Source organism: Epilithonimonas pallida (genome assembly GCF_900182975.1).
Lineage (GTDB): Bacteria > Bacteroidota > Bacteroidia > Flavobacteriales > Weeksellaceae > Epilithonimonas > Epilithonimonas pallida.
In genome coordinates this window covers 519,043-576,713 of sequence record NZ_FXUO01000001.1, presented here as the reverse complement: position 1 = coordinate 576,713, position 57,671 = coordinate 519,043, and the positions used below count along the sequence as shown (strand labels likewise).

The 57,671-nt window shown below is 37.3% G+C and carries 47 protein-coding genes, 1 tRNA gene and 1 pseudogene (2 of these 49 only partly in view); 17 read left to right on the top strand and 32 right to left on the bottom strand.

The window, feature by feature from the left end; all coding sequences use genetic code 11:
• Positions 1 to 161, top strand: partial view of a hypothetical protein gene (locus tag QOL71_RS02495; RefSeq protein WP_283415391.1) — the 3' portion only. 562 nt of this gene lie to the left of the window's left edge; 161 of the gene's 723 nt are visible here — the last part of the coding sequence; its start codon lies off the left edge, out of view; the stop codon is at positions 159 to 161.
• A gap of 38 nt (positions 162 to 199) precedes the next feature.
• Here the strand turns inward: QOL71_RS02495 and QOL71_RS02490 are convergent, their stop codons facing one another.
• Positions 200 to 1,390, bottom strand: a complete 1,191-nt coding sequence (locus QOL71_RS02490) for a pyridoxal phosphate-dependent aminotransferase (protein ID WP_283415390.1) — start codon at positions 1,388 to 1,390, stop codon at positions 200 to 202.
• Positions 1,391 to 1,672: 282 nt separating this feature from the next.
• Between QOL71_RS02490 and QOL71_RS02485 the strand changes: the two genes are divergently transcribed.
• The gene (locus QOL71_RS02485) at positions 1,673 to 2,923 is read left to right on the top strand and encodes a LuxR C-terminal-related transcriptional regulator (RefSeq protein WP_283415389.1); all 1,251 of its coding nucleotides are present in this window, start codon (positions 1,673 to 1,675) and stop codon (positions 2,921 to 2,923) included.
• 28 nt (positions 2,924 to 2,951) lie between these two features.
• On the opposite strand, the gene QOL71_RS02480 is transcribed toward QOL71_RS02485, so the two are convergent.
• On the bottom strand, positions 2,952 to 3,131 hold the full coding sequence (locus QOL71_RS02480) for a hypothetical protein (protein ID WP_283415388.1): 180 nt from the start codon (positions 3,129 to 3,131) through the stop codon (positions 2,952 to 2,954).
• A gap of 128 nt (positions 3,132 to 3,259) precedes the next feature.
• On the opposite strand from QOL71_RS02480, the gene QOL71_RS02475 reads away from it, so the two are divergent.
• The 4 genes from QOL71_RS02475 (at position 3,260) to QOL71_RS02460 (ending at position 11,804) form a co-directional block, all read left to right on the top strand.
• The gene (locus QOL71_RS02475; protein WP_283415387.1) at positions 3,260 to 7,648 is read left to right on the top strand and encodes an Ig-like domain-containing protein; all 4,389 of its coding nucleotides are present in this window, start codon (positions 3,260 to 3,262) and stop codon (positions 7,646 to 7,648) included.
• Positions 7,649 to 7,751: 103 nt separating this feature from the next.
• Positions 7,752 to 8,387, top strand: a complete 636-nt coding sequence (rsmG, locus tag QOL71_RS02470) for a 16S rRNA (guanine(527)-N(7))-methyltransferase RsmG (RefSeq protein ID WP_283415386.1) — start codon at positions 7,752 to 7,754, stop codon at positions 8,385 to 8,387.
• A 14-nt stretch (positions 8,388 to 8,401) separates the two neighbouring features.
• Positions 8,402 to 8,821 carry a hypothetical protein gene (locus tag QOL71_RS02465; RefSeq protein WP_283415385.1) on the top strand — a complete coding sequence of 140 codons (420 nt, stop codon included), beginning with the start codon at positions 8,402 to 8,404 and terminating at the stop codon, positions 8,819 to 8,821.
• 289 nt (positions 8,822 to 9,110) lie between these two features.
• Complete coding sequence (locus QOL71_RS02460) at positions 9,111 to 11,804, top strand: PD-(D/E)XK nuclease family protein (RefSeq protein ID WP_283415384.1); 2,694 nt, start codon at positions 9,111 to 9,113, stop codon at positions 11,802 to 11,804.
• A gap of 98 nt (positions 11,805 to 11,902) precedes the next feature.
• Here the strand turns inward: QOL71_RS02460 and QOL71_RS02455 are convergent, their stop codons facing one another.
• From QOL71_RS02455 to purB, 9 genes are all read right to left on the bottom strand, one after another.
• Positions 11,903 to 12,553: a peptidoglycan recognition protein family protein gene (locus QOL71_RS02455; RefSeq protein WP_283415383.1), complete on the bottom strand. Its 651-nt coding sequence runs from the start codon at positions 12,551 to 12,553 to the stop codon at positions 11,903 to 11,905.
• Positions 12,554 to 12,697: 144 nt separating this feature from the next.
• Entirely contained in the window at positions 12,698 to 13,270 is a 573-nt protein-coding gene (locus QOL71_RS02450; RefSeq protein ID WP_283415382.1) for a DUF1287 domain-containing protein, read from the bottom strand.
• Between the two features lie 137 nt (positions 13,271 to 13,407).
• The gene (locus QOL71_RS02445; RefSeq protein WP_283415529.1) at positions 13,408 to 14,589 is read right to left on the bottom strand and encodes an acyl-CoA dehydrogenase family protein; all 1,182 of its coding nucleotides are present in this window, start codon (positions 14,587 to 14,589) and stop codon (positions 13,408 to 13,410) included.
• Between the two features lie 478 nt (positions 14,590 to 15,067).
• A complete protein-coding gene (locus tag QOL71_RS02440; RefSeq protein ID WP_283415381.1) occupies positions 15,068 to 17,965 on the bottom strand; it encodes an AsmA-like C-terminal region-containing protein in 2,898 nt (965 codons plus the stop codon).
• A 105-nt stretch (positions 17,966 to 18,070) separates the two neighbouring features.
• Positions 18,071 to 18,343, bottom strand: a complete 273-nt coding sequence (locus tag QOL71_RS02435; RefSeq protein WP_283415380.1) for a hypothetical protein — start codon at positions 18,341 to 18,343, stop codon at positions 18,071 to 18,073.
• Positions 18,315 to 18,455, bottom strand: coding sequence for a hypothetical protein (locus QOL71_RS02430; RefSeq protein ID WP_283415379.1), 141 nt, complete (start codon positions 18,453 to 18,455; stop codon positions 18,315 to 18,317). The genes QOL71_RS02435 and QOL71_RS02430 overlap by 29 nt, the downstream gene beginning before the upstream one ends.
• On the bottom strand, positions 18,433 to 22,128 hold the full coding sequence (locus QOL71_RS02425; protein WP_283415378.1) for a phosphoribosylformylglycinamidine synthase: 3,696 nt from the start codon (positions 22,126 to 22,128) through the stop codon (positions 18,433 to 18,435). The genes QOL71_RS02430 and QOL71_RS02425 overlap by 23 nt, the downstream gene beginning before the upstream one ends.
• Positions 22,129 to 22,177: 49 nt before the next feature.
• Positions 22,178 to 22,621 (bottom strand): hypothetical protein, encoded by a 444-nt coding sequence (locus tag QOL71_RS02420; RefSeq protein ID WP_283415377.1) that lies wholly within the window; start codon positions 22,619 to 22,621, stop codon positions 22,178 to 22,180.
• Between the two features lie 62 nt (positions 22,622 to 22,683).
• Positions 22,684 to 24,111 (bottom strand): adenylosuccinate lyase, encoded by a 1,428-nt coding sequence (gene purB / locus QOL71_RS02415; protein WP_283415376.1) that lies wholly within the window; start codon positions 24,109 to 24,111, stop codon positions 22,684 to 22,686.
• 158 nt (positions 24,112 to 24,269) lie between these two features.
• On the opposite strand from purB, the gene apaG reads away from it, so the two are divergent.
• The gene (gene apaG / locus QOL71_RS02410; protein WP_283415375.1) at positions 24,270 to 24,653 is read left to right on the top strand and encodes a Co2+/Mg2+ efflux protein ApaG; all 384 of its coding nucleotides are present in this window, start codon (positions 24,270 to 24,272) and stop codon (positions 24,651 to 24,653) included.
• A 134-nt stretch (positions 24,654 to 24,787) separates the two neighbouring features.
• On the opposite strand, the gene QOL71_RS02405 is transcribed toward apaG, so the two are convergent.
• From QOL71_RS02405 to QOL71_RS02395, 3 genes are read right to left on the bottom strand one after another with little or no spacing between them, the layout of a single operon-like run.
• Positions 24,788 to 25,342, bottom strand: a complete 555-nt coding sequence (locus QOL71_RS02405) for a 3'-5' exonuclease (RefSeq protein ID WP_283415374.1) — start codon at positions 25,340 to 25,342, stop codon at positions 24,788 to 24,790.
• 4 nt (positions 25,343 to 25,346) lie between these two features.
• Positions 25,347 to 26,321: a glycosyltransferase family 2 protein gene (locus QOL71_RS02400; RefSeq protein WP_283415373.1), complete on the bottom strand. Its 975-nt coding sequence runs from the start codon at positions 26,319 to 26,321 to the stop codon at positions 25,347 to 25,349.
• Positions 26,322 to 27,200, bottom strand: coding sequence for a lysophospholipid acyltransferase family protein (locus QOL71_RS02395; RefSeq protein WP_283415372.1), 879 nt, complete (start codon positions 27,198 to 27,200; stop codon positions 26,322 to 26,324).
• Between the two features lie 88 nt (positions 27,201 to 27,288).
• Here QOL71_RS02395 and QOL71_RS02390 point away from each other — a divergent pair, with 88 nt between their 5' ends.
• Complete coding sequence (locus QOL71_RS02390; RefSeq protein ID WP_283415371.1) at positions 27,289 to 27,837, top strand: thioredoxin family protein; 549 nt, start codon at positions 27,289 to 27,291, stop codon at positions 27,835 to 27,837.
• A gap of 66 nt (positions 27,838 to 27,903) precedes the next feature.
• On the opposite strand, the gene rplI is transcribed toward QOL71_RS02390, so the two are convergent.
• From rplI to folP, 6 genes are all read right to left on the bottom strand, one after another.
• On the bottom strand, positions 27,904 to 28,407 hold the full coding sequence (rplI, locus tag QOL71_RS02385; protein WP_283415370.1) for a 50S ribosomal protein L9: 504 nt from the start codon (positions 28,405 to 28,407) through the stop codon (positions 27,904 to 27,906).
• Positions 28,408 to 28,573: 166 nt separating this feature from the next.
• Positions 28,574 to 28,876: a 30S ribosomal protein S18 gene (rpsR, locus tag QOL71_RS02380; RefSeq protein WP_027382072.1), complete on the bottom strand. Its 303-nt coding sequence runs from the start codon at positions 28,874 to 28,876 to the stop codon at positions 28,574 to 28,576.
• A gap of 29 nt (positions 28,877 to 28,905) precedes the next feature.
• Entirely contained in the window at positions 28,906 to 29,247 is a 342-nt protein-coding gene (gene rpsF, locus QOL71_RS02375) for a 30S ribosomal protein S6 (RefSeq protein ID WP_027382073.1), read from the bottom strand.
• Between the two features lie 125 nt (positions 29,248 to 29,372).
• Positions 29,373 to 31,034 (bottom strand): T9SS type A sorting domain-containing protein, encoded by a 1,662-nt coding sequence (locus QOL71_RS02370; RefSeq protein WP_283415369.1) that lies wholly within the window; start codon positions 31,032 to 31,034, stop codon positions 29,373 to 29,375.
• A gap of 145 nt (positions 31,035 to 31,179) precedes the next feature.
• Complete coding sequence (locus QOL71_RS02365) at positions 31,180 to 32,523, bottom strand: chloride channel protein (protein WP_283415368.1); 1,344 nt, start codon at positions 32,521 to 32,523, stop codon at positions 31,180 to 31,182.
• Positions 32,524 to 32,525: 2 nt separating this feature from the next.
• On the bottom strand, positions 32,526 to 33,353 hold the full coding sequence (folP, locus tag QOL71_RS02360) for a dihydropteroate synthase (RefSeq protein WP_283415367.1): 828 nt from the start codon (positions 33,351 to 33,353) through the stop codon (positions 32,526 to 32,528).
• Positions 33,354 to 33,469: 116 nt separating this feature from the next.
• Here folP and QOL71_RS02355 point away from each other — a divergent pair, with 116 nt between their 5' ends.
• The 9 genes and pseudogenes from QOL71_RS02355 to QOL71_RS02315 all read left to right on the top strand — a co-directional run bounded on the left by QOL71_RS02355 (position 33,470) and on the right by QOL71_RS02315 (position 44,045).
• Positions 33,470 to 34,006, top strand: a complete 537-nt coding sequence (locus QOL71_RS02355; RefSeq protein WP_283415366.1) for a DUF1599 domain-containing protein — start codon at positions 33,470 to 33,472, stop codon at positions 34,004 to 34,006.
• Between the two features lie 5 nt (positions 34,007 to 34,011).
• Complete coding sequence (locus QOL71_RS02350; protein WP_283415365.1) at positions 34,012 to 35,088, top strand: BT_3928 family protein; 1,077 nt, start codon at positions 34,012 to 34,014, stop codon at positions 35,086 to 35,088.
• 8 nt (positions 35,089 to 35,096) lie between these two features.
• Positions 35,097 to 35,447: a tellurite resistance TerB family protein gene (locus tag QOL71_RS02345; protein WP_283415364.1), complete on the top strand. Its 351-nt coding sequence runs from the start codon at positions 35,097 to 35,099 to the stop codon at positions 35,445 to 35,447.
• Between the two features lie 7 nt (positions 35,448 to 35,454).
• Positions 35,455 to 36,216 carry a triose-phosphate isomerase gene (gene tpiA / locus QOL71_RS02340; protein WP_283415363.1) on the top strand — a complete coding sequence of 254 codons (762 nt, stop codon included), beginning with the start codon at positions 35,455 to 35,457 and terminating at the stop codon, positions 36,214 to 36,216.
• 67 nt (positions 36,217 to 36,283) lie between these two features.
• Positions 36,284 to 36,682, top strand: a complete 399-nt coding sequence (gene mce / locus QOL71_RS02335; RefSeq protein WP_283415362.1) for a methylmalonyl-CoA epimerase — start codon at positions 36,284 to 36,286, stop codon at positions 36,680 to 36,682.
• A 62-nt stretch (positions 36,683 to 36,744) separates the two neighbouring features.
• A tRNA-Ile gene (locus QOL71_RS02330) sits at positions 36,745 to 36,818 on the top strand.
• 688 nt (positions 36,819 to 37,506) lie between these two features.
• Entirely contained in the window at positions 37,507 to 37,641 is a 135-nt protein-coding gene (locus QOL71_RS17695) for a hypothetical protein (protein WP_283415361.1), read from the top strand.
• A 541-nt stretch (positions 37,642 to 38,182) separates the two neighbouring features.
• Positions 38,183 to 38,620: a DUF1896 domain-containing protein gene (locus QOL71_RS02320; protein ID WP_283415360.1), complete on the top strand. Its 438-nt coding sequence runs from the start codon at positions 38,183 to 38,185 to the stop codon at positions 38,618 to 38,620.
• A pseudogene (locus QOL71_RS02315) lies at positions 38,607 to 44,045 on the top strand (N-6 DNA methylase). Before QOL71_RS02320 ends, QOL71_RS02315 begins: the two are co-directional and overlap by 14 nt.
• A 45-nt stretch (positions 44,046 to 44,090) precedes the next feature.
• Here QOL71_RS02315 and QOL71_RS02310 read toward each other — a convergent pair.
• The 12 genes from QOL71_RS02310 to QOL71_RS02255 form a co-directional block, all read right to left on the bottom strand.
• Positions 44,091 to 44,873, bottom strand: a complete 783-nt coding sequence (locus QOL71_RS02310) for an RteC domain-containing protein (protein ID WP_283415359.1) — start codon at positions 44,871 to 44,873, stop codon at positions 44,091 to 44,093.
• A 261-nt stretch (positions 44,874 to 45,134) separates the two neighbouring features.
• The gene (locus QOL71_RS02305) at positions 45,135 to 47,408 is read right to left on the bottom strand and encodes a multicopper oxidase family protein (protein WP_088264049.1); all 2,274 of its coding nucleotides are present in this window, start codon (positions 47,406 to 47,408) and stop codon (positions 45,135 to 45,137) included.
• Positions 47,409 to 47,421: 13 nt separating this feature from the next.
• The gene (locus tag QOL71_RS02300; protein ID WP_283415358.1) at positions 47,422 to 47,877 is read right to left on the bottom strand and encodes a heme-binding domain-containing protein; all 456 of its coding nucleotides are present in this window, start codon (positions 47,875 to 47,877) and stop codon (positions 47,422 to 47,424) included.
• Positions 47,878 to 47,909: 32 nt separating this feature from the next.
• Positions 47,910 to 48,326, bottom strand: a complete 417-nt coding sequence (locus tag QOL71_RS02295; protein ID WP_283415357.1) for a hypothetical protein — start codon at positions 48,324 to 48,326, stop codon at positions 47,910 to 47,912.
• A 24-nt stretch (positions 48,327 to 48,350) separates the two neighbouring features.
• Positions 48,351 to 48,872, bottom strand: coding sequence for a DUF305 domain-containing protein (locus QOL71_RS02290; RefSeq protein WP_283415356.1), 522 nt, complete (start codon positions 48,870 to 48,872; stop codon positions 48,351 to 48,353).
• 102 nt (positions 48,873 to 48,974) lie between these two features.
• A complete protein-coding gene (locus QOL71_RS02285; protein WP_283415355.1) occupies positions 48,975 to 50,189 on the bottom strand; it encodes an efflux RND transporter periplasmic adaptor subunit in 1,215 nt (404 codons plus the stop codon).
• A 4-nt stretch (positions 50,190 to 50,193) separates the two neighbouring features.
• Positions 50,194 to 51,447, bottom strand: coding sequence for a heavy metal-binding domain-containing protein (locus tag QOL71_RS02280; protein ID WP_283415354.1), 1,254 nt, complete (start codon positions 51,445 to 51,447; stop codon positions 50,194 to 50,196).
• A gap of 6 nt (positions 51,448 to 51,453) precedes the next feature.
• Positions 51,454 to 52,710, bottom strand: coding sequence for a TolC family protein (locus QOL71_RS02275; protein WP_283415353.1), 1,257 nt, complete (start codon positions 52,708 to 52,710; stop codon positions 51,454 to 51,456).
• Between the two features lie 4 nt (positions 52,711 to 52,714).
• On the bottom strand, positions 52,715 to 54,667 hold the full coding sequence (locus QOL71_RS02270; protein ID WP_283415352.1) for an efflux RND transporter permease subunit: 1,953 nt from the start codon (positions 54,665 to 54,667) through the stop codon (positions 52,715 to 52,717).
• Positions 54,660 to 55,955 (bottom strand): efflux RND transporter permease subunit, encoded by a 1,296-nt coding sequence (locus QOL71_RS02265; protein ID WP_283415351.1) that lies wholly within the window; start codon positions 55,953 to 55,955, stop codon positions 54,660 to 54,662. The genes QOL71_RS02270 and QOL71_RS02265 overlap by 8 nt, the downstream gene beginning before the upstream one ends.
• A 16-nt stretch (positions 55,956 to 55,971) precedes the next feature.
• A complete protein-coding gene (locus QOL71_RS02260; RefSeq protein ID WP_283415350.1) occupies positions 55,972 to 56,598 on the bottom strand; it encodes a DUF3347 domain-containing protein in 627 nt (208 codons plus the stop codon).
• A 6-nt stretch (positions 56,599 to 56,604) separates the two neighbouring features.
• Positions 56,605 to 57,671, bottom strand: partial view of a heavy metal translocating P-type ATPase gene (locus QOL71_RS02255; protein WP_088583396.1) — the 3' portion only. The gene runs 1,054 nt beyond the window's last position; the window shows 1,067 of its 2,121 coding nt (coding positions 1,055-2,121); its start codon lies off the right edge, out of view — the gene reads right to left on this strand; it ends in the stop codon at positions 56,605 to 56,607.

The following is a 57,671-nucleotide window of genomic DNA, read 5'->3' as shown; positions in this document are numbered from 1 at the left end:
GCAATAAAAATTATGGTGCTGACAAATTATTTGTTTCCAAAGGCTTAGAAATAATTGATTGTCAATCTTTTTTCAAAGAAAAAAATGAATATTTTGGAGATCAGGATCACTTGAATTTTCAGGGTGGAGAAAAATTCACGAAAATACTGTTGCAAAAATAAACCACTATAAAAACATCTATAGTGGTTTATCAAATTAATTAGAATTGTTCAACACAATCTTTGATTCGTCTCATTGCTTCTCGCAGTTCTTTTTCCGAAGCTGCATAAGAAAAACGAATACATTCGGGGCTTCCGAAACTAACACCGCCAACACAAGCAACATTGGCATTTTCTAATAGAAACATTGCGAAATCATCAGAATCTTTGATTTCAGTTCCATTCAAATTCTTACCGATGAAGTAAGAAATATCCGGGAAGAAATAGAATGCACTTTTTGGAAGGTTGCATTTGAAACCTTTGATATCTTTCATTAAATCGAAAACCAAATCACGTCTTTTATGGAATTCGGTAATCATATATTGTAATTCTGACGGATCCATCTGTAAAGCCGTAATAGAAGCTCTTTGCGCTATTGTATTCGCACCGCTGGTCATTTGGCCCTGGACTTTGTCACAAGCCTTCGCTAACCAGTCAGGGCATGCCGAATAACCGATTCTCCAGCCTGTCATAGCAAAAGCTTTGCTCATACCATTGATTACAGCGGTTTGCTCATAAACCTGAGGAAAGCTCGCAATAGAAACGTGTTCACCTTCATAATTAATAAATTCATAGATTTCATCGGAAATGATTGTAATCTCAGGATATTTTGCAATAACATCAGCAATTGACTCCAATTCTTCTTTGGTGTAGAAACTACCCGATGGGTTACAAGGCGAACTATAAAGCAGGGCTTTAGTCTTTGGTGTAATGGCTTTTTCTAATTGCTCCGCTGTAATTTTGAATTCCGTATCAATAGATGTCTGGATAAAAACCGAAGTTCCCCCAACCAATTTTACCATCTCATCATAACTTACCCAATATGGCGCGGGTAAAATAACTTCGTCACCGTCATTAATGATCGCAGACAAAACATTAATGATAGATTGTTTTGCACCATTGGAAACACAAATTTGTGTTGGTTTATAATCCAGCTGATTATCTCTTTTTAGTTTTTCTGATATGGCTTGTCTCAGTTCCAAAAAACCGGGAACGGGCGAGTAGTGGCTATAATTTTCATTAATGGCATCAAAAGCAGCTTGTTTGATTTTTTGAGGAACATCAAAATCCGGTTCGCCCAAAGTTAAACTAATTACATCTATTCCGGCGGCTTTCATCTCACGCGCTTTGTTACTCATTACGAAGGTCTGAGAATAACTCAGTCTGTTCAGTCTATCAGAAATTTTACTCATTATGTATTACGATTAGATTCAATCACAAATATAATTTTTTATAATCAATAACCTAAACAAGTAGCATATTAAAATAAAAATTATTATAACCCTGATGTCAATAAAAAATATTTGCAAAAAAATGCTTCTGAAAATTAATTCGGTGTTGAAAATAAATATAGATTTGATTTGAAAATTAATTATTTATTGAGAAATTATTGATATAATTAATTATTTTTGCATTTATCTTCAAACACTTGTTTATAATTAATAACAAGATAGAATATTTTAGGCAACCCATTAATGAATTTTAATTTTACGAAATATTTTTCAGCTCTTTTAATACTATTTTTCATTTTTATTAATGCAAAAAAAATAGACCTGCATTCTATTGAGGAAGAAATCATCCAATATAATAGAGAAGGAAAACATAAGCTATCACAAAAGAAACTATCTGATATTTTACTTAACGGTGATCTAACAAAAGAAGAAGAAGGTAATATTCTTTTTCTAATGGCAACTACATATCGCAGCGTCAATGATTATATGATGTGTATCGAATATCTCAATCGTTCCAATTCAATTGCCAGACAACTACCTCCGGACAATATCCTGAGAATGAAAATAGATTATGAATATGCCTTTGTCTATTTTGATAATAACGATTACGAAAAAGCGGAAGAAGCCATGAAAAGGATTGCTTCAAAAAATTATGTCAACGCTTTTCCGGAAGACAATTCCTATATACTGATGCAAGAAGGTTACCTTTTCATGATCAAAAAAAAATACAATGAAGCTGAAAAAAAGTATTACGAAGCCATGGATATCATGGAAAATGCGAATACATGCAATGTGCCTATAGTTTATGTAAAGCTTATGAACCTGTATGGGAAAAGGAAAGACATAGGAAAAGCAGAGGAGGCATACAAAGAGAGCATGCAGATTTCCGATAGCTGTAACATTTTAAAATACAAAATCTTAGCCTCATCCGAAATGGAAAAAATCTATAAGGAGAATAATCTTTTTGCGAAAGCCTACCTAATTGGTTCAAAGCTTGATTCACTTCGCAGATTGGAAAATCAGGATGTTAAGATCTCCGAGATGCATATTGTTGATAAGGCACTTACTGAAAAAGAGCAGATCATAAAAGAAGAATCAGATATTTGGAAAAGAACTGTTGTTTTAATTGTCCTGATTTTATTATCCGTTTTAATTGCTTACTATTTCTTCAGAAAAAATAAAAAAATAAAAAAGGACAGGTTGAGGATGAAGGAAGAAATTGAGCAAATGAAAGAAGAGCTCAACCAGTATTCTCAAAATTCGTCTGACGAAAAAATTCTAAATCCTGAACTTGATTTATTATTAAATTCTAACAAATTAACCGACCGCCAGAAAGATCTTTTGATACTTTTAGCAGATGGATTGTCCAACAAGGAAATTGCCGAAAAACTTTTCATAAGTGAAAATACGGTTAAGTATCATACCAAGAATATTTATAATATTTTGGACATTAAAGATCGGAAAGATTTCTTCAAAAAATTGAGAAATAATTAATTTTCGACCTACTACATTTCCCCTACATCTACGTAAAAACACCTACTACATTGCCCATACAAAGACTATCCCAAAGGATAGTTTTTGCTTTAAACACAGGGTTTTCCGCTCCAAAACTTGTACGTCTTACAGTATTATTAATAATATTGCAACCGGATTGGTAAAAATATAATAGCAGATAAGTTCTGCTTGCGAACAAACTATCCATTTTGTAAGGATAAACCTCCTTAAAAATCACCTGAAATTTTCAAGGAGCAGATTTATTACCGTATGATAATATGGATGCAAAATATGCAATTTAATTTTGCACGCTCAAATTTTTATAAATCATCGATTATGAAAAAAAACTATTTTTTATTCTTTGCAATACTATTTGCAAATTTATTTTTTGGACAATCAGATTTAGTTAAATGGGGATTAACCTCAAATGGAAATGTAACTTACAGCAATAGCCGTGTAACAGCAACAGCTATTACCACTAGTCAAAACCCGATCTCTTACAGTTCACAAGGAATGACTGTAACAGGTTGGAATAATAGCAGTGTAGAACACTATCGTTATTTTGGATTTTCCGTAAGTTCTTCTAACGGAAATCAGGTAAAAATCTCTAATCTTGCTTTTGAACAGGACAAAACCAACCCTGGCCCAACACATTATACTATCAGGTATTACGTTGCACCGAATAATAATGCCATAGATGATTATACATACATGTATAATGTAGGTTCTACAATATTGGTTAATAACGAATCGATTAATGCTAATGCTGCCAAGAATATTCCTCTTAATATAACATTGTCAGGAACACAGACTCTTGTTATACGTTTCTATTCGTCGGGTAATAACTGGAATGGTGGCTGGATAATCAAAGCTAATACTCTAAAGTTAACTGAAACTCAAGCAACTGTTCCTGTAGCAAACAACGATTCTTATTCTGTTTATAAAAATAGTACCACCAACCTGAACATTCTTTCAAACGATACTTCAGGTTCAGCTATAAGCGGGATAACAATCACACAACAACCCGCACATGGAACTTTAACTGTGAACGGAACAACTGATGTAACTTATACTCCAACATCCGGATATGAAGGTGCGGACACATTTAAATACAAAGCAGTCAATACCACAGGATCCTCCAATGAAGCAACAGTTAGCTTAAATGTGATTGCTGCTGTTCCGGTTGCAAATAATGACTCGTATAATGTTTATAATTTCACCGATACCAACCTTAATATCTTAAGCAATGATACTTCAACACTTGCGATAACCGGTATAACAATTACTCAACAGCCTTCACACGGAACAGTAACTGTAAACGGAACAAGCAATGTGGCTTACAAATCTGTCGCAGGTTATGTAGGAGCGGATTCGTTCAAATACCAGGTAAGCAATATAACAGGACCTTCTAATGAAGCTTCTGTGAGCATTTCAGTTGCACAGGATCCTAATACAGCTGTACCGGTAGCTAACAATGATTCCTATACGGTTTATAAGAATAACAATTCAAATTTTAATGTTTTAAGCAATGACACTTCTGTTCTTACTATTACAGGAGTTACGATTACCCAGCAACCTGCACATGGAACATTGACTGTTAATGGAACTACAAATATTACCTACAAGCCGGAAACCGGTTACGGAGGAGCAGATACATTCAAATATAAAGCAGTTAATGCAACGGGACCTTCCAATGAGGCTACTGTAAGCATCAATGTTGTGGATAACGTTAATTCGGTTTTAGCACGTTGGAACAAGTCAGATTTTTCACCAAACAGATACAATGACAATATCACGGTTGGGAATATGACTTCAACAGCCAATCTTTCTTATGTTCAGTATATCAGTGCGAGTGGTTATAATGCATTCCACACAACAGGCTGGCCTGATAAAAATGTTGAAACAATTGATAAGAGTAAGTATATTCAGTTTACCATAAGTCCGAAAAATGGTTATAAATTATACCTCTCTGATTTCAGTTTTCTTTGCAGAATGGAATCAGGTGATGCAAGAATTAAAATTGACTATTCTTTGAACAGTAATTTCACAACAGCATACAATGTATTACCAGAAACAACAATTACTAATAGCATCTCTACAATCTCTGTTACAAACTTTTCAAGACCAATTGCAACAGACGGGCAAATTGTTTACCTGAGAATCTATGTTTATAATACATGGAATGCTTTTCAAATATTGCTGAATGATGGAGGGGCTAATGGTCCGGCGTTCTCAGGATATACAGAATTCAGTTCTACTGCGCCGATTGCCTATAACGATACGGTAAGCAATATTGTTAATAATGATATCGATATCAATGTTTTGATTAATGATGATTACAGCAACAAGATTAATTCATTAACATATACACAGCCGTCTCATGGAACAACTAGCTTAAATGCTGACAAAACGATCAACTATATTCCGGCTAAAGATTATGTTGGTACAGATTCTTTCTCATATTATATCACGAATGAATATGGCGTTTCTAATACAGCAACTGTAAGTATCAATAATGTTCCGAACGCAACTTCGCCTTTGATTCGTTGGGATCAGAATAATTTTACAGCAACTACGTTTCAGTCATTCATCAATTCAACAACAATGACGACTGCTGGTGGTGTAACTGTTAATGTGGGTGGTGAGACCAATCCGAAGGCTTATTATCTTGTAAGCCAGAATAATGGAACAGGAAGCCCAATCAATACTTCCAAATACACTCAATTCATCCTGGACAATATCAGTCCAAACAAAACAATTGAGCCAAAGACTTTCAGCTATATTGCAAAAGGGACTGATGGTGCGATTTATGAATTGCGTTATTCAAAAAATGCGGATTTTTCAGATTATACTGTAATGGGAACAGGAACGGTCACTAACAATTATACACTGAAAACATTAAATTTCAGCAATACATTGAAAGTAGGACCGGGTGAGAAAGTTTATGTAAGATTATATCTTTATAATACGGATTATGTACAATATGTTTTCCAGTATCTTCCTGGTGGCTCTGGCCCTGAGATTGACGGTATTTTTTACAATTATGTTTTTGCTTCTAATGATACAACCTGGCTAAATGCAGCTAATCCTCATTGGAATAATGGAATACCTACCGCAACTAAGAATGCAATCATTGAAACTAGTTACGATACTGCAACTTATGGTAACTTCGAAAGTAATAATTTGACAATTAATCCGGGAGGAACATTGACTGTCAATGCTGGAGGATATATAACGATTAACGGACAAATTGCGAACAAAAATACTGCGACAGGTTCATTTGTTATAGAGCACAATGCTAACCTTTTACAAAAGAATAATGCTCAGAATACCGGAAATGTAACTGTTAAAAAATCTGCCATTATCCCGAAAATGGGTTATAACTATTGGTCTTCACCAGTAATAGGACAAAACCTTTATCAGTTTTCCGAAGGTTATAACCAGGCAACAACAACGGGAACAGGAACCCCTTGGAACAGATTCTATGTTTACAATGAAGCTAATGATTATTTTGTAACAACCATTGCAAATGAGATTACGCTGAATTCTTCATCTGTATTCCAACCCGCAAGAGGATATGCGATCCGAGGAAAAAACAGTTTCCCGGAAACAGTTACAACAACATCTGCAACATCACAATTCGAATTTGTTGGTATTCCTCAAAATGGCGATGTTACTTCGTACAATCTCAAGTGGACGAGCGCAGTGAGAGGATATAACTTAGTTGGAAATCCTTATCCTTCTAATATTAGCTTCAGTGATTTTTATGCAGAAAACAGTTCAAAAATCTATGGCGTTGCATATTTCTGGACTAATAATGACGGACAGGTAACATCTCAGCAGAGTAGCGGCTACAGCGGAAACAATTACGCAATCGCAACAGCTGTAGGAGGGACATCCGCAACCTATTTCGGTTACAATAACAGAAAACCTAATGGCAATATTTCTGTCGGTCAAGGATTTATAATTCAAACTAAACAAGCCGGAAAAAATCAGCCTTTGGTATTCAAGAATTCTATGAGAAATTCTGATGCTGCAAATTATTATAACAAGACAAGTTCTCAGAAAAACAGATTTTGGTTAGAATTCAAATCACCAACCAATGTTAACAATGAAATATTGATCGGCTACGTTCCAAATGCAACTAATGGCTTTGACAACGATTATGATGCAGATCTGTTGGCAATCGGTAGTGACTCGTTCTGGAATGTTTTAGACAATCACAAATTGGCAATCCAGGCAAAAGATGAAAATTTCTCAGAAGAAGATATTATAAAATTAGGATTCAAATCCTCAACATCAGGCAATTATACCATTTCCTTAACAGATAAGGACGGAATCTTCAAAACAAGCCAGGCAATTTATTTGAAAGATAAGTATCTTAATAAAGTCATCAACATTACAGATAATGCTTATACTTTCTACACAAGCTCCGGACAGTATGAAGATAGATTCGAGGTGATCTACAAATCTTTGGAAACTTTAGGCATTGATAATATTTTAAAAAACGGAATTATTATTTCTAAAGACTCTCAGAATTTTGTTATAAAATCCGATGATAATATTGATGAAGTAAGTCTTTATGATTCTGTCGGAAGATTATTATACAACACAAAAAATGCAAAAAAAGAAGTTTTGATTAATAAGACGAACCTTACAGAAGGGATGTACATTATAAAAGTGAATTCTAGAAATACAACGATGACCAAAAAAGTTTTAAAATAACACATTAAAACTTTGAAATTTAGAAACCGCCAAAAATCATTTTTTGGTGGTTTTTTATTTGGTTGTAATTAATAATTAAGAAATCTTTTCATAATTTCGCCTTATGTCTTTAGATTTAATTTTAAAATATTTCCCCGATATTACCAGCGAGCAAAAAAATCAATTTGCCGAACTCGAAACCTTGTACAAAGACTGGAATGAAAAAATTAATGTGATTTCCAGAAAAGATACTGATAGTCTGTATGAAAAGCACATTCTACATTCGTTAGGCATTGCCAAGGTGATGGAGTTTGCTGACGGAACAAAAGTTCTGGACATTGGAACCGGCGGCGGATTTCCCGGTATTCCTTTGGCTATTCTCTTTCCTAATGTCCATTTCACGCTGGTGGACAGCATCGGAAAAAAAATAACGGTAGTAAAAGGAGTTGCCGAGAGTCTTGGCCTGAAAAATGTTACAGCTTATCATATGAGAGCTGAACAGCTGAAAGAGAAATTTCATTTCGTGGTCAGCAGAGCGGTAACCCAAATGCCGGTTTTCTTAACGTGGCTGAGAGGAAAATTTGAAAAAGAACAAATCAATCCTAAGCACAATGGCGTCCTTTATTTGAAAGGTGGTGATCTCGCGGAAGAGCTTGCAGGATTGAAATGCGAGATTTTCAATTTGAAAAATTATTTCGAAGGAGAATTTTTTGATACGAAAAAAGTAGTTTACCTGTCAAAAGGTCATTTTAATAACTAAAATAAGAAACGATTATGAAGAATGTATTTATTTTATCAGTATTAGCCGTATTTTCAACAATGCTGATGTCTTGCCACGACAACGATGATTATTCGGAAATCACCAACGTTTATGCAACCAAGGTAGACAGCGTTCACATCCCGATGGATACAATGGCGCTGGGCGTTACGCAGGAGATGAAGTTATATTCCACATTTACCAGAACCTGCGAAGGAATCTATAGCTACGATTATCAGTACACCAACGACTCTGTAAGAACAGTTGCCAATTTCGCTTACAAAACCAATGATGTTTGTGGTAGCGGAACCTATGTTGATGGAAGCAGAGTTAACTTCAAACCGACAAAAATAGGAACTTACACATTCAAATTCTGGACAGGAAAAGACACCAGTGGAGCTAACACTTTCTTGGAAAGAAAAGTAGTTGTAGAGTAGATTTTTAGGAGCTTAATCCCGCTTTCCACTATATCTTTTTTGTTATTGCGAACAAAGTGAAGCCATTTATAAAAACATTCAGCCACGCAATAACAAAAAAGGATGCCGTTACAATCGGGGCTAGGTTTGTCATTGCATAGGAATTCAAGTCCTTTGATGAGTTTACGCCTTTGCGAACTTAAAAACGATTAGTAGTTAAAACATCTTTGCGGACTTTGCGTTTAAAATTTGCTTCAAGTCAACAAAAAAATAATTAAATTGAGCCTTTAAGTTTTTAAAGGCTTTTTTTATGCAGTTTCTTCAGAAGATCATTTCAGAATTATTAGAAAATCGTCACGACATTTCCGGATTGGATATTGTTCTTCCTGGAAAAAGACCAATGGTTTTCATCAAAAGAATCCTGAAAGAAAAGCATTACCAAGGGCTATTACCCAACTTCGTCACTATAGATGAACTCATCGCAGAATTATCAGACAATGTAGAAATCAAAGGCATTGCGCTTTGGTTATTCGCATTTCGTATTTATAATAAAATTGATGCTTCCGAAGATTTTTCAGGGTTTCTGAAATGGTTTCCGACTTTGCAAAAAGATTGGGACGATATGATGAAGTTTTCAGACGACGACCAGAAAATTCTGCTTTGGATGCTGGACGAAGAACGCATCAAAAACTGGGGAGAAAATCTCGGCGACGATGACAATCCAAGAAAACGAAACCTCAATTTCTGGCGAAAAATGAACGAGTTTCTGCCACTTCTGAAATCAGAATTGAAAAAAGAAAATCTCGCTACTTCCGGAATGTTATATCAAGATGCTTTTTCCGGAATTGAAAATTTTGCCAAACAAACCAATCGGCAGTTTGTTTTTTGTGGATTTAATGCGTTGTCAAGAGTGGAAGAGCAATTGGTAAGACAGCTTTTGCAATGGAACAAAGCGGAAACTTATTTTCAAGCCGACCAATATTATATTGACGACGAAAGACAGGAATCCGGAAAGTTCCTGCGAGAAACGTTGAAGTGGAAAGAATTCAATGACAATAGAAATTTCAAATGGATTGAAAATCAATTTTCACAACCAAAAAATATCAAAACTTACGAAGTTTCGGGAAATATTGTCCAAGCCAAATTTCTTCCCGAAATTCTGAAAAAAATTCCAAAAAACGAATTATCAGAAACAGCTTTGGTCCTATTGGATGAAAATCTTTTGCCAGCCGTTTTAGACAGTTTAAATGCTATTGAAAGCGTGAATATTACGATGGGATTTCCGTTGAAGAATCTATCGTTCAGTAATGCTATAAAAAAACTGTTTTATCTTCAGAAACAGCAGGAAAAAAAATCGTCAAGTTATTATTACGCCGATGTTTTGCCAATCTTGGAAGAATTACCAAATGACGAAAAAGATTCTGAAATTATCCGAAATTTTATCTTCGCAATAGAAGAAAGAAACATCGTTTATATTTCTAAAACTTTGTTACAGGAATTACTTGGAAATCTCAGTTATTTTCAGCTTTTACAAAAACCGGAAAACTATCAGATATTTTTAGATCTGTTAATTAAGTTCTGTTACGAGCTCAAATTCAAGGAATTGGATGATATTCAGTACGAGAATATTGCGTTGTTTGAGAATGTTTTCAAAATCATTAAAAATCAATTATTACCTTATCAGATTGATGTCAAAATAGAAACTTTGGAAGTTCTCATCAATCAGTTGGTCAATTCGGAAACTATTGATTTCGTGGGAGAACCTTTGGCGGGATTCCAGATTATGGGACTTTTGGAGACGCGTCTTTTGAACTTCAAGAATATAATATTGTTATCCGTCAACGAAGGAAAATTACCATTAGGAAATACACAAAATACCTACATTCCATTTGATGTCCGCAAGAATTTTGGTTTGAATACTTTTCTTGAAAATGACAGTATTTATGCTTATCACTTTTACCGATTGATTCAGAATTCGGAAAATGTTCATTTGCTTTACAATGCTTTGAGTTCCGGTGTTAATACAGGCGAAAAAAGCCGTTTTATCACCCAATTGGAAATGGAAAGTCCGCACAATATCGAACATATTATTATCGAAAATTCCTCGGAACCAATTGCCCAGGAACTGATGAAAATCGAGAAGAATGAAGAAGTAATGCGACTTTTGAACGAATGGAAAAACCGTGTTTCACCATCTCATCTCGTGACCTATCTTTATAACCCGATTGATTTCTATCTTAATAATCTTCTCAAAACCAGAGAAACCAACGAAATCGAAGAAGAACTTTCGCAAAGAAATTATGGAAACCTGGTTCATTATGCTTTGCAATTTTTGCACGAACCAATAAAGAATAAATTATTATCATTTAATGATTTAGAAAGTTTACTTCAACAAACAGATTCAGCGATTGACTTTGCGATTGAGAAGCTCAAACATCAGCAGGAATTTTATGAACGGGGAATGAATTACATCCACAAAGAAATTGCTAAAAGGGTAGTGCGCAATATTGTAGAATATGATTTGGAATTGGTGAAAAATGGTTCTGCTTTGGAGATTCTGGATTTGGAGAAAGAAATCAACTGTGATTTTTACCTTGATGAAAATCGAACTGACAAAATCAGTTTCTACGGTTTTATCGACAGAATCGATAGATTGGACGGAATTACAAGAGTGATTGATTATAAAACGGCAAAACCGAAAAATTTAACAATTAATCTTGGTAAAAACAAAGAAGAAAAACTTCCGGAATTATTTTTCCGAGACGATTACAAGCAGGCTTTGCAGCTTTCGATTTATAAATATTGTACCAGGAACGTTTTGAACATCAATCCTGATAATATCGAAACGGCAATCTGGTCTTTTGCAGAAGTCAGTAATGGCCCACAAAAACTGAACTTCATTGAGATTGAAGATTCGGAAGTGGAGGATTCTATCAGGAACTTAATTTTTGAAATTCTTAATCCTGAAATTCCATTTGAGGAAAAAGAGAAGGTGAGTTGGTAATTTATTATTAATAAACATAATGTTTGTCATTCCGTAGGAATCTCTACAGCTAAGTTTAGATTCCTGCGGACAATATTGAGATTAGTTTTAGAATCATATTAAGGTTGGCTTTTCAGTTTCAAATCAGTTAATTTTGCTCTTACTTTTTTCATAAAATCAGAACCCGGATCTTCTTTCCCTGTAAAATATTTAGAATCCGTTTCTTTCCAAAGTTTAGAATTCCTAAAAACACCATATTCCGAATGCCCGATGAGATATTCAATCGGATATTTTTTTGCAAGATATTTGACTAATTCTGCATTGGCTTCAACTTGCTTATCGGTCAAAGGTTGAGATTTACTTCCGATATTTTCTATACCGATGGCGCAATAATTCAATCCAATCGTATGTCTTGCAAACAATTCCGGGTCAACCAATTGATAAACCGTTCCGTCTCTGTCAACCAGAAAATGAGCAGAAACGTTGAGAGAACTTTGTTTTTTGAGTGTTGCTCTTTGATTCTCCAGATATAAATTGTTGAAATATCTGAAATTGGACTCAATCGTTCCACCAGCGGTGTAATGAAGGACAATGATATTCGGGGTGATATTCGGGGTTTTCTGGATTAAATTGTGATGGTCTTTCATATAATCCAGACTCAGCTTCATTCTTTCTTTAGAATAATCAATCGGTTTCTGAATGATTTTAAGGTTTTGAGCCTGGAATAGAAAGCAAAAACTCAGAAATAAAAGTTGGAAAATCCTTTTCATTATAAATATTTATAAACCACAAAAGTCACAAAAGTTTTTTAGATTAACAAAAAGATAAAATAAGTACCGGTTATAAACTCTTTTTTGTTCTTTTTAATATCCATAATAGTAATGTCTTTTGTGACTTTTGTGGTTCAATATCTTCTACTTAGAATATTGATAATGCCCCGTAATCGTCCAATCAAAAAGACAATCCTGTAAAACCTGCCCAGCTCCGATATTATGAGAAATCAAATATCGTTTGCCATCTGCTGATTTTTTATTGACAACAATTCCGATATGTGTCAGATTTTTAGGCAAATCCCAAGTTACAATATCGCCGGGAACATAATCCTTCGCATCATTTGTAATAGGCTTTACTTTCCCAAATCTCGAAAAGAAAACCATCAGATTCGGAACACGCCTGTGATCGATATTAGTATCAGGTCTTTTCAATCCCCATTTCTTTGGATATTTGGAGAAATTCTTTGCCATATCTTCGTGGACTTCCTTCTGCAAATCGATTCCCAATTCTCTGTAAGCTCTGATGACCACATCTGTACAAACACCTTTCCCTGCAGGCACATCGCCATTCGGATATTTTATATTAAAATAAGTAGGGTCATAAACGACTTTGTCTTTAGTCAGATTAATAGCAGCATTGGAGAGTTTGGTTTGAAAATTTTGTCCAAAAATAGTTATGGAAACGAAGAATAGAATGACGAAGCAATTTTTCATATGAAGTTTTTTGAAACCACAAAAGTCACAAAAGCAAGAATAAATCTTTTGTGGCTTTTTGTGGTTTACATCTGAACGAAAAAACCTGCGAAAATATTCCGCAGGTTTTGTTAAAAATATATAAGATTGATTTGGTCTTATCCAAAGGCATTGATGCCGGTAATATCCATCCCTGTAATCAAAAGATGAATATCGTGTGTTCCTTCGTAAGTAATAACCGATTCCAGGTTCGCAGCGTGGCGCATCATCGGGAATTCTCCCATTATTCCCATTCCGCCCAACATTTGACGGGATTCTCTGGCAATATCAATCGCCATCTTTACATTATTTCTTTTCGCCATTGATATTTGTGCAGGCGATGCTTTATGCGCATTTTTAAGATTTCCTAACTGTAGGCAAAGCAATTGTGCTTTGGTAATTTCCGTCAAAAATTCAGCTAGTTTCTTTTGTTGAAGCTGGAAAGAGGCAATCGGTTTTCCGAATTGTTTTCTTTCTTTAGAGTATTGAACGGCAGTACAATAGCAATCAATCGCAGCACCAATGACACCCCAGGAAATGCCGTATCTCGCTGAGTTAAGACAAGACAAAGGTCCTTTCAAACCTTCAATATTAGGAAGTAGATTTTCCTTAGGAACTCTCACATTATTGAAAACCAATTCGCCGGTTTTTGATGCTCGCAGACTCCATTTGTTATGAGTAGTAGGTGTAGTAAAACCCTCCATTCCGCGTTCTACAATCAGTCCGCGTACTTTTCCGTCTTCGCCTTTTGCCCACACTACAGCGATGTCTGCAACCGGAGCGTTGGTGATCCACATTTTGGCACCATTCAAAAGATAATGATCGCCCTGATCTGTGAATTTGGATTCCATAGAAGAAGGGTCGGAGCCGTGATTAGGCTCTGTCAAACCAAAACATCCGATCATATCGCCGGAAGCCAGCTTCGGAAGGTATTTTCTTTTTTGCTCCTCGGAACCGTATTCGAAAATAGGGAACATTACCAAAGAAGACTGAACAGAAGCCGCAGAACGAACCGCCGAATCGCCTCTTTCCAGTTCCTGCATTATCAATCCATAAGAGATTTGGTCCAATCCCGGACCGCCGTATTCTTCAGGAATGTACGGTCCTAATGCACCGATATTTCCCAATTCCTTCATTAATCCCGGGATATCAGTATGATTTTGTGCTGCTTCATCAATCTGTGGCATTACAAAACTTTCCACCCAACTTCTTACAGAATCGCGGATAAGCTTGTGTTCTTCGGACAAAAGAGCGTCTATTGAATAGTAATCTGGTATGCTTGTTAAAGGGTAATATGACATTATTTTTGTTTTGCCTAAAAATAAAGCTTTTCCTGAATTACCAAAATAGATTGTTAACAAATAATTCATTTTCTGAAAAACGTCATAATTGTGCCGCAAACCGTTTTAAGACCTGCACAACTTTGGCTGAGCTTATAAAACTAAAGTTTTGTAACCAATCGACTTTTACTTTGATTTGAAAACCCTCGTTTTGTAACAAAAGTAAAAGTCATTTTGTTTCATATGAATCGTAGGAGACTTCCGCCAATGTCATTTGGTTTGAAAACGGTCGTTTTGTAATGAATTGAGTTTTTATTTTAGATTGATGTTAGAATTAGTATTATTTTTTAATGCTGTTAATCAAATATTACAAATTCACGACATTTGCAGTTTATAATTTTATTAAGATATGAACATAGAAGAATTGACAATTCTTCAGAATGAAATTGTTAAAGAAATATTTTTAAAATAAAAAGCTCCAACCAATGAAGCTTTCATTTTATTTCTTCTTCAAATCTTTATCAATCTGCTTTTCTGCATTTTCGGCTTTCTTTTCCTGAGCGCGTTTTTCTTTTCGCTGTTGTACCCGGGATTTTTTCTCTGCACGTTTTTCTTCACGGATGACTTTGTTGGATTTGGTATTATACAAAGCTTCTACAATACCTTGTCCGGTTTTGCTGAAGATTTTGATTTTCGGTTTCTCATGCGTGCCGGTCACCACAATCGGGAATCCAATCCATCCGCCTGGCGGTAAACCAACTCTCACCCGGAAATCCAGCAAACCATTAAAACTCGTAGTTCCGCTAATTGTAGGCCGTAGAATAGAAACCTTGAAGGTAAACGGCTCAACATGAATCAGATTATTTTTGATATGGCTTTCGATATTTACGCCTTTCATATCTGGGTTATTGAATGCATTGGCTCCAATATTATCACCAATTGTTGACAGCATCTTCAGGTTTTTGACTTCTACATCTCTCAGATTGACATTTCCGCCACCTTCCAAAGAAGGATAGATTGGCTTCATATTGCTGTCAAAATCACCTTTCAATTTATAATCTAATGAGACAATTCCTTTTACATTTTTCGCTGCTGTCGCCATTTCACGCACCATGTCAATTTCATTATAAGCTCTTTGAACATCGAAGTTGTCAACCTTCAAAGCCACATCATAATTGGCAGTAATCGGAGATTCATTTTGGTATCTCGCATCGATCTCCATTCGGCTTCCGATGATATCAAACGTTGTATTTTTAAGATAGACTTCACCTTTTGTAACCGAAGCCAATCCTGCAAGGTTATTCAATCCAAGCCCTTTGAATTCTACTTTTTTCGCATTAGCTTCCAAAGAAACATCCAGATTGGTCGGGACAATCACAACACCGCTGCTTTTCGGGTGTTCCTCCTTCGCATAAGTTACTGCAAGGGATTTGTCTTTGTTGTCGCCTTCTTTCAGCGCCATAAATTCATCTACCAAAATATAATTGGATTTCAAATGAAATCGACCATGCAACGTTCCTTTTCTTTCTATGAAATAATTGATGGTATTCAATAAATATCCGTTGAGTGAATAATCTGATTTCCCGTAATTACCATAGAATTTTCTGAACCACATTTTTTCATTTTCAAATTCGAAATTCCCTTCTTTGATATAGAATGATTTCGGAAGATATTCTGTTGTGGCTTTGATATTTTTTAGGATTAAATTTCCTCTGTTATCAAGTTTACTGTACTGTCCGCTTGTCGCATAACTTTGTCTTCCATTCAAAGATAAATCTGCCATAATCAAACCGCTGATATCCAAACCTTCTTTTTTGAAAACCTTGTAGATTCTGCCGACATTTAAAACACCTTTTGCTCTGACTTTGTATAATAAATCTTCAAAATCCTGTAAATCTGCAGTTACGAAAACAGGATTGCCTTCAAAATCAAATTTGAAAGGATCGAGTTTTACGCCTAAACTTTTGAACGTTCCGTCTGTGTTATGAATATTTGCTAAAATATTGATATTCTGAATTGGATTTGGATAATATTTTGTTTTCAGCCAGCCATTTTTCAGATTAAAATAACCTTTCGTTATCGGAAATAATTTTTTGTCTAAACTGAAAATTCCATTAGACTGAATATCAGTATTCATAAGACCTTTTATTTCAATATCTTTTAAACCTAATGCTGCATCCAGAGTTGCCAAATCAACGGCACCTTTTACATTGGCATTGACTTTCATTTCGTTCAGTCCCTGCGTTTTCACCACTGCACGAAAGCTGTTGTTTTTACCCAAATCAAAACTCAAAGTTCTCAAATCGAGTAGGAGTTTCTCAGTATCCAGCGAAGGCAAATCAACATTCAGATCCATATTAAGATTGTTCATCGGAACCGGAGCATTACTATTGGAAACAAAACCATTGTTAACTTTTAAGCTCGCTTTTAAGTCAGGTTTCAGTTTTTTTGGTTCGCTGAATCGTCCCTTTAAACTGAAAAACAAATCGCTGTTTCCTTCAATTTTTGTGTCTTTTGCCCAATCCAGATATTGCGGAGGCAAAACCGAAATCATATCCCGAATGGTTGTTTTCTCCGATGCTGCATTAATATTAATATTATAACCGTCTCTAAGGATACTTAAAAATCCTGTGAATTTCAAAGGTAGTTCATTGATTCTCAATTCATTTTTTCTCAGCACAAACGTCAATGCATTGGTATTAATTCTTGTAATCAAATCTGCGTGTAAAGTTTTCTGCTGTGCATACCAGATTCGATTTAAGGCAAAATCAATTTTATCAATATCTAGGTCTGTTTCCAAATCGAAAATATCTTCACTCAATCCACCTTTTCCTGTATAATTAAGACCTTTTGCATTAACCAGAACATTGGCTGCGTGATCATTGTATTTGATATTCCAGTTTTTCAGTTTGATTAAATCCAATTTGACGGAAGCGCCAGCTTCGGTTGTATCTTTTGGTTTGTCAGACGGTTTGGAAACATAAACGTTATAATTAGCTTCTCCTTTAGAATTGACAAAAACATTGGCTGTAGCATCATTCACATAGATCTCATCAATTTTAACATCTCTATCAAAAATCAGATTTTTCAAATTGATTCCAACTGCAACTTCTTTGGCTGCGAGCAGAGTGTCTTGTTCAAAAGGTTTGGAACCCTTCAATATAAAATCGTCTACGGAAACCGTGAGAGAAGGAAAGTGACTGAAAAAAGTAAGGTGTGTTTTCTTATAATCCAATTCGCCCGCCAGATGTTTATTCGCAAAGATCTTAACCTGTTGGGAAATGGTTCCCGGAAATAAAATCGGGATAATAAACATTAGAAATAAGATAGAAGCGATTCCAATTCCCAGCCATTTCAGAATTTTAATTACAATTGATTTTACATTTCCCACAGTCATAATCTTAAATTTTTCTGATTAATTCAAAGATTATGCTAAAAGTAAATCACAAAAAAATCCTTCGAGAAATTTTCAAAAAAAATTTTAAATATTCAAAAACCCTTACTAATCCAAAATTAGCGTAATATTTTTATGCGATTCTATAATTTCAATTAAAATTTCAAATAAGGTTTGCCCGTTTCCGTCAATTAATTCATCCAGTTTTTGCTGAATTAAATTTACATTGAAAGGCTTTCCAATTCGAATTTTATTTTGATAGAATTCTTTTGTTGAATCAAAACCTAAATCTTCTCTCGACTTTTGGGAATTTTTCCAGATTATGTCTGTATCTACACCATACAAAATATCATCAAATCCATCCAACTTTCCAATTCTCATCTTTCATAAAAAGTTGAGAAACTTCTTCGTAGAAACCTTCCATATTAGAAAAATGACTGCCATTGATGACAGTCATTTTCTTTTTATTATTATTTGAAGTATTCCACTCCATTTTTAAAGATATTGTGATAATTCGCAGTTGGAATGTTTTTCATCAATCCTTCTGCAAAACGTTCCGGATGCCCCATTCTACCGAAGATTTTTCCGTCCGGACTCGTAATTCCTTCAATTCCGAACAATGAATTGTTTGGATTGAATGGCATTCCGTGAGCGATGTTTCCTTCCAAATCTAAGTATTGTGTTGCAACCTGCCCATTTTCATACAACTTCTGAATTTCCGCTTCCGAAGCCATGAAACGACCTTCACCGTGAGAAATCGGAATAGTGAACACCTGATCTTTCATTCCTTTTAACCAAGGTGATTCGTCATTCACAACTCTTACGTTTACCATCTGAGAGATATGTCTTCTGATGGCATTATGAGCCAACGTCGGAGAATTTTCATCTAAATCCTTGATTCTTCCGTAAGGCAGCAATCCAGACTTCACCAAAGCTTGGAAACCGTTACAGATACCGATAATCATTCCGTCTCTGTCTAACAATTCGTGAACTGCGTTTCTCATCTTCTCGTTCTTTAAAACGTTTACAATGAATTTTGCAGAACCGTCCGGCTCATCACCTGCAGAGAAACCTCCTGAGAAAGCCAAAATCTGAGAAGTTTTAATTTCTTCTACCCAAGCGTCAATACTTTCGTCCAACAATTGGTGATTGATATTGATCAAAGGCAGACTGCTGATTGCAGCTCCTTCTTTTGCAAAAGCATTTAATGTATCATACTCGCAGTTAGTTCCCGGGAAAACCGGTGCAAATACTTTTGGCTGAGCAATTCCATGCTTTTTAATAATAATATTTCTTGGGTTGATCGAATTTAGTTTTTCATCGATCTCAACCGTAATTTTTTCTTTTTCAACCGTTGGGAAAAGATTCTCAAAAGTGTTTGTATTGGCTGCTAATAATTTCTCAATTGCGAATTCAACATCATTAATTTTAATAACATTTGAATCTTTAACTTCTCCGATCAATTGAAGGTTAACAGAGCTTAATTCTTCTTTAGATTCGATGATTAAGCTACCTATATTTTTAGCTAATAAAACATTTTCGTCAACCGTGATTTCAGCACCTAATCTGTTTCCGAAACTCATTTTTGCCAAAGTAACTGCAACACCGCCTTCTTTTACCGTTTTTACAGAAACGATTTTTCCGGCTTTTATATTTTCGAAAATAAATTCGTAAACCGTTTTTAAAGCGCCGTAATTCGGAAGTCCGTTTTCCTGAGCGATATGATTGAAGAAATACACTTTATTTCCTGCCTTCTTAAATTCCGGAGAGATAATATTTTTCTTTTCTCCGTTCGCACAAGCGAAAGAAATCAACGTTGGCGGAACATTCAGATCCTGGTATGTTCCACTCATTGAATCTTTTCCTCCGATTGCAGCCAAACCGAAATTGATCTGAGCATCGTAAGCTCCCAACAATGAAGCTAAAGGTTTTCCCCATTTTTCAGGATTCTGACCTAATTTTTCAAAATATTCCTGGAAACTGAATCTGATATTTTTATAATCGCCACCCATCGCAACGATTTTTGCCACACTTTCCACAACAGCGTAAGAAGCTCCCAACAAAGAGTTCTGCTTAGAAATCTCTGCATCGAATCCCCAACTTGCCAAAGAAACCGTTTCGATATTTTTTGCTCCGATGATCGGCAATGTCTGAACACTTCCTTCCATCAAAGTCTGCTGATATTTTCCACCCAAAGGCATCGCAACCGTAGTCGCACCAATCGATGAATCAAACATCTCCAACAAACCTTTTTGAGAAGCTACATTTTTATCACTTAATATTTTTAAGAAATTCTCTTCATTGAATGTCGGAGTTTCTTCTTTTACTTCATTAAGGTGAGTAATTTTAACTTCCTGGCTTTTCGAACAACCATTCGTATCTAAAAACGCTCTTGAAAGGTCAACAATTTTATCACCTTTCCAGAACATCTGCATTCTTCCAGAATCGGTCACTTTTGCAACTTCAACAGCCACAATATTTTCAGCTTCACAGAATTTGATGAATTGTTCTTTATCTTTTGGTTCAACCACAACTGCCATTCTTTCCTGAGATTCAGAAATAGCAAGCTCGGTTCCGTTCAAACCTTCATATTTTAAAGGTAAAACATCAAGGTTTACTTCTAAAGAATCAGCGATTTCACCGATGGCCACAGAAACACCTCCAGCTCCGAAGTCATTAGATTTTTTGATCAATCTCGTTACTTCCGGATTTCTGAATAACCTTTGGATTTTACGTTCTTCTACGGCATTTCCTTTCTGAACTTCAGAACTCATCGTGTGGATTGAAGTTTCGTCCTGTTCTTTTGAACTTCCGCTTGCTCCTCCAACTCCATCGCGACCTGTTGCACCTCCTAAAATAATGATAGAATCACCATTTGTAGGTTTTTCACGTCTTACCCAATCCACAGGAACTGCTCCGGCAACGAAACCAACTTCCATTCTTTTTGCCTTATAACCTTCATCATAAATTTCAGAAACCATTGTAGTTGCTAAACCGATTTGGTTTCCATAAGAAGAATATCCGTTTGCAGCCTGTTTTGTGATGGTTTTTTGAGGTAATTTGCCCGGCAAAGTTTTGTCAACCGATTCCAGAACGTCTGCAGCACCCGTTAATCTCATCGCCTGGAAAACGAAAGAACGTCCGGACAAAGGATCTCTGATCGCTCCACCTAAACAAGTCGAAGCGCCACCAAAAGGCTCAATTTCCGTAGGGTGATTGTGCGTTTCATTTTTGAATAATAAATACCATGGTTCTTTTTTACCATCGTATTCAGCTTCGATTTGGATCGTACAAGCGTTGATTTCATCAGAAACCACCAAGTTCTCCAAATTACCTGTTTTATGGAAATATCTTCCGCAAACTGTCGCCAGATCCATTAAAGAGATTGGTTTCAATTCGCGTCCTAAGAATTTTCTTTTTTCGATATAATCATTGAAAATGGTTTCCAATGTATGTTTGAACTGTCCTTCAAATTCAATATTTGACAACTCTGTTTCAAACGTGGTGTGACGACAGTGGTCACTCCAATACGTGTCTAAAACTTTAAGTTCTGTTTCTGTAGGATTTCTCTGTTCAGTTTTAAAATATTCCTGAATGAATTTCAAATCGTCTAAACCTAATGCAAAACCATGATTGTTAAAGAACTCTTCAAGCTGAGCATCATCAAAATTGATAAAGTTTTCGTGAACAATAACTTTTGATGGAGTTTCTTCCGCAGGAATGTCTAAAATTGACAGATCTTTTTCCTGAGATTCCACTTTATTGATTAAAAGGTCTTTGATTTTTACTAAATCAGATTCGGAAACACCTTCAAATTCGATTAGTTTCCCACTTCTTACTTTAGACTTCTCATTTCCAGTCAGTAAAGCAATACACTGTTGGGCAGAATCTGCACGCTGATCATATTGACCAGGCAAAAATTCTAATGCGAAATGAATTCCCTGTGCAGGATTTTCTTCGATTAAAATATCAGTAACAGGATCTACGAAAGTGCTGTTGACCACTTTTTCGAATTCACCATCGTTTAATCCAAAAAGATCGTAAACGTTATATACCTTTACGCTTTGGATAGACGGAACCACCGCTTTTACTTCATCAAAAATTTTTGGACTTTCCACATCGAAAATTCCTCTTTTTTCTACGAAAATTCTTTTGTTTTGAGACATTAGATGTCAGATATTTATTAGGTTTATTTTATAATTTTATTCTTATTTTTTAATAGGCTCCAATTTCATCAATTTCATTATTCTTGATTTTACTTTCATTTTTATTAATTAAGTATACAATATAAATAAAAAAAACAATTGTTCCTAAATATCCAAATGTATAGCCTAAATTTTCAACCAAATCTTTTTCTTTAAAAATTTCTTGATAGTAGATCTTGAAGAAGAAATCAAAAATTAAACTTAAAATTGAGAATAAAACTCCTGTATTAAAAAAAATAAGATATTTATTTTTCCTGAAAAACAACAATAAAGAAATTGTATAAAAACTAAACTCGAAAATTCTAGCTGCCAAAAAGAATAAATCGATAATTGCAGGATCGGAGTAATTTTTATATAAAAACAATCTATTTATGATTCCAATCAATAAAGTAGCTGCAAAAAAGAAGCTAATTATAATATAGAGAGTTTTAATTAATCTACTTTTATTTTTCATATAGATTTTACAAATCAATAAAATCTTAAAAAAATATGCAGCCCAAAAGACTGCATACAATATTATACTTTAAGATCAGCCTCTAATCCTATCAGATCTTTGTTGGCATCAATAATCGGCTGAACTTCATTGGCAATGAATTCCTCCGTCTGAATTGGTGCGAAACCGATGAAGTTTTTAGGATCAAGAACTTCTTTTAATTTTGATTTATCCAGTTTTAATGAATCGTCATTCAGGATTCTTTCGATAAGGTCGTTTTCTTTACCTTCTACTTTCACCTGCTTAGAAGCTTCCATAGAATGAACCCTGATCACTTCGTGGATTTCCTGACGGTCGCCACCAGCTTTTACCTCTTCCATAATGATGTATTCCGTCGCCATAAACGGCAGTTCTTCCATAATATGCTTGTTGATTCTGTTCGGATACACTACGATTCCGTTCATAATGTTGTTCCAGATCAATAGAATTGCATCAACCGCTAAAAACGCTTGAGGAATTGTTAATCTCTTGTTTGCAGAATCGTCCAAAGTTCTTTCAAACCATTGAGTTGAAGCCACCATTGCAGAACTTGTCGTTAAAGACATTACATATTTTGCCAATGCTCCGATTCTTTCGCTTCTCATCGGGTTACGCTTGTAAGCCATTGCCGATGAACCAATCTGGTTTTTCTCGAATGGTTCTTCAATCTCCTTAAGATTTTGAAGTAAACGTAAATCGTTTGTAAATTTATGTGCTGACTGAGCAATATTTCCTAATAAAGCTACCACTTTAGCATCAATTTTTCTGTCATAAGTTTGTCCGGAAACTCCGAAAACCTTTTCGAAACCGAATCTTTTTGACAATTCTTTATCTAAGTGTTTTACTTTAGAATAATCTCCATTGAAAAGTTCTAAGAAACTTGCTGCAGTTCCTGTTGTTCCTTTTACTCCTCTAAATCTCAATGTTTCTAGGAAGAAATCAAGTTCTTCGATGTCAAGAACCAAGCTCTGTAACCAAAGTGTAGCTCTTTTTCCAACTGTCGTTAATTGAGCCGGCTGGAAGTGTGTGAATCCTAACGTTGGAAGATCTTTATATTGAATCGCAAAATCTGCTAAATTTTTCATCACGTTAACCAACTTTTTCTTTAAAATTAAAAGTCCGTCACGGATCTGAATTAAATCTGTGTTATCTCCTACAAACGCTGAAGTTGCTCCCAAGTGAATAATTCCTTTTGCAGAAGGCGCCACATCACCATAAGCGTGAACGTGAGCCATTACATCATGTCTGAATTTTTTCTCGTATTCAGCCGCTTTTTCGTAATCGATGTTTTCTGCATTGGCTTTCAATTCGGCGATTTGCTCATCTGTAATGTCCAGACCAAGATCTTTTTCAATTTCAGCAAGGGCAATCCAAAGCTTTCTCCAGTTCTGGAACTTATTGTTGTGCGAGAAATTAAACAGCATTTCTTCACTGGAATAGCGCTCTTCCAATGGGTTTTTGTAGGAATTCATTTTTCTTTTTACTTTCTTTTTATTAGATTCACAAATTTAAGAAAATTAACCGATTGTATAAAATCTAATTAAATATTGAATTTTGGTTTAACCAAAGGCTTTTTTTCGAATCCAAAGTTCGGCGGGATATTTGTATTTCCAATTTTAAATCTAATAAAATGGTCTCAAAAATTACATCAGAAATCAAAGTCAGCGTAACGACAGAATATGATAACCATAACAGTTATCCTTCTGAAAATCGTTATGTTTTTCGTTATAATATTGAAATCCAAAACCTTAGTGAAAGACCTGTTAAATTACTTTCCAGAAAGTGGATAATTTATGATTTGGGATTCGGTTTTACCGAGGTTGAAGGTGCTGGTGTGATTGGTCTGACGCCTGTTATCGAAAGTGGTGAAAAATTCAGTTATTTTTCTAATGTGATCGTAAAATCAGGTGTTGGAAGCATGGACGGTTATTATACCTTCGAAGATGCCAGTCAGCAGAGTTTTGAAGTAGATATTCCTAAATTCAATCTTGTTTCTGAAGTTTTGAGTAATTGACCTTTGGATGATCCATGGTGAACAGAAACGAATGTCCAACCTTGCAAAGCGCAGCCCGACTTGAACGGAGCTCTTTTTGTTTTTAATAAAACAAAAAAGCGGGAGTGGAAGGCGGAAAAGCTGCCCAAATCATTCTATAAAATTTTAATTCTCTTGCCGAAAATATCTTTGATTTCATCGGTTCTTGTTATCATCAGCCTTTCAAAACCCAACAGGGAAATCCTTGCACAGACTTCTGCATCGGCATCTGCACGGTGATGATTGAATTTGATCTGATGTTGTTCCGCAAGACTTTTCAGACCATAACTTTTCAAATCTTTCCATGCTTTTTTTGCAACACCAATACTGCATAAATAATTGAGATTTGGCTTGAAAAAACCGTAATGATCAAGACAACCTCGCAATACGCTTACATCGAAAGAAGCATTATGAGCAATCATAAGATTACCATACATCATATTTTCCACTTCATACCAAACATCACCAAAAGTGGGAGAGTGCTGCACATCTTCTGGCATAATACCATGAACTGCAACATTATGATGATTAAAATATGGAAAGGACGGCGGTTTTATAAGCCAGGATTTGGTTTCTTTAATCTGACCATTTTCTACAATGCAAACTCCCAGTTCACAAGCAGAGTTTTTTTCGTGTGTTGCAGTTTCAAAATCAAGAGCTACAAAATCCATCTTATTAATTTTTAGACCCTAAAAAATGTTTAAAGATCAACCATTTTGATTGATAATAAGGATCAATCTGCTTTTTTTGCCTTAGCCGAATTGATCCGGGAAACTGCCAATAGAAGCCAACATGCGACTTGAAAACAGCCCAAAGATGCTCCCATCCATTTTTGTAAGCAAAATATAAACCTGCAATCCCATCTAATGACAATCTGAAAAACAGAATGAAAAATGCTTTTGAGGAAGGTAAGTTTTTGAGCATCATTGTGAGATTATTTCTGAAATTCAGGTAGGTTTTTTGCGGATTCTGTTTGTTAAGTGTTCCGCCACCAACGTGGTAAACCTTGGATTTTCCGGTATAATAGATTTTTTTTCCGTTATTTTTTAATCTCCAACAAAGATCGATCTCTTCCTGATGTGCAAAGAATCTCTCATCGAAACCATTCATATCCCAGTAATCTTTTGATCGAATAAACAATGAACAACCTGATGCCCAGAATATTTCGGTTTCATCGTCATATTGTCCACTGTCCAATTCTATATCATCAAAAATACGTCCTCTGCAATAGGGATAGCATAGATTGTCAATTAACCCGCCACCAGCTCCGGCAAATTCGAATTTGTTTCTTTGATAATAATCCAGGATTTTCGGCTGAATGGCGGCAATGTCCTTATCCTTAGAAAATAAATTAAGAATAGGAGAGATCCAGTTTTCTGTAACCTCTACATCCGAATTCAGAAGGCAATAAATATCCGCATTGATAGATTTCAATCCCTCGTTATAACCTGCTGCAAAACCTGAATTAGTTTTATTCTGAGTAATTTTGACAGCAGGAAAATCAGATTTTAGAAATGAAATAGAATCATCGGTTGACGCATTGTCAATAACAAAAATCTCCGCATCCTGAGAATATTTTACAACAGAAGGCAAGAACTTTTCTAACCAATTTTTTCCATTCCAGTTGAGTATAGCAATTGCGACAGTCATCTATTCGTCATAATTTTTGATTGAATCTTTATATTTCCATCTTCTGTGTGACCAAAGCCAGTTGTCCGGCCTTTTCCTGATCATATTTTCCAGTAGTTTATGAAATTTCTTTACAACTTCGTGCTCTACAAATTTTTCTCCATCGGGATAGATCCTGTGATAATTAACCTGATAAAAGCCTCTTTTTACCTTTTTCATTTCACAGAAGATAAATACCAAATCCATTCTTGTAGATAGTTTATCATATCCTACAAAAGCGGGTGTTTTCTGATTCAGAAAATTAAGTCCATAATTAACATGAGAAATATGAGGCGTTTGATCCGCAACAAACATATATGCGGAATTACCATCATTTGGCGCCCGGAAAATCTGTTTAATCACCTCATTGGCTTCAAGAGATTTATTATTAAATCTATTTCTGATGGTTTTAATTTTTTCTTCCCAGAATTTGCTGTTCATTTTTCTGTAAACCGGATGACAGTCTTTTTGTGGAATAAGAGTGGCTAAGGCATTGAACCATTCCCAGTTAAAAATATGACCTGATAACATGATTATATTTTTTCCTTCCGCCTTCGCCTGATGAAATACATCTTGATTAAGATGCTGCATTCTTACCCGAGATTCCGTTTCTGATATTGTAAAAGCCTTCAACATCTCGGCAAGGTAATCACAAAAATTAGAGAAGAATTTTTTTGAGATATCTTTGATCTCTTTATCTGACTTTTCAGGAAAAGCATTTCTAAGATTCTCCAGAACAACTGCTTTTCGATAACCAATAATATAGTAATTAAGAAAAAACATTATATCTGAAAAGAAATATAATACCTTAAGCGGTAATCTGGAAATTAGTAATAATATGCTGAATAAAAATTGATTCAATGTATAATGAATATTGGCAAATATACTGAAAAATGGCTGGATTTTTGATTAACTTTGATGTTTAATTAAAATCTATTATCGATAATAAATGAGAAAATCTGTTAAGAGTCTGTTATTTTTGGGAGGAGTTTTGTTATTTTCTCTAACTAACGCTCAGACTAAGGAAAATACTTTGACCAAAGAGCAAATAGAAGCGAAGAAAAAAGCTGCAGCCGAAGAAAAAGCCAGATTACCTAAACCTTATCATCCGGAAGCCAACGCTGCACTTGACATTCAGAATGCTGTAGCTAGTGCAAAAAAACAACACAAGAATGTAATAATACAAGCAGGAGGGAATTGGTGCATCTGGTGCCTGAGATTTAATAATTATGTACAACAAACGCCGGAACTTAAGCAAATTGTTGATAATAATTTTATCTACTATCATTTGAACTGGTCGCCGGAAAATAAGAATGAGAAAATCTTTACCGGTTATGGAAATCCTGGCGATAAATTTGGGTATCCTGTTTTTATCATTTTGGATGAAAACGGAAAACAAATCCACACACAGGACAGCTCAGTTTTGGAAGAGGGGAACGGTTACAGCTTAGAAAAAGTAAAAGAATTTTTTAATACTTGGAAGGCTAAGGCATCTTAAGATATTATGTACAAAAAAACCACTTCTCGTTTGAAGTGGTTTTTTATTTATCTTATCTTTTGCTGATTAAGCTTCTTCAGATTTTGCTTCCTCCTTTTTTGCAGGAGCAGCTTCTACTACCGGAGCATCAGAAACGATATCGAACTCGTAGTTGTACTCAACATTTCTGTGAAGTCTAACAAGAGCTGAGAATTTACCAGTTCTCTTGATTGTATTTCCAGGAATTTTGATGTATTTTTTATCAACACTAACACCAGCTTTTTCTAATGCAGCAGCAAGGTCAGCATTGTTGATAGAACCGAATAACTTGTCACCAGCGCCTACTTTTGCAGGAATAGTAATAACAGTTTTCTTCAATTGATCTACAACTGCATTAGCAGCAGCAACCAACTTAGCTTCTTCTTCTTTTCTAGACTCCAAAGTAGCTTCTAATTGAGCTTTATTTTTTGGAGTAGCTAATAATGCAAAACCTTGAGGGATCAAAAAGTTTCTTGCATAACCTGGTTTTACATTTACCGTATCAAACTCAAGTCCTAAGTTTTCTACATCTTTTTTTAGGATAATTTCCATTGTTGTTGTCCGTTTTAGTTTTAGAGCCAAGAACAAAGAGCCAAGAATCAAGATTTTAAAAATCTTTTATCCTTTATCTTTTATCTCTTATCTAAATCGTTAGAATTAAATTATTTATTCAGCAACAAAAGAAGAAAGCAAGCTCTCTTCTTTTATTATTTTGTTCTTATTTCAAAAGATCCGCTACGTAAGGCATCAAAGCAAGGTGTCTTGCTCTTTTGATAGCAGCAGATACTTTTCTTTGATATTTAAGAGAAGTTCCTGTGTATCTTCTTGGTAAGATTTTACCTTGTTCGTTCACGAATTGTAATAAGAAATCAGCATCTTTATAATCTACGTGCTTAATTCCGAATTTTTTGAATCTACAATATTTCTTTTCAGATTTTGTATTGATATCAAGTGGAGTAAGAAATTTTACTTCCGATTCGCCCCCGGCAGAGGCTTGTTTTGCCATATCGTCAATTGCCATTGTTTTAAATTTTTTTAAGGGTTAATGAATTAAGCTTTCGCAGATTTTAGTTTGCTTCTTCTTGTTACTGCATAATCTACAGCGTGCTTGTCAAGTTTAGTCGTTAGGTAACGGATAACTCTCTCATCACGTTTGAAAGCAGTTTCTAAGTCTGCAACTACAGTTCCTTCTCCTTTGAATTCGATTAAGGTATAAAAACCATTCTTTTTCAATTGGATAGGATAAGCCAATTTTTTAAGTCCCCAATTTTCTTTGGCAACGATTTCGCAATTGTTTGAAGTCAATAGATCTTCAAATTTTTTCACTGCTTCCTCCACCTGAGCATCAGATAGAACGGGAGTTAAAATGAAAACAGTTTCGTAATTGTTCATAATGTTAATTAATTTTAATTAAAAATTCGAGTTGCAAAAGTACAACTTTTTTCCGAATTACAATTATTTATAACAAAAAAACCTGCAGAAATTCTGCAGGTTAATTTAACAATATGATTTAGATTTTATTTCTTGATCACTTTTGTTGAAGTTGTAGAACCATCTTCTAACTGAGTTGTAACGACATAAACACCTGCATTGAAGCTGCTGAAGTCAATTTGGGATTTAGTTTCATTCAGATCTTTAGTTAATAATTGTTTACCTGTTACATCAAATACTTTCACAGATTTGATCTTACCTTGAGCTTCGATATTAAAGACGTCTTTAACAGGGTTAGGGTAAGACTTGATATTTGATTTTGTTATATCATTAACAGCCAATACACCAACATTAAGAGTATAATCTTCTGCCTGTCCAAAGCTGGCTCCTGTACAAGGATCAGTAAGCGGGCTGGTTGTTCCAAATTGCTTTTTAACTCTCATTCTTGTATTACCAACTGTTGCTCCAACCGGAACTGTGATATCGTAAGTAAGTTGTTTTGTATCTGTACCTGTTGAATTAACAATAGTTCCTACAGAATAAGTTTCTCCTGAATCTGCAAAATCTCCATCTTGATTCCAGTCAATAAATACAGCAAAATTATTTGTATAATTACCACCCGTATTTCCTTTTATTGTAATAGTATGTGTACTTCCTTGTGTTACGTTACCTACCTGATTCAAGAAGAATTCATGAGCAGTTCCACCCGTTGTACTGGCACTTGTCGTGTTATTAATTCCGGCAAAATTCACCAATGTAATTGGTTCAACAGTGAAAGTAAACGCCAATGGTCCGCAATATGTCAACGTTGAAGTTGTTGTAAATGAATTCACTGTACAACCACTTGCCGAACCAATTGAGTTCTTAGGAATTACTTTCCAATAGTAAGTTGTGTTAAGTGCCAGGTTAGAAGTAACTGTGAAGCTTGTCCCTGAAGTATTACCCACCATTGTTGTTGGATTTGGGTTAGTATCTAGATAAACATCATAAGAATCTGCACCTGAAGATGCCGCCCATGTAAGAGTAGGCGCCACTGCAACTCCTGTTGCTGCGTTTGCCGGTGTACTTAAAGTAGAACAGCCAGGAGCTGTAGTTGCCGGAGGTATACTAACCACTTTAAAATCATCTACAGCAAAACCGAATTGGTCTTCTGAAGTGCATTGTATCGCCACATAAATCTGTTGCCCCGCATAAGCATTCAAATTGTAAGTATACTCGTGCCAAGTAGCGTCAGAAGGTGTTGTTATAACTCCTGAAACTGCTGTGAAGTTTGCAACCGCGGTTCCTGTTGTGGAAACCAGCACTTTAAATTTCTCAGCTCCATAATCTGCATCACAGCTTTTAGCCCAGAAACTTAGTGTAGCTCCTTGCCCTGCTACTAACTGTATTTGAGGAGAGATAAGCCAGTCATTGTTCCACGGTGATGAAGTAGCTGCAAAAGCGACCATCATTTTATCCCCTGTATTGGCAGTCCAATCTGAGGTTTCACTAGGAGTCATTGCCGGAGTTGTGGTAGTTGAGTTAAAAACCTGAAAAGATTTGGCTACCTGAGTATTCGGGAATGTAATTCCCTGAAATCCATAAGTAGTTTTAAGATCAACATCTGTAAGTGTCCAGTTGCCAACATTAGCAATAGCAAAATCTGTGTACGTTTCAAAACTGTCTTCGAAAATTACAGTCTGCGCTTTCAATACGTCTGTTGAAAACAACGCACCTGTTGCAAATAAAGAAAATAGAAATTTTTTCATAAAATTAATTTTTTAAATTCTCTCAAATATAACCAAATAATTTCTAAATTACCAAATTTTTATCCAAAAAAATATCAATTTCAAATAAAAAATCCAAATATATTGAATATGAAAATTATAAAAACCGAATAGGAATTTCGGAAGATTATTGTTTTATTTCTTTTAAAAAGCTCAACTTTAATTCTTCATACAGAGAGTAACGGCTTATTAAAACAGAGAAAATAGAAGATATCATTCCTGCCAACATCAGATGGAATATTAATGAATGCCTGTCCGTCATTTCTAAAACCAAAATCGCAGAAGTAAAAGGCGCGCGGGTAATCCCGGTCAGAAAAGCGACCATTCCTGCAAGTATCAGGACGTTAGTTTCGTTATCGGTGAGATTCATAATGTCTGCAAAAACACTTCCAATAGAAGCTCCTGTTGATAAAGCCGGAGCAAAAATTCCGCCAGCTCCTCCAGAAGTAAAGGCTAAAGCAGGCCCTAACATCCTGAGAATAGGAACATACCAAGCTTCGGTTTTATTATCAGAAAACAGAACACGTTCTATGATATCTTTACCGGAACCCAGAATATCTTTATTAAGAAAAAAAGCTATAGAAGCTACAATTAATCCACAGATGAAAAGAAATATAATATTTGAAGTGTTTGATTTTAATTTTTTCTTGAGACGATTGATTTTCAACATTGCAACAGAAAGCTGACTGCTGAGAATTCCTGCAATTCCGGAAACGACAATAATCGGAAACATAATCCACAAAGTCACACCTTGCGTTTTAGGATAACCTAAATATAAATAAGAGCCCGCCAAAGTCTGTGCAGTAAGCCCGGCAATAATAACAGCTGTAAACAATGCCGTTTTGAAGTAATTGATGTGAGTTTTGGATAATTCTTCAACTGCGAAAACAATTCCTCCCAAAGGCGTATTGAAAGCTGCTGAAAGCCCAGCTGCCGCTCCAGTAAGAATCATATTCTTTTTCGAAATTTTCGGCCACCAATCAGGTAGAAACTCATAGACTTTTCGGAAAACAGAGCCGGCAATCTGTATGGTCGGGCCTTCTCTTCCAACTGCGCCACCAGATGATACCAAAACAAAACTTGAAATGATTTTAACAATCAGAATTCTGAAACTCAACAGTCTTTTGATAAGATGATTATCTTTTGGATTTGCCAGATCTACAGCAGCCATTACTTGCGGGATTCCGCTGCCTTTTGCAAATGGTGCATATTTTTTTACCAGCCACCAAGAAAAAACAAATCCTGTTGGTGCAAGAATAAAAATCATCCAAAGATGCCAATCCAGGATCTTATGAAGCATTTCTTCTCCGAAAGCAAAAACTTGGGCATATAAAACAGCAATCAATCCTGTAATAATAGAGCCAATCCAAAAAGGAACTGCTTGAAGAATATTCTGCTTCAAGCGCTCATTTCTGATATTGTCAAAAGATTTTTTGAGAACTTTCCTTATAAAGAGAAGGATTTTTTTCATACTCAGATTTTCAAGGTTTCCGGATTATGAAGACGGATAATATTAGCTCCTTTTTCTAATAACTCATGATGTAAATCTAATGTTTCTTTTTCAACTTCGTTCGCTTGTTTTCCAAGTGGTTTGTAAATGAATGATTTTTTTGAAATTCCAGCCAAAACAGGCATTTTTCCAAATCCAATATATTCGAATTCATCAATCATTTGGTATTGATCTTCAACTGTTTTTCCAAAGCCAAATCCAGGGTCAAGAATAATATCTTTGATTCCTTTTTGTCTTAAAAATTTTACCTTTTCTGAGAAAAACCGGTTAACAGAAATAATAATATCATCGAACTTAATTTTCTCGTGCATCGATTCATAAGTCGGGTTAATATGCATCAATATATAAGGTAAGCCAGATTTTGCAACTGTATCCAAAAGTTCAGAATCAAATTGTCCTGCAGAAATATCATTTACTATATCAATTCCTTCATTATAACCGAATCTCACAACATCGGAATAAAATGTATCTAATGAAATCAAACTTTCCGGGAATTCTTTTTTGATTAATGAAATAACATTTCCAATCCTTCCGATTTCTTCATCAGCATTCAAAAATTCGGCATTTGGTCGTGTCGATTGTGCGCCGATATCAATAATTGACGCACCGTTTTTTAACAGATTTTCAGCTTGTTGCAAGGCTGATTTTTCATTGTTGAATTTCCCTCCGTCAGAAAAAGAATCCGGAGTTAGATTGAGGATTCCCATCAGTTTTGGCTTTGACAAGTCAATTAATCTGCCGTTACAGTTGACTGAGAAAAACCGGCAATTATCAGTTACAGAAAAGTTCATATTACAAAAATAAAATTTAGTTATGAGTTATAAGATATCTGCTGAGAATTAAAACTGACAACCGTCAATTTTTAACTATAAACTAAATTTGTATCTTTGACCAATTAGACAGATTTATGCACAATACATCCGCCCAGTTTGACGACGTTATCAAGACTTGCAGAGACCTTTTCCAAAAAAAAATGAAAGATTATGGAACTGCCTGGCGTGTTCTTCGTCCCAGTTCTATAACCGACCAAATCTACATCAAAGTAAGCAGAATCAGAACGTTACAAATGACGGATGTGAAAATGGTGGATGAAAGCGAAGAAGACGAATTCATTGCAATCATCAATTATTCTATTATCGGATTGATTCAGCTGGAGAAAGGATTTTCTGATGAGCTGAATGCTAATCCGGAAGAAATCATCAATCTTTACGATTCTTATGCCCAAAAAGCGAAAGAGCTGATGGAACGCAAAAATCACGATTACGGTGAAGCCTGGAGAGATATGAGAATCTCGTCCATCACAGATTTGATTTATCAGAAAGTTTTGAGAACCAAACAGATCGAAGATAATCAAGGGAAAACTTTGGTTTCGGAAGGTTTGGATGCCAACTATTTTGATATGCTGAATTATGCTGTTTTTTGTCTGATTAAATTTAAAAATTAATAAATATGAAAGCAGTTCTACGCTACATTGTTGCACTTATTTTCATTGCTTCCGGTTTTGTAAAAGCGGTCGATTTGAAAGGATTTTCTTTCAAGCTGGAAGAATATTTCTCACCGGTTGTTTTCGATTTGCCATTTTTAGAAAAATATGCTTTGGCATTTTCGATCATCGTTGTTATATTGGAATTGGTTTTAGGATTTATGTTACTGATGAAAATCAAACTTAAACAAACGATTTATGCATTGATTGCGCTTTGTATTTTCTTTGGTTTTCTGACGTTTTATTCCGCTTATTATAATGTAGTAACGGATTGCGGATGTTTTGGTGACGCAATCAAATTCACACCTTGGCAATCGTTCTGGAAAGATATTATACTCCTTGTTTTATTATTAATTTTGGCTGTTCTTTACAGAAAAAGAGAAGAAGATGAAAGGGTAAGATTCGGAAAATTACCATTGTTGGGAGTTTTCGTTTTAGTAATGATTTTCGTTATGTACAGAGGAATTGCTCACGAACCGATGATAGATTTCAGAGCTTATTCTATCGGAACAGATCTGGGCGCAGAGAAAGAAAAAATCGATAAAAATCCTTCGGAATACAAGACTTTTTATTCGCTTAAGAATCTGAAAACCGGTGAAATTAAAAAAGTAAATCAGGATGATTATATCAACAAAGAATATTGGAAAGACACCAACTGGCAAATCGAAGACGGAAAAACGACATCTGAAATCGTGAAAAAAGGTTACGAATCTGAAATTTCGAAATTCAAGGTTGAAGATATTAACGGTAATAATTTCACTAACGAAATATTGAAAGAACCGAGGGCAGTTCTGATTTTTTCATACAAACCGAAATTAGTAGATGCCGATCTTCTCAATAAAACAGAAACCAAAGCTTTGACGGAAAAAGCTAAAGTTTACGGCATAAGTACACAACCTGATTTCTATAAACAAATTCCTAATTATATGATGGATGAAATCGCTATCAAAACGATAGCCAGAAGCAATCCCTTTGTATTAGTTCTGGAAAAAGGAAAAATTGTTGAAAAATTGGGTGCTAAAGATTATTTAAATCAAGATTAAATTATATAATGAGAAAATCAAATAAACCGATTGCTGGTTATCATTTACTTATGATTTTGTCCGCTGTAGACGGCATTATCAAACCCGAAGAAGGGCTTAAAGTTCAGGAATATATGGCTGAAGAATTTCCGTTCCGTCTGAACCTGGATGACGAATTGGAGATCATTGCGCAGCTTACTTCTGACCAATGGCAGGACCATTTCGAATTCCATGCAAAATGCTTCGAGGATGATTCTACAGAAAAAGAAAGAAAAGACTTTATTCAATTTGCAAAATCTCTCATCAAAGCTGATAACAATGTAAGCGATGATGAGCATAGATTCTACATTCTACTTAAAAATCTTTGGAACTTAAATTAAAAATATAATGAGAAAGAACATTGTTGCAGGCAACTGGAAAATGAACAAAACTTATGCTGAAGCCCAGGAACTCATGTTTCAGCTTTTAGAATACAAAAAAAATAACACTACTAATTGCGAGGTTTACATTGCGCCGCCAGCTCTGTATCTTACCACCGCGAAAGAAGTTTTCAAAAATGGGGAAGTTGGCGTATTTGCCCAGGACGTTTCTGAATATGCAAGTGGTGCCTACACTGGCGAAATTTCTGTTGATATGCTAGCTTCTGTTGATGCTGACGGAAGTTTAGTTTCTCACTCAGAAAGAAGAACGTTTCACGGCGAGACAGACAACCATGCGAACAGAAAAGTAAAAGCACTGCTTGACAAAGGTTTGACACCAATCTATTGCAATGGTGAAAAATTAGAAGAACGCAAGGCAGGAAGACATTTCGAGGTGGTGAAGAACCAAACAGAAACAGCCCTTTTCACTTTATCTGCAGAAGAAATCAAAAAAGTAGTGATTGCTTACGAACCAGTTTGGGCCATTGGAACCGGCGAAACCGCTACCGCTGAACAAGCACAGGAAGTTCACGCTTATATCAGAAGTCTGATTGCAGACAAATACGGAAAAGAAGTGGCTGATGAGGTTTCTATTCTTTACGGTGGAAGTGTGAAGCCTGATAACGCCAAAGAAATCTTTTCCCAGCCTGATGTTGACGGAGGTCTGATTGGCGGTGCTGCACTTAAAATTGAAGATTTTTCAAAAATCATTGAAGGATTTAATCCTTAATAGTTTATCTAAATAATAAACCTCATAGCGTAACTATGAGGTTTAATTTTTTTATATTTATTAGAAAATGAAAATAGAACATTTGGGAATTGCTGTTAAATCTTTATCAGATTCGGATAATCTTTTTGCAAGACTTTTGGGTAAATCCAATTATAAACAAGAGTCTGTCGAAAGGGAAGGTGTAACCACTTCATTTTACGAAGTTGGAGAAAGCAAAATCGAACTTTTGGAAGCCACAAATCCGGAAAGCCCGATCGCGAAATTCCTCGATAAAAAAGGAGAAGGGATTCATCATATCGCATTTGGGGTAGAAAACATCCAAACTGAAATCGAAAGATTAAAAAAAGAAGGATTCATTTTCATATCAGAAGAGCCGAAAGAAGGTGCTGATAATAAATTAGTTGTCTTCTTACACCCTAAATCAACGAATGGTGTGCTGATAGAATTGTGTCAAGAAAAATCTTAAAAGGTTTGGCAGATAAAGAAATTTTGTTATTTTTGCACACACAAAATTTAACCAAATTTTGAGGTCCTATAGCTCAGTTGGTTAGAGCACCTGACTCATAATCAGGTGGTCCCTGGTTCGAGCCCAGGTGGGACCACGATAAAACCTTTGAATATGCTGATATTCAAGGGTTTATTTTTTATAGGGGGTTAAACAGGGGGCTGGTTTTTTATAAAGTATTTTTATTATTTATAAGATTGAGTGCTATTTAAAAAAAATATTTATTGGTTTTAAAATAATAATCCCGTACTGGGACCAAGACGAGGGTATCTTCAAAAACTTCTTTAGACAATTTGATTCGTTTGAGCCAAATAACAGGAATTGGCTATTTGGTACACTAAAGATGTAGTTACCTAAATTATTTGCAGTTCGTAAGATCATTACTAGAAGATTTACTACAAAATATTCTTTAGATGTATTAAACAGATTTTGGACGATGAATCACTAATTAAACGTTTCCTATATACTTTCTACCCTTCAAGTTAAATTTTGTCCGTTTCACCTTTTTTTTAATTTGTCCAAAATCATAACATTCTAGATTTGCAGATATAAAAAAAATCTATGGAAAGTAATAGCACAAAATTTTTTAATAATGCATCAATAATTTTTGTTCTTTGTTCAACTCAATTATTAAATGCACAGAAGGTGGATTCAATCAAGACAGTGGATGTCAGTTAAAGTACGTCGCAAATTGTTAGAAAACCGCTAAACCAATTGGCAAGCCTTGGCAGACAAACACTGCCATCTTTAACAATTTTGCATAGTGAACATTTAAAAGCTGTGCAATGAAAATTATAACCATTGAAGAAGAAGCGTGGCAACAGTTGAACAGCCGTATCAATGCCATTGCCGATTACCTGAAAAGACAGGAAGATAAAAGCTATGATGAGTTGTGGCTCAACAACCACGAGGTATGCTAATACCTACGCATCAGTGAGAAAACACTATGGCTTATGCGTACCAAAGGCGAAATAGCTTACTCAAAATTGTATGCTCAACGCCAATGCTGTACAGAGCAGCGATGAATTTGTACAGGAGCTTATGGCGAAAGGCAAAAGCTACATAGAAAAAGGCAGGAAACTTAATACTGCTAAAAAATAGGTATGAACTCTCAAAAAGTATGTTCCTATGAATATTTGGAGAATCTGGAAAAATTGACCACCTGATTCTAGCGAAAGTATCCATCTGATTCTGGTTTACTATAGTCACTTTAAACCAGAATACAATGGTCAGTTTAAGCAGAATTTACAATTTGGGGAATTGGATGTGTCCAAATCTAAGATTCATGTAGCCGATTTCTAAAAAGTTAATTGATGCTTAGGTTATACCACTGTAATTTTCTAAAAGCCATCAATACGCCAAATCCCGCCACACAAAGCCAAAGCCTGCCACTTCTTTTGAGGGGCTTACCTGCTGCTATAATTTTAGGTTTCGAGCAAAATTCTAAATAAAAATTATAGTATGAGTACACATCAAAAAGACCTTTCGTATTTCAGATTACGACTGCAAGAATTACTAAACAACAGCTTCCCCGAAAAGGCGAACGACAAAAAATTTATCGAGCAACGTTCCTCGTGGGCTGCCAATGCCTATGAGGGTGCTTTCAGTTCGGGCAACCGTATTGAACAATGCAATGAAATAGCCGATCACATTCTATTTGAGGGCTTGTACTTTTCCCGTTTTGATACAGTTTTTCAGGTGGTATGCAACGAGTTTGATACCATAATGGCAGATGAGGAACTGCGACTGTTCGCCCTTAAAATGTTCCCTGTCTGTGAGCCTGTTTTCGCAAGATATGAGCTAACCGATGATTTCGCTTATGAAACTGAGTTTGACCTGCTCTACACCGAGCTTACAGGAACCATGGCAATATGGATACAGGAAAATGGGCTTCAGTAAACGCCAACATCTCCAACTCAACATTGATGCCCTGCGAATTGCTTTTAAACTGGAAAAGGAGAAACGACAAGCCACCGTAGGCGAAAGACTGCTAATGATGCGATACAGCGGATTTGGCGGTCTTAAATTCGTTCTGAACCCCGTTGAGAACGCAATAGACATCAACAATTGGAGAAAGACGGAACACGACCTTTTCCCACTTACGCAGGAACTCCACCAGCTACTCAAAGAAAATTCCGCAGACGATAAGCAGTATAAAAATTATGTGGAAAGTATGCGAAGCTCTGTCCTTACGGCATTCTATACACCGCCACAGGTTATAGATGCCATTTCCGCAGCTTTGCGTGAAAGCGGTTTGCATATTGAGAAATTCCTCGAACCGTCCGCAGGTATCGGTTCATTCATACAATCCTTTTCAGAACATCAAAAAGCAAACGTTACCGCTTATGAAAAGGACTTGCTCACAGGCAAGATTTTAAAGCAACTTTATACCGAAAGCAATATCCGTGTAAGCGGTTTCGAGGAAATCCCGGAAAAAGAACAAAACAGCTACGACGTAATTGCCAGTAATATTCCATTCGGCGATACTTCCGTTTTTGACCTTTCCTATTCCCGAAGTAAGGACAATGCAAAAGTCCAGGCTGCCCGAAGCATACACAATTACTTTTTCCTGAAAGGTACTGATATGCTACGTGAGGGCGGCTTGCTAGCGTACATCGCTTCACAGGGCATCCTCAACAGCCCGAAGAATGAACCCATACGCAGGGCGTTGATGCAAGGTAATGATTTGGTTTCGGTTGTCCGCCTGCCCAATAACCTGTTTACAGAGTACGCAGGTACAGAAGTGGGCAGTGATTTGATTATCCTGCAAAAGAATACGGCAAAACAAAATCTGACCGACAGGGAAGATCTGTTTTGCCAAAGCAGGCAAACGGAACACAATACGCCGGGCAATGCACTCTTTCAGGACAGCACAAGGATTGTGCATACCGATAGCAAATTAGACACCGACCCATACGGGCAACCTGCCTTAATCTATACCCATAAAAACGGTGTTGATGGTATTGCCAATGACCTCAAACAAATGCTTTCCGAAGATTTTGGAAAGCAACTGAATTTGAGCTTATACCGAGGCGAACGGCATAATGAGCCTTTGATACAAATTCCGGCTGAACCAAAGGTTACGCCTCCGGTTATCGAACCTCTCATCATCCAACGGGAAATACAATCTTTATCGGTTCCTGTAACGAGTGGTGAAAGTCCGCAGGAACAGAAACAGTTGAGCATTTTCGACCTGTTTGAGCAAGTGGACGAACCCGTATCGGTTCTTGCTACGCCGAAAAGAGCTACAACAACGAAAAGGCAAGCCACAACCAAAGGAAGAGCCGCAATAGGTCGCCAGCCCGACCTGTTCAGTAGTGCAATGCAGCAGCCTTATATGCCTCCTGTTACCAATAGGGCGACCAATGGAAATATGTCATCCAATCGCATAGAACAGGAAGTTATCGGCGACCTGTTTTCACAAATAAACGGCAATGGCCAATCTCATAAGACAGCCATTGCAAATACCAATATTAATACCATTCCCTAAGTTGCTCCATATACAGGCGAACTGCAATCGTTCCACCGTAACGATTGCCTTGTACAGGATAAGGGTTGGGTCGGGCATCTGCAAGATGTAGATACGGCAGACGGTAAAGCTGTTTTCCATCCCTTGCAATTATCCTCCTTACAGAAAGCAAGAGCCGAAGCCTACATCGAAGTGAGGGATATTTACCACCAGCTTTACACCAAAGAGGCACAGCACCAGACCGAATACAAGGGAGAAAGGGAAAACCTTAACCGCTTATACGATGCCTTTGTCAAAAGGTACGGAAATCTCAATAGCGCCGATAACATCAAGCTCATTAAAACGGACAGCGCCGGTAAGGAAATCCCTTATTTGGAACGTGTCGTTGGTGGCGTGGTACACAAAGCGGATATATTCAGCCGTCCTGTAAGTTTCTCCACCTTAACAATAGCAACGGACAATCCCGAAGAAGCGTTAGCGGCTTCGCTGAACAAATATGGAAGCGTGGATTTGGAATATATGTCCGAAATCAGCGGTATGACGGACGATGCTTTGAAAGAAGCATTGCACGGTCGTATTTACTACAATCCTCTGCAAAAGGAATATGAAATATCCGAACGCTGGATTGCAGGGAACGTAGTAGAGAAAGCCCTAGAGGTCAAAGCGTATCTCGAACGCAATCCCGATGATGCCGAAGCCAAAACAAGCCTTACCGTTCTGGAAGAAGCCCGACCAAGACGAATTGAGTTTGAGGAACTCGATTTTAACCTCGGCGAACGCTGGATACCCACTGGCATTTATGCCCGTTTTGCTTCACATCTTTTTGATACGGATGTACTCGTTCATTACTCTGAAAGCTCTGATGACTTTTCAGTAAAGTGTGACCGGAAGAATTTGCTTATATGGGAAAAATACGCTGTCAAAGCTGAAAGCAGAACGTTTGACGGGATTGCCCTACTCAAACACGCTCTTGTCAATACCACACCTGATATTACCAAGAAAATTACGGTTGGCGACCAAGAGGTCAAGGTGCGGGATATGGAAGCCATACAAATGGCGAACACCAAGATTGACGAAATCCGTACCGCTTTTACCGATTGGCTACACGCCCAAAACGATGAGTTTAAAAACAGGCTGACCAACCAATACAACGATACGTTTAACTGCTTCGTTCGACCGAACTATGACGGAAGCCATCAGGACTTTCCGGGCTTAGACCGTAAGGCATTGGGGATTGAAGACCTGTATTCGAGCCAAAAGGACACCGTTTGGATGATAAAGCTGAACAACGGTGCTATCTGCGACCACGAAGTAGGTGCAGGAAAAACCCTTGTGATGTGTACCGCAGCACAGGAAATTAAACGTTTGGGATTGGCACATAAACCGATGATTATCGGGCTGAAAAGCAATGTTCACGAAATTGCCGAAGCCTACCGCACTGCCTATCCACACGCTAAAATACTGTTTCCGGGCAAAGAAGATTTTACGCCCCAAAAACGCCTGCGGATTTTCGGAGATATTAAAAACAACGAGTGGGATTGTGTAATCCTCACACACGACCAATTCGGTATGATACCGCAGTCGCCCGAAATACAAAAGGAAATTCTCGAAATAGAATTGGACAGCGTAGAGCGTAACCTCGATGCACTGCAATCGCAAGGCAAGGAAGTTACCAGAGGTATGCTTGCCGGAGTAATCAAGCGGAAAGAAAACCTCGAAGTGAAGCTCAAAACCCTGCAACACGATATTGAAAACCGCAAGGATGATGTAGTTGATTTTAAGATGATGGGCATTGACCATTTGTTCGTAGATGAAAGTCATCAATTCAAAAACCTAATGTTCAATACACGGCATACAAGGGTTGCCGGATTGGGCAATGTGGTCGGTAGCCAAAAGGCTTTGAACCTGCTCTTTGCAATCCGAACCATTCAGGAACGGACAAATGCGGATATGGGAGCAACCTTTCTTTCGGGTACAACTATCAGCAACTCATTAACCGAACTGTACCTGCTGTTCAAATACCTGCGGCCAAGAGCATTGGAAAAACAGGGCATTCATTCTTTTGATGCGTGGGCTGCTATTTATGCAAGGAAAACGACCGATTATGAATTTTCGGTAGCCAACAGTATTGTAGCCAAAGAGCGTTTCCGATACTTTATCAAAGTACCGGAGCTTGCGCAATTCTACTCCGAAATCACGGATTACCGAACGGCAAAAGATATAGGTATTGACCGCCCCAATAAGAATGAGATTTTGTATAATATTCCGCCTACTCCAGACCAATCTGCGTTCATTCAAAAATTGATGGATTTTGCAAAAACGGGAAATGCCGAGTTGCTCGGAAGACCACCGTTGTCGCAAAGCGAAGAAAAGGCGAAGATGCTCATCGCTACGGATTACGCCCGCAAAATGTCACTCGATATGCGGATGATAAATGGAAAATATGAAGACCATCCCGATAGCAAGGCTTCGCATTGTGCGGCAACTATTGCCAAGTATTATAACCAATACCACGCACAGAAAGGAACGCAGTTCGTTTTCTCTGATTTGGGAACCTATAAGCCGGGCGAATGGAACGTGTACTCGGAAATCAAACGCAAGCTCGTGGAAGACCACGGCATCCCTGCGCACGAAGTAAGATTTATACAGCAGGCGAAAAATGATAAGCAACGCAAGGAATTTATCAAAGAGATGAACGAGGGCAAAATTCGTGTGCTGTTCGGCTCTACAAGTATGCTCGGAACAGGAGTAAACGCACAAAAAAGAGCCGTAGCGGTTCATCATTTAGATACGCCGTGGCGACCAAGCGACCTTGCCCAACGTGACGGTCGAGCAATCCGCAAAGGCAATGAGATTGCGAAGTTCTTTGCCAACAACAAAGTAGATGTAATCATCTATGCCGTTGAAAAATCTTTGGATAGCTACAAGTTCAACCTGCTGTACAATAAGCAGCTTTTCATCGACCAGTTAAAGACCAACAACCTGACCAAAAGAACGATTGATGAGGGAAGTATGGACGAAAAATCGGGAATGAACTTTTCGGAATACGTAGCAATCCTGTCAGGAAATACAGACCTGTTGGATAAAGCCAAACTGGAAAAACAGATTGCCGGACTGGAAAGTGAAAAGCAGGCGTTCAACCGTTCTAAATCCAGTGCCAAATTTAAGGTACAGGATTATACGGAAATGTTGCAAAGCACTCAATCCCGTTTGAGCCGTATGAATACCGACTGGGAAAACTTACAGCAACGCCTGCAAAAGCGTTCGGATGGTACAATCGAAAACCCTGTGCTGTTGGATGGCTTGCCACCCAATGCAAATCCGAAACAAATCGGTGCGAAACTGAACGAGATTGCGAACAAAGCCCGCACGGCAGGCGACTATCGTGAAATAGGCAACCTCTACGGGTTTCAATTATTGGTTAAAACAGAACTTCCAAAGGATAATTCAACACTCGAAAGGGTCAATAGATTTTTTATAACTGGCGAGGGCAATATCAAGTACACCTACAATAACGGTCTGATGGCAAAAGACCCCGAAACCGCCGCAATGAATTTTTTAAGGGCTTTGGAAAAACTGCCGGGCTTTGTGAAGCAGGAGCAGGAGAAAATCGCTGAAATACAAAAAGACCTGCCGATACTTCAGGAAGTGGTTAACGGTACTTGGGCTAAGGAAAGTCGATTGAGTGAGCTTAAAACGGAACTGGCTGCCGTAGAAAGAAAGATACAGCTATCTATTACGCCGGAAACCAAACAAGATGCTTCGGAGCAGGCAGAAAAGCAGAATGAAGCCCCAAAGGTGCAGGAAAGCATTATACGAACAAAAGGCGTTCATTCACCTCGTGGCGTATTATAATAGTCGTTACTTTTCGTCCTTTTCGTCCATTTTTTTTATTAGGGCTTAACACAGGCTGTCAAGGAATTTGGTTCGGTTTATCTTACGGGCTTTCAGTTCCATAAACGTATGGTAAAAATCGCCCAATTCAATATTAAAGGCATCTTCAAATGCTTTAGCAATCAATTTTATATCTGTATTCCCATTGTTAAATACACCGTGGGAGTACAGTGCATATATGAGTTCAGTCAGTGCCGTTTTACTTGCCGTCCATTTCAATGAATTGTCCGAACCCCTTTTCACATTGATGTTATTGAGCCTGTCTTCCAAATAAACTTGTATCAGGTCATTGGCAATAATCTTGGCAACCTTATAATCGTGTGAAGTAGAAAAACGATGGTCTGCTTCAAAATAAAATGTGTCTAACCACAGCCTTATATCGTGCATGCCACGCACAAAGAATTTTTCGTCAAAGAAAGAATTATTGCTGCGGTAATACTTGTAAAAATCAAGGTTGTTTTCAAAGAACCTTTTTAGCTTTTTCAGTTCTTTGGTAAAATATTTCTTGGTACGCTTGTTCCCGTAGGGTCTTCTTGTTTCGATTTTATAGATGGCATTGTAGTAGATGAGCTTTGAAACAATAACAGGTTTCTGATACTTGAAAAAATGGATTTCTTCTTCCATATTCTTAAAGTCATTTTTCAGTACAAAGTCCTTTAAGTCGGCAAGGCTTTGTATGATATGGTGTATAACGGCTTCAATTCTTTTTATGGGGCAGTCGGTTTCAATCTCCAGTTCCTGGATTGCAGTTTCCAATTTAAGATATGTTTCATTGTAAAATTTATCCATTCGCTTCATTTTGATGTAATATATTATTGGTTAATACAGAAAAGCTAACACTGTTCGTATTAGCTTATGATGCAATTACTGCTTAAAAAAATTCAACCTCTACCGTATTGATGATGGAACGATAGATAGATTTTTGTTGCATACTTTAAAGGGTTGTAGTATGATGCAGGTTAGTCTTTGCGAATTACACCTGCATCACCTCCTTTTTTTTACCGATATTTTTTTACGGTTATGCAGTTTACAACCCTTAGTTATTTAATTTTAATAAGTCAATGCCAGCCCCACACCAAAGCCCATATCGCTATCATAGTGGGTACGTATCCCTATATTCTTATTAATGATATACCTAAGTTCTCCCATATACTCTAAGTCGGTATTCACCATAAAACCACCTCTTAGTCTTTTTGAAATTGGTATATCTTCACGCATTAACTGCAATCTCACAATTCCATCATGATATACTTCTGCCTGAAAATTGACCAGCATCGGCAGCGTATAGATAAATCCTAAGCTAAACTGTCTGCGGGTGTCTTTCTCATTTCTTTGCCCAAACAAATTCTTTTCGTGCTCATCAATACCGAGTCTGCGGTAACGCCAGTCAAAACCTATGAATGGCATAAACCATTGCATTCTGCCCAAATACCTACCTAAATGTGTTTCTACCTCGTAGCCGTGCATATCATTGTAACCTAAACGCCATTCTGTTCCTAATTGGTAGCGTGCATTCATTAGCATAGCTTCTCCATCATTACCATTGGTTGCAAAATCGTTTTGTGCCATAAAATGAGGCATATTACTTTCTCTTTGCAATTCTTTATAGGCTTTTGCCTTATCGGGTAGATAGGGGTTATTGTAGTCTCCAACTTCAAAGACCCTGTTCATTCCCGCCATCATGTGATATAATATATGGCAATGAAAGAACCAATCACCTTCCTCATTTGCTAAAAACTCAATGGTATCTGTTTCCATAGGCATGATATCCAACACATTTTTAAGCGGCGATTTTTCGCCTTTTCCGTTTATCACCCTGAAATCAAATCCGTGAAGATGCATTGGATGCCGCATCATTGAATTATTATAAATGGTAATCCGTAGAATTTCTCCTTTTTTTACAGGTATTTTGTCAGTTTCCGAAAGTATTTTATTATCCATGCTCCATACATAGCGGTTCATGTTGCCAGTAAGTGTGAATTTCAACTCTTTTACGGGCGCATCATTTGGAAGAGAGGTGTTATAAGGTGATTGCAACATAGCATAATTTAATGTTTTGATGTCTCCCAAGGCATTAGCGTTGTAACGGTTAGCGTCGTTATCCATATCCATACCCTCATGCTTACTGTGGTCTGCTTTTTTTGTTGCATCTCCGGTAATTTCGGGATACATCACTACATTCATGTCCATTTGGTTAAGGCTCATCTTCATGCCCATATCGTTCAAATCGCCATTCATTTTCATCATATCGTTCATCATCTTCATCCCCTCGAAATACTTCAATCGTGGGAGTGGAGAAATAAGCTGTTTGACCCCATCACCTATAAAGTAACTCGCAGATTGTGTCCTGTCTTCGGTTGTTGCTAAGAACTCGTAAGCCAAACCATCTTGAGGGATAGTCACTACAATATCGTAAGTTTCAGAAACGGCAATGATTAACCTGTCCACCTCTACAGGCTCAACATCATTCCCATCATTAGCTACTACTGTAATTTTTCCTCCAGCATACCGTAGCCAGAAATATGAAGACGCCCCTCCATTGGAAACACGCAATCTGACTTTGTCGCCTGCTTTTAGCTTTTTACCATCAATTGTTTTCAAATCGGTGCTATGGCTACCATTTATTAGGATTTTATCATAGTAAACGTCACTGACATCCATCGCCAGCATCCGCTTCCACTCGTTTTTTACCTTTACCCCTAATTTTCCCTCCTTAATAGCTTCAACATATGATTGTGTTGCGCCTTTCTTAATGGCCGCCCAATCATTTGCATTGTGTAGCATACGGTTGATATTATCGGGGTTAAGATTTGTCCACTCACTTAATATAATTGGAACGGTCGGCAAATCATCAATTCCTTTTCTGAATGTCTTATCATCGCTTCTTTTCTTCATGATAAAACTACCGTACATGCCTATCTGCTCCTGCAATCCTGAGTGGGAATGGTACCAGTGCGTACCATGCTGGATAATCGGAAAACGGTAGGTGTAGGTTGTGCCCGGTGCGATGGGTTTTTGTGTAAGCCAGGGCACACCGTCTTCTTTATTGGGCAGGAACACACCATGCCAGTGAAGTGATGTGCTTTCTTTCAATTGGTTGTGCACCACTATTTCGGCAGTGTCGCCCTCGGTAAAGGTAAGGGTGGGCATGGGGATTTGCCCGTTTACGGCAATTGCCCTTTTTTGCTTACCTGCATAGTTGACAAGCGTATCTTTTACATACAGCTCGTAATGCACCACTCTCTGTGCAAACAGCGTTTGCGTGCAAAGCAGTATCAGCACTGTTTGCAAAATTCTTATAGGTATTTTATTATATCTGTTCATGATTTGAAAAATTTTATTTAATGCTGTCTTCCATTGTGCTAAACCACGCTATCAAAACCTGCTTATCCTCCGGTGACAATACTGCATTGCGATGAATTAGTGTGTATGATGACAACGGCATTTCCCCGTCCTTAACCTGCCCGGCCATAGCCCTGAACTTGTTTCGCTGCCTGCGGACAGAATAGTCGCCAAATTCGCTAAAGTTGAGTTCCTCTTTGCCCTTTTTGATATGCTCCGCCATGTACCATGCTCCGGGCTGAATACGGCTGTACCATGGATAGCGGGTATTGTTGCTATGGCAGTCGTAGCAGGACTGGGCAAGGATAGTCTTTACATTTTGGGGTACGGTGTACACCCTTTCAATATGGGTGGCTGGCACTTCAACCGCCTGGTTCCGTAAGGGCTGAAAGAACTGTATGGCAATCAGGACGACAGCCAGCCCCAATATGATTTTCTTCTTTATGGTCATAATTATTTTATTGTGGCTTCATCTTTTTGTGTCTACTGTTTTTTCACATACTTGGCATAATTCTCCTTGTTTTCAAAATAAGAAACTTCACCGTTATTTCCTGTCACAGCAATCACCGCATTAGCTTTGTCTACCTGCTTATGGGAATAGGGGTCTATCGCCATCCGCACGGTCGCATCTTTTGGAATACGTTCCTTACACATTTCGCAACATCCGTAATAGGTTTTACCATCAAATTTTACGTCAAACTGCTTTTTGCCCATATAGGCATCGTTGACCATGCAGACTTCATCCGATGGAACCAATTCACCTATTTGGTTACTATGCCCGTGGCTTTCCGGAGTTGCCTGCGAATGCTGTGTCGCTTCATCCTTATTTGACCCTACCTGTCCGCAAGCGGTGAATAGCAGGGCTGATAAGGAAATAAAGCCGATTATTATTTTGCTCATGTCGAAACTGTTTTTTAAATTTTATTATTTACTTTCTTCAAACTCTTTTAGCTTGCGCTTCATCAGTTCAATTTCTTCCGCTTGGGTTTTAAGTATGTTTTTTTGCAGCTCTATCAGTTCCGGGTCGGTCAGGTGTGCCTTTTCGGACATCAATATGGCTGCTGCGTGATGGGGTATCATACCCTTTGCAAACTGCTTGTCCCCGACATTGATTTGTTCCCTGATACCAAACCATGAAAAGATGCCAACGGCAACCGAGATGATGGCTATCGCCCAATTCATCTTCCTGTTGGGGTACATCACTTTCATTATCGCTAATTCGATAAGCAGCATTGCCGAGGTCATCAGCAGGGTCATGTACAGGTTATTGATATTGGGTATCAGGTTCTGCCACTCGTCAATCATGGCGTACATGATAAAATACATCACTGCGAACATGACGACAGCCATAATCGCAAAGCGTTTGTACATGGCTGCACCGTGATTTGAATGCTGCATATTGTTAGAATCATGATTCATCTGCTGAGTTTTGTCGTGATTTTCCATAATATTTGATTTTATTTGTTAATAATTGTTTTAAAAGTTTCTATAAAAATTCATTTAAAAAATTAGTTATATTTTCAATCAAACTTACACACGTTCCTTCTTTTACATTTTACTCATATCATGGCCGGTCATTGGGTTTGTTCCGTTTTTCAGCGTGTATTCACTTTGGATGTGATAAGCGCCTGTAGTAACCACAACATCGCCTTCTTTCAACCCAGAAGTGATTTCAATAGAATGGTCTAATTCCATACCTGTTTCCACCATTTTATTTTTAAACTTTCCTTTTTCTACCTGAACCCAAACACTGGCGCCTGTTCCACTCCGCAAAACTGCATCTATTGGTAACGTCAACGTTTGCCGTTTTGGGCTTTGAAAAGAAATATAAACCGGCATTCCTGGTGTTAGCTGATTATTTTTATTAGGGATAGATACGCGGATAAGGTTGATTCTTGTTGAAGGATCAATTTCTGGATTTACAAAATCTACTTTTCCTGATATTTCCAAATTTCCCAAATCCGGTATTCTTACTGTTGCAACGCTGTTAGGATTAATTAACGACATTTGTGATGTGTATGCCTGTGCTTCTGCCCAAAGAGTAGAAAGCCCTGCCACATTTAATACTGTTTCACCGTCCATTGCATAACCACCTTCTAATACATCAACAGAAATTACATGACCTGAATACGGACTGTAAAATGTTGTAAAAGGTGATATTTTTTTACTATTGGCAAGATTTTGAACTTGTCCTTGCGTCATGCCCCAGAGCAACAATTTATTTTTTGCACTTTGGATAAGTTCGTTAAGATCTATCGCTGTACCCGTGCCTAAAACATTTTTTCTTTCCAATGCCAAAAGATATTCTTGCTGGGCGTTGTTAAGTTCTTCACTGTAAATTTCAAATACCGGAGATCCTTTTGTAACGTAGTCTCCTATATTTTTGTAATACAGCTTTTCAATCCTTCCCATCACTCTTGCGCTAATGGCCTCCTTTTGATTTTGATTGAAGTTTAATACGCCGGTCAGTATTACATTGTCACCTATCGTGCCATTTTTGATGGTATCAGCATGAATGTTTCCTAAACGTATTTGTTCATCGTTCAGGGTTAAAACACCGGGATCGTCACTTTTTTCTCTTTTAACAGGCACCAGATCCATATGGCAAATAGGGCATTTTCCGGGTTTGTCGGAAACTACTTGTGGGTGCATGGAGCAAGTGTAATATAGATCCGAATCTGCATGATTATGTTGCTCTTCTTTTTGCTTACAGGATATTATTAAAAGTAAACCTGCAAAAAGTAGTAATAAGATTTTTTTCATCTTTTTAATTATTTGTTTTAATAAAACTTTCGCTATCCATTAAATATTCTGCGTCCACCGCCACAGAATCGGTTGCAGATAGACCGCCCAGCACTTGTATTTTCCCATCAGCTTCAATTCCTGTATTAATTTTATGAGCTACAAATCCATCATTAGATTTAAGGAAGGCTACTTTATCTAATCCAAGAGAAATTACTGAAGATTTCGGCAACCAGTCTGCCAGCTGCATCCCGCCCGAGATTGTTGCCCTAACCTGCGAGCCCACTGGAATTTTATACACCGAATTATTAAAATAAATCCTTGCTGTAATCGTTCTGGTTTCTGCACGATAAAAAGGCTCAATAAAATCGATTTTTCCTTTTATTATTTTATCTGGAATAGTTTCTGATATAAGATTAACAGATTGACCTTTTTTTAAGAGGCTTTTATCTTTTATATATACATTTAACAGCGCCCAGGTTTTGGACGGATCATAAACATTGAATACGGTTTGTCCTTTTTGCACATACATACCCTCTTTAATGCTCAGCTCACCTGTAGTCTGTGAGGAAGCTCCCATAGATGCCTTTACTTCTGAATCTTTCATAAGTTCAGCATTTTTAATAAACCCGTTATAATTACTATAAACTGCAATAGTAAAGTCTGGTTTGTGTTTGCTAATCACTTCGCCTAATTGCTGTGTAGACATACCCAGTAACATCAGTTTCCGTTTAGAAGCTTCTATCATAATTTTATTAGTTGGATCTCTGCGGAGTAACAACAATAAATCTTGTTCTGCAGTAAGAATTTCAGGGCTATAGATATCCATAACTCTTTGCCCTTTTCTTACAGGTTGGTAAAGGCTTCTCACGTATAGTTTTTCTATTCTGCCTGCAAACCTAGCTGAAATACTTCCTATTTGCCTTGTATCATAAGCAATAGTACCCAGTGCTTCTATATCTACAGGTTGGGAACTTCGTTCGATAGTCATGACAGGAACTGAAGATACCACAAAACCATTGGTAGGCTTTAACTGGCTTTCTAACTGAACGCCTTCATCTGCGTGATTTGCACCCGATTCTTTTTTTACCAATTTCATACCGCAAATAGGACAGTTGCCCGGTTGATTGCGGATAACATCCGGGTGCATCGTGCATGTGTATACTTCTTCTGTTTTTCCGTGCCCGGCATGTCCTTCGTGATTTTCTTTTTTATCATTTTTGCAGGCAACAAAAAATATTGAAAAGCTGAGGATAATGATGATAATTTTGTAATTCATAATAATTTATTTTTTCTCAATCAACCTATCCAAAGTAACCTGCATGGTAAGCGCTTTGGTATAAAGGTCAAAATATTCTATCTGAGTCATGTTCAGCTGTTCCCAAGCGTCAAAAAGCATAAATAGTTCTTCTGTATTTTGCTCATAACCCAGCTGCATAGATTTGTAATTGTTCTTTAATGCAGGGATGATCTCTTGTTCATACAATTCAATCTGTTTTTTATTAAGATCAAACTCGTTCCGCATGCCGTAAGCCATACCACTGTATTCGTTTACCATCATTTCTTTTTGCGACTCTAGTGAACTGGCTTTCCATTTTAGACTTTCAATATTGGCTTTGTTCATTTTGGACGCCCAGCTTACAAACGGCAACTTTATCATAATCATTGCCGTATATTGTAAGGGTTGCCCGCCAAAACCAACCATATTTTCGTAACGAAAACCAAACTCCGGCTTCAGGCTTTGTTTCTCATTTTCTTGTTGCAGGTTGGCAATGTTGATTTCTTTATCCAAAGCCTTTAAGTCGCTCCGGTTTTTGTAAAATAGATCTTTGTCAAAAACCAAATCAGCATAATCATTAAATTGAAAAGAAGTGTCAATCTCTAAAGGAAGCATTGCATTCCTGTTCATTAGCGCATTCAGGCGGATTCGCTTTTCTTTGATATCATTTTCATACATCAATTGCATATTTTTGATATTACCAAGCGATGCTTTTGCCTTGTAATAGGCGCTTATTTTGCTTAATCCATTCTGGTAGCGGATCTCAGCGTTTTTGATCATAAAATTCAATAAACTTTGATTTTCTTTTATTACCGAAAGTTTCTTTTCTAAAATAATCCAGTCATAATACAACTGTTTTGCATCCTGCACCAACTCGTTGAGCTGGGCATTTTTCTTTTCCTTTTGAGTAGATGACATTGCCTTCATATACGCTTCGTTGGCATCTAATTTCTTTTTGTTGGGAATCATCTGCTCTACCGAAAAAGCTACAGAACCCATGCCGGTCATCCCATCTTTTTTCCGCCACAAGTCAACGTTATAAGGTGTCATAAAATTCCCCACACCTACTTGCGGAGCCATCCAGCTTCGGGCACCTTTGGCATTCTCATCCATTGATCGGATTTCGTTGTCGTACATTTTCACAACAGGATGATGTACGGAAATACTATCAATAATTCTTTGTAACGACATTACCTGTGCCTGCACAACAGTTCCAGCATAGAGGAGGATCACTGGTAAGAGTATTTTTATTTTTTGAATCATATTATTAATGTTTTGCTTCTAAAACCTCTATTTTGCCATATTTGCGGAGCTCATATTCTTTGGTCATTAAAAAGATGATGGGTGTAACTAAGAGAATATGAATGGCTGATGTGAAAACACCGCCGACCATTGGCAATATAATAGGTTTCATCATATCACTTCCTACGCCATGGCTCCAAAGTATAGGTACTAAGCCGAAAAGTGTAACCATTACGGTCATTAATTTTGGACGAAGTCTTTTTGCTGCACCAAAAATTACATATTCACGCAAATCATCTCTGGTAATAGTTTCTTTGGTATTGCCTTTCAGTTCTACCAGTTGCTGCATTGCATCGTTCAGATAAATAATCATCACAATACCTGTTTCAACTGCCAAACCAAAAAGAGCTATAAAACCAACCGCTACCGCTACCGAAAGGTTTACGCCCCAAATGGAAATCATAAAAGCCCCACCAATTAAGGCAAACGGAATGGTAATGATGCAAAAAAAGGCTTCCCGCATAGAGTGAAATGCAAAATACATAGAGAGAAATATAATGACTAACACTACGGGCAGGATCATTTTCAGGGTTTGTTCACCACGAATCAGGTTTTCGTATTGCCCACTCCACTCTACATAATAACCTTTTGGCATTTTGCTTACCATATTGTTCAATTTTTTCATTGCTTCGGAAACAGTGCTACCTAAATCCCTGTCGCGAACATTGAAAAGAACGGCTCCTCTCAACATCGCATTTTCCGAATTAATCATCGGTGGTCCATCACTCAAACGAATATCTGCTACAGCGCTCAAAGGAATCGTTCCGAACTGCATCGTCTGCACAGGAAGTCTTCTCAGCGCTTCCAGATTATTACGAAAATCCTGACCGTATCTTGCGTTAACGGAAAAACGTTGTCTTCCTTCAATAGTGGTAGTAAGTTTCATTCCGCCCAAAGCACTTTCTACAATGGCATTCACGTCATCTACGTTTAGATTATATCTTCCGATTTCTTCTCTTTTAATACTGACATCCAGATATTTACCTCCGGTTATTGGATCAACATACATGTCCTTTACACCTTCTATACCTTGCAATTCCTTACTTATTTTTTGAGATAGCGTATAGATGCTATCTAAATTTTGTCCGTACACCTTTATGCCAACATCGGTTCTGATACCTGTTGAAAGCATATTGATCCGATTGATGATGGGCATTGTCCATCCATTGGTAATACCAGGAATTTGAAGCTTAGCATTGAGCTCGTTGATAATATCATTCTTAGTCATCCCACTTCGCCACTCATTTTGTGGTTTTAACAGAATGATGGTTTCAATCATGCTTATTGGCGAATTATCTGTTGCAGTATTTGCTCTACCCGCTTTGCCAAGCACGTGCTGTACTTCAGGAACAGATTTGATGATTTTATCCTGCACCTGCAAAATTCTTTTCGCTTCAGAATTGGATACATCGGGAAGAGTGACGGGCATAAAAAGTAAAGAACCTTCATCCAGCGGAGGCATAAATTCTCTCCCTAAATTCATCACCAATGGGATGCTGATGAGCAATGCTGCGATGTTAATACCAATAACGGTTTTCCTCCATTTGATGCACCAACGAATCACAGGTTCGTAAACCCGCTCAATACCTCTGTTTACAGGATTTTTCTTATCATCCTGAAATTTTCCTTTCATAAAGAAAGAAATCAAGACGGGCGCAAGGGTAATTACCAGTAAGGCATCGACCGCCATGATAAATGTTTTGGTATATGCCAATGGATGGAAGAGTTTTCCTTCCTGACCTGTCAGTAAAAATACCGGTAAAAATGATGTAATAATAATTACGGTAGAAAAGAACACACCCCTTGAAACCTGCTTGCATGACCTCTCAATGATCTGCATCCGTGTTTCTTCCGGGATTTTATTATAATCCTGTTCTTTATTTTTTCTTTTGAATATTTGATAAAACTTTTTATTCATTGTCTTTGGCTTTTGAAGGTTTGTGAGTATTCTGCCAAGTTGATAGATTACGATAAGCGTTTTCTGACATGATAATTCCGTTATCCACGATAACGCCTATGGCTAAAGCAATTCCCGTAAGCGACATAATGTTGGACGATAGACCGAAAGCGTTCAACAGTATAAAACTGATAGAAATAGTAACAGGAATCTGAATAATGATACTAAGTGCGCTGCGCCAGTGAAACAAGAAGATAAGCACAATAACCGCTACCATAACAATTTCTTCTATAATCTTGCCTTTGATATTATTAATAGCAGCTTCTATTAAAGTACTTCTGTCATAGGAAGCCTTGATAGTAACTCCTGCGGGTAAACCCTTTTCTACCTCTTTGATCTTTTCTTTTACATTTTTAATTACTTTATCTGCATTTTCGCCATATCGCATTACAACGATGCCGCCAACTACTTCACCCTTGCCATCCATATCAAAAATACCGAGTCGTTGGTCTCCGCCCATTTGTACCTGGCCGATATCTTTCACCCTAACAGGGATACCATTGAAATTACCTAGTGATATTTTTTCAATATCTTCCTTATTCTTTACATAGCCCAAGCCTCGGATAATGTAGGCCATATCACTCATCTCGAACTTGCTTCCGCCAACATCATTATTATTGGCACGCACTTTACTCATCACATCCATTAATGAAATGTTATAGTACTGAAGCTTTAAAGGATCCACCACCAATTGATACTGCTTTTCGAATCCTCCAAAGGAAGCCACTTCTGCTACACCAGAAACCGTTTGCAAAGCAAATTTGACATACCAGTCCTGTAGTGCACGTTGTTCCCCCAAATCCATTTTAGGTGCATCTAAATGATACCAGAAAACATGACCAACGCCAGTCCCATCCGGACCGAGCGCTGGTGTGATTCCCTGTGGGAGTAATCTTTGAGCATAGTTGAGCCTTTCCAAAACACGTGTTCTTGCCCAATAGATATCTACATTATCATCAAAGATGACATATACGAAACTCATCCCAAACATCGAAACAGCACGTATATTTTTTATTTTGGGAATACCCTGAAGATTGCTGACCAAAGGATACGTGATTTGATCTTCCATAACCTGAGGACTACGCCCCATCCATTCGGTAAAAACAATTACCTGATTTTCGCTGAGATCGGGAATAGCATCTATGGGATTTTCTTTTACTGAAAAATATCCCCAGACAAACAAACCTGTAGCAATCAGTAATACAATGTATCTGTTTTTAAGGGATAGTTCAATGATTTTTGCAACCATAACATTGTTTTTCAGATTATTTAATTTCTTCTTTTACCATGCCGCAGGTTAACATTTTAGAGCCATAGTAAGGATTTTTGATTTCTTTGCTTTCGCTGAACCAAACAGCTCCCTTGCCATCATTGAACATCGGGCAGTGGTCTTGATACAATGTTTGTGATGTACCGAACAAATCAATCAGGTCTTTCAAATCTTCGCCAAGCGACGCTAAATGTTCCCGTTGGTGTTCTATATTGCCAACATTTTTCTCAATATGTTCCGCATGTTCTTTCGCATCGTCTGCTATGTCCATGTATTTTTGGTGTTTATCGGCAGGAATGGACTTCATGTCTACATTGTTCAAAGTAGCGAAAAGTTTTTTGCCGGCATTAGCTGCTCCTTTGTCATCGTCTGAAACCAACGCATTTTTTAATGACAGGTAATCGGTGATTATTGGTGCGATAGAAAAAACTTGTTCTTTGTTTTCCATTTTTTCCTGTGCTGAAGCCATTGCTTCATCAGACATCCCCTTTGAGTGATTCATACCATTCATAGAAGTATCTGAACTATTATTAGTTTCTTCTTTTTGATTAGAATTTTGATTACAGGATACTGCTGTAAATATTAAAACAGCAGTGAAGATTGATAATGTTATATTTCTCATTTTTATTTATTTTTTGATTTTTAAAAAACTTGCATTAATAGCCACTACAATGGTGCTTACACTCATCAGCACAGCACCCATAGCGGGACTTAAAACAAAATTCGGATAGAGTACGCCTGCCGCAAGCGGTATTGCCACCACGTTGTAGCCAACCGCCCATATCAGGTTCTGTACCATCTTTTTGTAGGTAAGTTTGCCGAAGTCAATCAGTTTGACCACATCCCTCGGGTCGCTGTCTACCAATATGATATCCGCTGTTTCGGCAGCCACGTCCGTACCGGAACCCACGGCAATGCCCACATCTGCCTGTGCCAGTGCAGGTGCATCATTTACACCATCACCAGTCATTGCTACGATTTCGCCTTTTGCCTGAAACTCCTTTACTTTCTCCTGCTTGTTGTGCGGAAGCACATTAGCCAAATACCCGTCCATACCCAATTTTCCGGCTACGGCAGCAGCAATCCTGTCGTTGTCCCCGGTGAGCAGAAAGGACTTGATGCCCATTTTTTTGAGTTCCTCAATCGCCTGTGCCGAACCCTCCCGGATGCTGTCTGCCAAAGTAATGATGCCGATTACCCGGTCATCAATGAGGACAAAGTTGACCGTTTCTGCTTCCTGATTGATTTCGCTTGGTATTTCCGGCAGAGAAAGATGGTTTTCGGTGAAATAATTCGGACCGCCAGCTACGACATTTTTCCCGTTCACAACACCTTTAACACCTATGCCCTGCATATAGCTGAAGTTTTCAGACTTCCATAAGGCAAGGCTCTTTTCTTTCAATGTAGCCATAATACCTTTTGCAATATGGTGTTCCGAATTTTGCTGTACTGCGGCAGCATACTGGATAACCTCATCGGCATTGTATTCATCCGTTAACGGTATAACCTTTTCTACGGCATGGGAACCTTTGGTAAGCGTTCCGGTCTTATCAAAAATGACGGTGGAAAGTTTGCGGGTGGTTTCAAATGCCGTACGGTTGCGGATGAGCAGACCATTGGTCGCCGAAAGCGTTGTGGAAATGGCGACCACCAACGGGATAGCCACGCCCAATGCGTGCGGACAGGCCGTTACCA

Excerpts from the sequence above, each read along its gene's own strand:
- QOL71_RS02490 (WP_283415390.1), bottom strand. The coding sequence starts at position 1,390 with ATGAGTAAAATTTCTGATAGACTGAACAGACTGAGTTATTCTCAGACC.
- QOL71_RS02485 (WP_283415389.1), top strand. The coding sequence starts at position 1,673 with ATGAATTTTAATTTTACGAAATATTTTTCAGCTCTTTTAATACTATTT.
- QOL71_RS02480 (WP_283415388.1), bottom strand. The coding sequence starts at position 3,131 with ATGGATAGTTTGTTCGCAAGCAGAACTTATCTGCTATTATATTTTTAC.
- QOL71_RS02475 (WP_283415387.1), top strand. The coding sequence starts at position 3,260 with ATGAAAAAAAACTATTTTTTATTCTTTGCAATACTATTTGCAAATTTA.
- rsmG (WP_283415386.1), top strand. The coding sequence starts at position 7,752 with ATGTCTTTAGATTTAATTTTAAAATATTTCCCCGATATTACCAGCGAG.
- QOL71_RS02465 (WP_283415385.1), top strand. The coding sequence starts at position 8,402 with ATGAAGAATGTATTTATTTTATCAGTATTAGCCGTATTTTCAACAATG.
- QOL71_RS02460 (WP_283415384.1), top strand. The coding sequence starts at position 9,111 with ATGCAGTTTCTTCAGAAGATCATTTCAGAATTATTAGAAAATCGTCAC.
- QOL71_RS02455 (WP_283415383.1), bottom strand. The coding sequence starts at position 12,553 with ATGAAAAGGATTTTCCAACTTTTATTTCTGAGTTTTTGCTTTCTATTC.
- QOL71_RS02450 (WP_283415382.1), bottom strand. The coding sequence starts at position 13,270 with ATGAAAAATTGCTTCGTCATTCTATTCTTCGTTTCCATAACTATTTTT.
- QOL71_RS02445 (WP_283415529.1), bottom strand. The coding sequence starts at position 14,589 with ATGTCATATTACCCTTTAACAAGCATACCAGATTACTATTCAATAGAC.
- QOL71_RS02440 (WP_283415381.1), bottom strand. The coding sequence starts at position 17,965 with ATGACTGTGGGAAATGTAAAATCAATTGTAATTAAAATTCTGAAATGG.
- QOL71_RS02435 (WP_283415380.1), bottom strand. The coding sequence starts at position 18,343 with ATGAGAATTGGAAAGTTGGATGGATTTGATGATATTTTGTATGGTGTA.
- QOL71_RS02430 (WP_283415379.1), bottom strand. The coding sequence starts at position 18,455 with ATGGAGTGGAATACTTCAAATAATAATAAAAAGAAAATGACTGTCATC.
- QOL71_RS02425 (WP_283415378.1), bottom strand. The coding sequence starts at position 22,128 with ATGTCTCAAAACAAAAGAATTTTCGTAGAAAAAAGAGGAATTTTCGAT.
- QOL71_RS02420 (WP_283415377.1), bottom strand. The coding sequence starts at position 22,621 with ATGAAAAATAAAAGTAGATTAATTAAAACTCTCTATATTATAATTAGC.
- purB (WP_283415376.1), bottom strand. The coding sequence starts at position 24,111 with ATGAATTCCTACAAAAACCCATTGGAAGAGCGCTATTCCAGTGAAGAA.
- apaG (WP_283415375.1), top strand. The coding sequence starts at position 24,270 with ATGGTCTCAAAAATTACATCAGAAATCAAAGTCAGCGTAACGACAGAA.
- QOL71_RS02405 (WP_283415374.1), bottom strand. The coding sequence starts at position 25,342 with ATGGATTTTGTAGCTCTTGATTTTGAAACTGCAACACACGAAAAAAAC.
- QOL71_RS02400 (WP_283415373.1), bottom strand. The coding sequence starts at position 26,321 with ATGACTGTCGCAATTGCTATACTCAACTGGAATGGAAAAAATTGGTTA.
- QOL71_RS02390 (WP_283415371.1), top strand. The coding sequence starts at position 27,289 with ATGAGAAAATCTGTTAAGAGTCTGTTATTTTTGGGAGGAGTTTTGTTA.
- rplI (WP_283415370.1), bottom strand. The coding sequence starts at position 28,407 with ATGGAAATTATCCTAAAAAAAGATGTAGAAAACTTAGGACTTGAGTTT.
- rpsR (WP_027382072.1), bottom strand. The coding sequence starts at position 28,876 with ATGGCAATTGACGATATGGCAAAACAAGCCTCTGCCGGGGGCGAATCG.
- rpsF (WP_027382073.1), bottom strand. The coding sequence starts at position 29,247 with ATGAACAATTACGAAACTGTTTTCATTTTAACTCCCGTTCTATCTGAT.
- QOL71_RS02370 (WP_283415369.1), bottom strand. The coding sequence starts at position 31,034 with ATGAAAAAATTTCTATTTTCTTTATTTGCAACAGGTGCGTTGTTTTCA.
- QOL71_RS02365 (WP_283415368.1), bottom strand. The coding sequence starts at position 32,523 with ATGAAAAAAATCCTTCTCTTTATAAGGAAAGTTCTCAAAAAATCTTTT.
- folP (WP_283415367.1), bottom strand. The coding sequence starts at position 33,353 with ATGAACTTTTCTGTAACTGATAATTGCCGGTTTTTCTCAGTCAACTGT.
- QOL71_RS02355 (WP_283415366.1), top strand. The coding sequence starts at position 33,470 with ATGCACAATACATCCGCCCAGTTTGACGACGTTATCAAGACTTGCAGA.
- QOL71_RS02350 (WP_283415365.1), top strand. The coding sequence starts at position 34,012 with ATGAAAGCAGTTCTACGCTACATTGTTGCACTTATTTTCATTGCTTCC.
- QOL71_RS02345 (WP_283415364.1), top strand. The coding sequence starts at position 35,097 with ATGAGAAAATCAAATAAACCGATTGCTGGTTATCATTTACTTATGATT.
- tpiA (WP_283415363.1), top strand. The coding sequence starts at position 35,455 with ATGAGAAAGAACATTGTTGCAGGCAACTGGAAAATGAACAAAACTTAT.
- mce (WP_283415362.1), top strand. The coding sequence starts at position 36,284 with ATGAAAATAGAACATTTGGGAATTGCTGTTAAATCTTTATCAGATTCG.
- QOL71_RS17695 (WP_283415361.1), top strand. The coding sequence starts at position 37,507 with ATGAAAATTATAACCATTGAAGAAGAAGCGTGGCAACAGTTGAACAGC.
- QOL71_RS02320 (WP_283415360.1), top strand. The coding sequence starts at position 38,183 with ATGAGTACACATCAAAAAGACCTTTCGTATTTCAGATTACGACTGCAA.
- QOL71_RS02310 (WP_283415359.1), bottom strand. The coding sequence starts at position 44,873 with ATGGATAAATTTTACAATGAAACATATCTTAAATTGGAAACTGCAATC.
- QOL71_RS02305 (WP_088264049.1), bottom strand. The coding sequence starts at position 47,408 with ATGAACAGATATAATAAAATACCTATAAGAATTTTGCAAACAGTGCTG.
- QOL71_RS02300 (WP_283415358.1), bottom strand. The coding sequence starts at position 47,877 with ATGACCATAAAGAAGAAAATCATATTGGGGCTGGCTGTCGTCCTGATT.
- QOL71_RS02295 (WP_283415357.1), bottom strand. The coding sequence starts at position 48,326 with ATGAGCAAAATAATAATCGGCTTTATTTCCTTATCAGCCCTGCTATTC.
- QOL71_RS02290 (WP_283415356.1), bottom strand. The coding sequence starts at position 48,872 with ATGGAAAATCACGACAAAACTCAGCAGATGAATCATGATTCTAACAAT.
- QOL71_RS02285 (WP_283415355.1), bottom strand. The coding sequence starts at position 50,189 with ATGAAAAAAATCTTATTACTACTTTTTGCAGGTTTACTTTTAATAATA.
- QOL71_RS02280 (WP_283415354.1), bottom strand. The coding sequence starts at position 51,447 with ATGAATTACAAAATTATCATCATTATCCTCAGCTTTTCAATATTTTTT.
- QOL71_RS02275 (WP_283415353.1), bottom strand. The coding sequence starts at position 52,710 with ATGATTCAAAAAATAAAAATACTCTTACCAGTGATCCTCCTCTATGCT.
- QOL71_RS02270 (WP_283415352.1), bottom strand. The coding sequence starts at position 54,667 with ATGAATAAAAAGTTTTATCAAATATTCAAAAGAAAAAATAAAGAACAG.
- QOL71_RS02265 (WP_283415351.1), bottom strand. The coding sequence starts at position 55,955 with ATGGTTGCAAAAATCATTGAACTATCCCTTAAAAACAGATACATTGTA.
- QOL71_RS02260 (WP_283415350.1), bottom strand. The coding sequence starts at position 56,598 with ATGAGAAATATAACATTATCAATCTTCACTGCTGTTTTAATATTTACA.